Source organism: Actinophytocola sp., assembly GCF_035762905.1.
Taxonomy (GTDB): Bacteria; Actinomycetota; Actinomycetes; order Mycobacteriales; family Pseudonocardiaceae; genus DASYTH01.
This window is the reverse complement of the sequence record NZ_DASUCC010000061.1, coordinates 1-57,671: the sequence shown is the minus strand read 5'-3', so window position 1 is coordinate 57,671 and position 57,671 is coordinate 1. Positions and strand designations below refer to the sequence as shown.

General features: G+C 71.6%; 36 protein-coding genes (1 of these 36 running past the window's edge). 6 read left to right on the top strand and 30 right to left on the bottom strand.

The features are described from left to right. The 7 genes from VFV67_RS11330 to VFV67_RS11300 form a co-directional block, all read right to left on the bottom strand. Positions 1–239: the 5' portion of a hypothetical protein gene (locus VFV67_RS11330; protein WP_326469426.1), read on the bottom strand. The gene continues 64 nt to the left of window position 1, outside the view; the window shows 239 of its 303 coding nt (coding positions 1–239); the start codon lies at positions 237–239; its stop codon lies beyond the left edge, outside the window. Positions 240–277: 38 nt separating this feature from the next. Then, the gene (locus VFV67_RS11325) at positions 278–1,999 is read right to left on the bottom strand and encodes a GAF domain-containing sensor histidine kinase (protein WP_326469425.1); all 1,722 of its coding nucleotides are present in this window, start codon (positions 1,997–1,999) and stop codon (positions 278–280) included. A 64-nt stretch (positions 2,000–2,063) separates the two neighbouring features. Further along, positions 2,064–2,669 (bottom strand): CBS domain-containing protein, encoded by a 606-nt coding sequence (locus VFV67_RS11320; protein WP_326469423.1) that lies wholly within the window; start codon positions 2,667–2,669, stop codon positions 2,064–2,066. A 29-nt stretch (positions 2,670–2,698) separates the two neighbouring features. Then, a complete protein-coding gene (locus tag VFV67_RS11315; RefSeq protein WP_326469422.1) occupies positions 2,699–3,682 on the bottom strand; it encodes an Acg family FMN-binding oxidoreductase in 984 nt (327 codons plus the stop codon). A gap of 210 nt (positions 3,683–3,892) precedes the next feature. After that, positions 3,893–4,483 carry a DUF664 domain-containing protein gene (locus VFV67_RS11310; RefSeq protein ID WP_326469421.1) on the bottom strand — a complete coding sequence of 197 codons (591 nt, stop codon included), beginning with the start codon at positions 4,481–4,483 and terminating at the stop codon, positions 3,893–3,895. 15 nt (positions 4,484–4,498) lie between these two features. Further along, positions 4,499–5,512, bottom strand: coding sequence for an Acg family FMN-binding oxidoreductase (locus VFV67_RS11305; protein ID WP_326469420.1), 1,014 nt, complete (start codon positions 5,510–5,512; stop codon positions 4,499–4,501). A 174-nt stretch (positions 5,513–5,686) separates the two neighbouring features. Beyond that, positions 5,687–6,907 (bottom strand): oxygenase MpaB family protein, encoded by a 1,221-nt coding sequence (locus tag VFV67_RS11300; protein WP_326469419.1) that lies wholly within the window; start codon positions 6,905–6,907, stop codon positions 5,687–5,689. Positions 6,908–7,034: 127 nt separating this feature from the next. Between VFV67_RS11300 and VFV67_RS11295 the strand changes: the two genes are divergently transcribed. Next, the gene (locus VFV67_RS11295) at positions 7,035–7,703 is read left to right on the top strand and encodes a helix-turn-helix domain-containing protein (RefSeq protein WP_326469418.1); all 669 of its coding nucleotides are present in this window, start codon (positions 7,035–7,037) and stop codon (positions 7,701–7,703) included. A gap of 7 nt (positions 7,704–7,710) precedes the next feature. On the opposite strand, the gene VFV67_RS11290 is transcribed toward VFV67_RS11295, so the two are convergent. The 3 genes from VFV67_RS11290 to VFV67_RS11280 are packed head-to-tail and all read right to left on the bottom strand — an operon-like array spanning position 7,711 to position 11,696. Further along, a complete protein-coding gene (locus VFV67_RS11290) occupies positions 7,711–8,187 on the bottom strand; it encodes a (2Fe-2S)-binding protein (RefSeq protein WP_326469417.1) in 477 nt (158 codons plus the stop codon). A 14-nt stretch (positions 8,188–8,201) separates the two neighbouring features. Then, positions 8,202–10,475, bottom strand: a complete 2,274-nt coding sequence (locus tag VFV67_RS11285; RefSeq protein ID WP_326469415.1) for a molybdopterin cofactor-binding domain-containing protein — start codon at positions 10,473–10,475, stop codon at positions 8,202–8,204. Positions 10,476–10,484: 9 nt separating this feature from the next. Then, positions 10,485–11,696: an oxygenase MpaB family protein gene (locus VFV67_RS11280; RefSeq protein ID WP_326469414.1), complete on the bottom strand. Its 1,212-nt coding sequence runs from the start codon at positions 11,694–11,696 to the stop codon at positions 10,485–10,487. 284 nt (positions 11,697–11,980) lie between these two features. On the opposite strand from VFV67_RS11280, the gene VFV67_RS11275 reads away from it, so the two are divergent. Further along, positions 11,981–12,466 (top strand): hypothetical protein, encoded by a 486-nt coding sequence (locus tag VFV67_RS11275; RefSeq protein ID WP_326469412.1) that lies wholly within the window; start codon positions 11,981–11,983, stop codon positions 12,464–12,466. A gap of 53 nt (positions 12,467–12,519) precedes the next feature. Here the strand turns inward: VFV67_RS11275 and VFV67_RS11270 are convergent, their stop codons facing one another. From VFV67_RS11270 to VFV67_RS11255, 4 genes are read right to left on the bottom strand one after another with little or no spacing between them, the layout of a single operon-like run. Further along, positions 12,520–13,074 carry a phosphoribosyltransferase family protein gene (locus tag VFV67_RS11270; protein WP_326469410.1) on the bottom strand — a complete coding sequence of 185 codons (555 nt, stop codon included), beginning with the start codon at positions 13,072–13,074 and terminating at the stop codon, positions 12,520–12,522. Positions 13,075–13,122: 48 nt separating this feature from the next. Then, positions 13,123–13,971 (bottom strand): hypothetical protein, encoded by an 849-nt coding sequence (locus VFV67_RS11265; protein WP_326469408.1) that lies wholly within the window; start codon positions 13,969–13,971, stop codon positions 13,123–13,125. After that, positions 13,971–14,288 (bottom strand): type VII secretion target, encoded by a 318-nt coding sequence (locus VFV67_RS11260; protein WP_326469406.1) that lies wholly within the window; start codon positions 14,286–14,288, stop codon positions 13,971–13,973. Before VFV67_RS11260 ends, VFV67_RS11265 begins: the two co-directional genes overlap by 1 nt. Beyond that, positions 14,285–14,800, bottom strand: a complete 516-nt coding sequence (locus VFV67_RS11255; protein WP_326469405.1) for a YbaB/EbfC family nucleoid-associated protein — start codon at positions 14,798–14,800, stop codon at positions 14,285–14,287. The genes VFV67_RS11260 and VFV67_RS11255 overlap by 4 nt, the downstream gene beginning before the upstream one ends. Before the next feature lie 259 nt (positions 14,801–15,059). Here VFV67_RS11255 and VFV67_RS11250 point away from each other — a divergent pair, with 259 nt between their 5' ends. Beyond that, complete coding sequence (locus VFV67_RS11250; protein ID WP_326469403.1) at positions 15,060–18,206, top strand: GH92 family glycosyl hydrolase; 3,147 nt, start codon at positions 15,060–15,062, stop codon at positions 18,204–18,206. Between the two features lie 58 nt (positions 18,207–18,264). On the opposite strand, the gene VFV67_RS11245 is transcribed toward VFV67_RS11250, so the two are convergent. Together VFV67_RS11245 and VFV67_RS11240 are read right to left on the bottom strand one after the other, a co-directional pair. Then, complete coding sequence (locus VFV67_RS11245) at positions 18,265–18,525, bottom strand: amphi-Trp domain-containing protein (protein WP_326469402.1); 261 nt, start codon at positions 18,523–18,525, stop codon at positions 18,265–18,267. An 11-nt stretch (positions 18,526–18,536) separates the two neighbouring features. Further along, a complete protein-coding gene (locus tag VFV67_RS11240; RefSeq protein ID WP_326469401.1) occupies positions 18,537–19,295 on the bottom strand; it encodes an EI24 domain-containing protein in 759 nt (252 codons plus the stop codon). Positions 19,296–19,434: 139 nt separating this feature from the next. On the opposite strand from VFV67_RS11240, the gene VFV67_RS11235 reads away from it, so the two are divergent. Then, positions 19,435–19,707: a phosphopantetheine-binding protein gene (locus tag VFV67_RS11235; protein ID WP_326469400.1), complete on the top strand. Its 273-nt coding sequence runs from the start codon at positions 19,435–19,437 to the stop codon at positions 19,705–19,707. 227 nt (positions 19,708–19,934) lie between these two features. Then, positions 19,935–21,029 (top strand): phosphatidylinositol-specific phospholipase C1-like protein, encoded by a 1,095-nt coding sequence (locus VFV67_RS11230; protein ID WP_326469398.1) that lies wholly within the window; start codon positions 19,935–19,937, stop codon positions 21,027–21,029. 187 nt (positions 21,030–21,216) lie between these two features. Here the strand turns inward: VFV67_RS11230 and VFV67_RS11225 are convergent, their stop codons facing one another. The 13 genes from VFV67_RS11225 to VFV67_RS11165 form a co-directional block, all read right to left on the bottom strand. Further along, complete coding sequence (locus tag VFV67_RS11225; protein ID WP_326469396.1) at positions 21,217–21,783, bottom strand: FcoT family thioesterase; 567 nt, start codon at positions 21,781–21,783, stop codon at positions 21,217–21,219. An 84-nt stretch (positions 21,784–21,867) separates the two neighbouring features. Next, on the bottom strand, positions 21,868–32,976 hold the full coding sequence (locus VFV67_RS11220) for an SDR family NAD(P)-dependent oxidoreductase (protein ID WP_326469394.1): 11,109 nt from the start codon (positions 32,974–32,976) through the stop codon (positions 21,868–21,870). Between the two features lie 5 nt (positions 32,977–32,981). After that, the gene (locus VFV67_RS11215; protein WP_326469391.1) at positions 32,982–41,366 is read right to left on the bottom strand and encodes an SDR family NAD(P)-dependent oxidoreductase; all 8,385 of its coding nucleotides are present in this window, start codon (positions 41,364–41,366) and stop codon (positions 32,982–32,984) included. A gap of 155 nt (positions 41,367–41,521) precedes the next feature. After that, a complete protein-coding gene (locus tag VFV67_RS11210) occupies positions 41,522–42,226 on the bottom strand; it encodes an AfsR/SARP family transcriptional regulator (RefSeq protein WP_326469389.1) in 705 nt (234 codons plus the stop codon). A gap of 393 nt (positions 42,227–42,619) precedes the next feature. After that, the gene (locus tag VFV67_RS11205) at positions 42,620–43,894 is read right to left on the bottom strand and encodes a hypothetical protein (RefSeq protein WP_326469387.1); all 1,275 of its coding nucleotides are present in this window, start codon (positions 43,892–43,894) and stop codon (positions 42,620–42,622) included. After that, positions 43,887–45,239, bottom strand: a complete 1,353-nt coding sequence (locus tag VFV67_RS11200) for an MFS transporter (RefSeq protein ID WP_326469386.1) — start codon at positions 45,237–45,239, stop codon at positions 43,887–43,889. The genes VFV67_RS11205 and VFV67_RS11200 overlap by 8 nt, the downstream gene beginning before the upstream one ends. Positions 45,240–45,285: 46 nt before the next feature. Further along, positions 45,286–46,044, bottom strand: a complete 759-nt coding sequence (locus tag VFV67_RS11195; RefSeq protein WP_326469384.1) for a thioesterase II family protein — start codon at positions 46,042–46,044, stop codon at positions 45,286–45,288. Continuing rightward, entirely contained in the window at positions 46,041–46,733 is a 693-nt protein-coding gene (locus VFV67_RS11190) for a hypothetical protein (protein ID WP_326469381.1), read from the bottom strand. Before VFV67_RS11190 ends, VFV67_RS11195 begins: the two co-directional genes overlap by 4 nt. Next, positions 46,730–47,797 (bottom strand): HAD-IIIC family phosphatase, encoded by a 1,068-nt coding sequence (locus VFV67_RS11185; protein ID WP_326469380.1) that lies wholly within the window; start codon positions 47,795–47,797, stop codon positions 46,730–46,732. Before VFV67_RS11185 ends, VFV67_RS11190 begins: the two co-directional genes overlap by 4 nt. Further along, positions 47,797–48,939 carry an acyl-CoA dehydrogenase family protein gene (locus VFV67_RS11180; RefSeq protein ID WP_326469378.1) on the bottom strand — a complete coding sequence of 381 codons (1,143 nt, stop codon included), beginning with the start codon at positions 48,937–48,939 and terminating at the stop codon, positions 47,797–47,799. Before VFV67_RS11180 ends, VFV67_RS11185 begins: the two co-directional genes overlap by 1 nt. Before the next feature lie 23 nt (positions 48,940–48,962). After that, on the bottom strand, positions 48,963–49,226 hold the full coding sequence (locus tag VFV67_RS11175; RefSeq protein ID WP_326469376.1) for an acyl carrier protein: 264 nt from the start codon (positions 49,224–49,226) through the stop codon (positions 48,963–48,965). A 17-nt stretch (positions 49,227–49,243) separates the two neighbouring features. Beyond that, entirely contained in the window at positions 49,244–50,161 is a 918-nt protein-coding gene (locus VFV67_RS11170; protein WP_326469374.1) for a 3-hydroxyacyl-CoA dehydrogenase family protein, read from the bottom strand. 3 nt (positions 50,162–50,164) lie between these two features. Continuing rightward, positions 50,165–53,758: an SDR family NAD(P)-dependent oxidoreductase gene (locus VFV67_RS11165; RefSeq protein ID WP_326469372.1), complete on the bottom strand. Its 3,594-nt coding sequence runs from the start codon at positions 53,756–53,758 to the stop codon at positions 50,165–50,167. 228 nt (positions 53,759–53,986) lie between these two features. Here VFV67_RS11165 and VFV67_RS11160 point away from each other — a divergent pair, with 228 nt between their 5' ends. After that, entirely contained in the window at positions 53,987–54,508 is a 522-nt protein-coding gene (locus tag VFV67_RS11160; protein ID WP_326469371.1) for a hypothetical protein, read from the top strand. An 83-nt stretch (positions 54,509–54,591) separates the two neighbouring features. Here the strand turns inward: VFV67_RS11160 and VFV67_RS11155 are convergent, their stop codons facing one another. Further along, positions 54,592–57,465: an NACHT domain-containing protein gene (locus VFV67_RS11155; protein WP_326469367.1), complete on the bottom strand. Its 2,874-nt coding sequence runs from the start codon at positions 57,463–57,465 to the stop codon at positions 54,592–54,594. Between the last annotated feature and the right edge of the window lie 206 nt (positions 57,466–57,671).

Here is a 57,671-nt window from a genome sequence, read left to right as displayed (position 1 = left end):
ATCCTTGCCCTGCGGATAGCCGAACCAGGCCGCAACACCACACTGCCGTGCAGCACCAGGTCGTGCACCTCCGCCAGCGTTCCCGCGCCCGGGACGGTCAGCATGGGCTGGGACGGCGTCGCGCCGCGATCCAGCTCGATATGGCTGAACTTGACCCCACGCCGCGCCGCGAACGCCGCGAGCTCGGCCACCTCCCACTCGGAGCCGGTCAGATGCACCTCGAAATCACCAGACAGCATCCGCGGATCCTCGCACGCGCCGCTGCCGGCACCGGCGGTCAGCGCAGTGGTGCCCGCCAGGTCAGCCGGGTACCGGCGGCTCGGGGACCCGGGCCGATGCTCGCGGTCCCGCCGCACTCGCCGGCCCGGCGCTCGATGCCGAGCAGACCGCTGCGCGCGACCTCGGCCGGCAGCCCGACCCCGTCATCGACGACGTCCAGGATCATTCCGTCCGCGCTGACCTCGACCGTCACGATGATCTCGTGCGCCTGGGCGTGCCGGATCGCGTTGCTGACGCCCTCGCGCAGCACGGCGAGCGCGTGCTCGCCGAGCGGCGGCGGCACCAGGGTGTCCACCGCGCCGTTGATCCGGATCGTCGGGGACACCGCGGAATCGGTGGAGACCTCGTTGATGACGTCGAGCATCCGGCGGCGCAGGCTGACCCCGGAGGTGTCCGCGCCGGTGTTCAGGTCGAAGATCGAGGTGCGGATGTCGCGCATGGTGTTGTCCAGCTGCTCGATCGCCCGCACCACCCGCCGCCGGGCCTCGGCGTCGGCGATCCGCCGCACCCCGCCCTGCAGGCTCATCCCGGTGGCGAACAGCTGCTGGATGACATGGTCGTGCAGGTCTCCGGCGATCCGGTCCCGGTCGGCCAGCAGGTCGAGCTGACGCTGGGTGCGCTGCTTGTCGGCCAACTCGAGGGCCAGCGCGGTCTGGTCGGCGAACGAGGCAAGCACCGGCACCTGATCCGTGGCGAACTGGGCCGAACCCTTGTCCCGCAACGCCAGCAGCACGCCACCGACCCGGTCGGCCGCGCCGAGCGGCACCGCGAGCGCCGGGCCGAACTCGAGGTCCGCATCGCCAAGGCCGCTCGGCATGGCGTGGGCCAGATCGGCGATGAGCGCGGGAGTCCCGGCGGCCACCACCTCGGCGATGGCCGGCTCGGACACCGCGACCGTCGCGGCCAGCAGCCGGTCGGCGTGCTCCCCCGCCCCGGCACGGACCACCAGCCGGTCCGGCTGCCCGGCGTCCAGCAGCAGGATGAGCGCGCAGTCCGCACCGGACAGCGCCTGTACCCGGTCCACGATCAGCCGCAGCGCGTCCGCGCCGCTGGCCCCGCCGAGCAGGCTGGAGTTGATCTCGGCCGTGGCCTCCAGCCAGCGTTCCCGCGCCAGCACCCGTTCGAACAGCCGGGCGTTGTCCACGGCGATCCCGGCCGCGGTGGCCAGCGCCTGGAGCACCACCTCGTCGTCGGCGGTGAACCCGCCCCCACCCCGTTTCTCGGTGAGGTAGATGTTGCCGAACACCGCGTCGCGGACCATGATCGGCACCCCGAGGAAGGTGCGCATCGGCGGATGGTTGGGTGGGAAGCCCACCGAGGCCGGGTGTTGGGTCAGGTCGGGCAGCCGGATCGGCCGCGAGTGCTCGATCAGCTCACCCAGCAGGCCCTTGCCCTGCGGCAGATGCCCCATCTTCGCCCGCGTCTCGGCGTCGATGCCGGCATAGACGAACTGGCTCAGGCCGTGCTCGGCGCCGAGCACCCCCACCGCCCCGTACCGGGCGTCGACCAGCTCCACCGCGGTCTCGATGATCCGCCGCAGCGTGCCCTCCAACTCCAGACCCGAGCCCACCGCCAGCACCGAGTCCAGCAACCCCTGCATCCGGTCCCGCGTGTGCACGGCCTCGGCCAGCCGGTCCTGTACCTCACCCAGCAGTTCGTCCAACCGCAGCCCGGCCAGCGACACCCTGACCTGCGAAGGTGAGTCCTCGCCGTCCACCATGCCTTCCCGCCTTTCGCCGGGTTCACTGTGGCATGTGGCCTTACCCGGGCAAAGGATGTCCTGGTCAGTCGTCCCAGCGCAGTGCTAAGCCGGTCACCGGACGCAGCTCGACGGCGTTGACACCGGCGGCGGTGTGGGCCAGCGCGGTCACCACCGCCCGCTCGGCCCGGTCGGCGAACTCCCCGCCGATGACCACCGCGCCGCCGGTCACCTCGACCCGCCACCGCCTGCGGCTGCCGGCGTAGTCGTCGAGTAGGGCCCGCACGTCCGCGGCGACCACGTCGTCGTCGCGCAGCAGGGTGCGCAGCAGGTCCCGGCGGGCGACCACGCCGACCAGCAACCCCTCCTCCACCACCGGCAGGCAGCGCAGCCGCCCGGCCAGCATCCGCTCGGCCACCGTCACCATGTCGGTGCCCGGGCTGACCACCTCCACCGGACTGGTCATCGCGGTCGACACCGGGTCGTCGCGATGGTCGCCGCCGTCCCCGGCCCGCAGCGTGGCCCGCACGGCGTCGGACTCGCTGAAGATGCCGACCACCCGCCCACCCTCGTCGACCACCGGCAGGGCGGCGAAACCCTTGCCGGTCAGCCGGGTGACCGCCTCGCGCACGGTGTCGTCCGGACCGACGCTGATCACCGGACGGCTCATCAGATCCCGCGCCTTCGTCACGGTTCCTCCTCCGGGTCGGTGCTCCTGGGTCATCGGATCAGCTGGGAGATCGGCAGCCGGGGGCTGGGCGGCCCCGGCCGGGACGGGAAGCCGAACCGCAGCAGGGCCTGCGGGAAGCCGGGCAGCTCGAGTTGTTCGATCACGCCGGCCCGGGTCTCCGGGACCTGCAGGGGTTGGGTCAGGATCGACCCGGCAAGGCCGGCATCCGTTGCGGCCAGCCAGATCCGTTGCGCGGCCTGGCCGGCGCGCACGTGGTCGGCCGGGCCGTCGTCGGGGGTGTGCAGCAGCAGCAGGAACTCCCGGCTCAGCCGGTCGGCCAGCACGCTCGCATGGGGCACGCCAGTGCTGGAGCGCACCAGCCCGGCCCAGGGCAGCGTGTCGAAGGTCAGCCGAGGCCGGGGCAGACCGCCACCGGCCTGGTAGCCGCTGTGCACGTTCGTCCACACCAGCAGTTCCCGCTGGTAGTCCCGGTCCTGACGAAGCACCCGTCCGGCGTGCTCGAGCAGGGTGGCCAGCGCGGCGTTCTCCGCCGGCCCGTGGATCGGGTGTACCGCTACTCCGTCGGTTCCCCCTGCGGCGATCAGCTCAGGGCGCAGCCGGTCAGGGACCGGGTCCTGGAAGGGCATCCGATGGCTGCGCCGGGTCGGGATCGCCGCGTGCAGCGCACTGTCCAGATCGGACGGAGCGCGCGCCGCGGTGAGTGCCACCCGGGCCACCTCGTCCGGCCGGTCCCGGTCCGGGAACAACACGGGATGCGCGTCCCAGCCGAGCACCCGCACCGCGAGCAGCAGGTTGGTCAGCGCGGCACCACAGGAGATCAACCGGTCCCGGCCGGTCGCGTCCTGCCACGGCAGCGACAGCTCACCGCGCTCGAACAACGACACGACGCCGGCGCCGAACTCCAGCACCCACGGCTGGGTGTTGTGCACCGATGGCGCCCGTTTGACCGCGAACGCCACCGTCGCCACATCGCCGTGGGTCCACTCCCGCACGGTGCTGGGTGGTGTGGTCATCGCCGGTGCCTCCGTCCGATCAGTCCATCGGACCTGCTCGATCCCGCTGTCTTGATGGTGCCCGGACCGGGACCGGGCCGGGCAGTGTCGCAGGGCTCTCGCCGGGCGGGACCGAAGTCCCGTGCGGGCGGGCCCAAGACCGGGACCGGGCCGAAGGTCCCGGCCGGGCGGGACCTTCGGCGCTGGTGACTCGGGCCGGTCGCGGGTGCCTCACCGCACGAACAGGCGGAGCGGTTCGGACCCGCCGCGTGGTCGCCAGCCGGGCGGCGGGTCCTCGCCGGTCACCCCGTCCACCGCCTCGCGGAGCAGGTCGGCATGCCCGGTGTGCCGGCCGTACTCCTCGATCAGGTCGCAGACCAGCCGGCGCAGGCTGGCCTGCCGGCCGTCCGGCCAGGAGACCCGGGCGGGTTGGTCGAGCCCGCCGTCGGCCAGGGCCGCGGCCAGCCTGGCGCGGGAGCGTTGAACGGCGTCGTCCCACAGGTCGTACAGCTCTTCCGGGGTGTCCTGGGCCGCCGAGGTGAACGGCCAGTCCTCGTCGTCCCAGGCGGAGATGTCCCACGGCGCACCGAGCGGCTCCCCGCGCAGCTTGGTGGTGAAGATGTGGTCCTCGACAACGGCCAGATGCTTGAGCAGCCCGCCAAGCGTCAGCGACGAAGCCCCGATCCGGGTCCGCAGCCCGGCCGCGTCGAGGTCGTCGGCCTTCCAGCGCAACGTCATCCGTAGCCGCTCGAGCGCCCCGACGAGCTGCTCGACCTCGGTACCGGCCGGCGGCGGTTCCCATGGACAGTCACGATCACTCATGGGCGCCACCTTGGCTCATGCCGGTAGGTCGCCACCTGTGGGGGTTGCGCCGATCACCTCGTCGGGGTCGCGGCGCGGGCTTTCGGGGAGCGGGCCGGCCGATGCCGGCGCCCAGCCCACCCGAATCAGCAGCTGCGGCACGGCGGTCGCGTCCAGGATGTCGTCGCGGATCATGCGCCGGGTGTCGCCGACCTCAAGCGGTTGGGACAGTGGGCAGGTGGCCAACCCGAGGTCGGTGGCGGCCAGCAGCGCGGCGCTGGTGGCCTCACCGGCACGCAGCCGGCACAGCTGGCCGTCCCCCGAGGTGGCGATCACGACCAACGCGGCCTGCTCGTCGTAGCGCTTGCCCTCGGGCTCGACCAGGGTGCCGTGCCGGAACGCCCGCATCGGCGGCGCACCGGGGCCCGCCCGCCCCGAGCCGAGCGTGCTGGCGGCCAGGACACCGTCGCGGGCACTCCGGCCCCGGCCGCTCCAGATCGCCAACTCGACGGTGTAGTCGGGGTTGGCCTCCTGCACGACGGCGGCCTGGGCGATGGCACCGGAGAGCTGGAACCGGGCCACCGGGTCGCGGACCGGGACGGCGAAGGCCCCCTCGTAAGCGACGTGCACGCCGAGCACGTCGAGCAACTCGGCCGGCACCGGCCAGGAGGAGAACCGCCGTCGGTCGGTGCGGCGCCGGGCGATCGCGGCGGCCAGGGCGACGTCGCGGGCGGTCGGCTCGTGCGGGCGCGTCTCGATCGCGGCCAGGTGGGCCGGCTCGGCCGGGTTCGGAAGGCGGTGCACCTCGCTGGCCCAGCCGAGGGCGGCCAGCGCGATCCGCAGGTGGTGCAGCGCCGCCCCGCAACTGACCAGCAGATCCCGCCCGTCCGGGTCGGTGGCCGGTACCTGCCGGCCCCAGTCGGCATACAGCTGCACCGACCCCGCCCCGATCACCCACCGCCACGGTTGGGTGTTGTGCACCGAAGGAGCCCGGGTCGCCAAGGCGATCGCACCCCGCAGAGTCTGCCGATCCGGTTCCGTGCCGCGCATCCCGTCACCCCTTCCGTGCCGCCTCCCAGACTGCTCCACGTTCCGCGCGGCACCCAGGGACCAAGAGCACGGACCGCCCGGGTCACCGGTCCCTGATGTGGCGGTGTGCGGGCGGCCGGCACCGGTGACCCGCCGGCGTTTTCGCGCATCGGCGGGTCACCGGACCCGGCGCGGTCAGGACGGGCGGTTGGTGTCCGGGATCTCGATGCGGATCGGCCGGGCCTCGGACAGGAAGAGCAGGGCGGCCCTGCGCAGGAACTCGTCGAACAGCCAGTAGGCCTCCGGCGCCAGCGGGAACGGCAGCAGCCCTTCGCGCACCGCGATGAACGGGCCCCAGGCGGTCCGCAGCAGCGGGTCCCAGACCGGCTCCCGCGGGATCCGCAGCCAGCCGGCGATCTGGTCGCCGAGCATGAAGCGGGTGAACGCGCCGAGGATGGGCTTGCTGAGGATGCCGCCGTCGACCGAGCGGCCGAGGTTGAGCAGGATGTCGGCGAGGTTGATGCCCTGCGGGGTGGGCGCCAGGATCGGGGTCAGCACCTGTGCCGCCTGGGAGTTGGCCTCGGCCCACGACGCGGGGATGTACTCGTCCTGGATGCCGAGCATGTGCGCGCCGAGCTGCCACGAGTGCAGGAACGCCTGGGACTGGTCGGCGGGAATCGGCACCCGCCAGGCGACCAGCTTCTGCATGACGGTCGTGGGCAGGCTGTGCCAGGTGACCATCATGTCGGCCTGGCTGATCGGGATCTGCTCGTCGGCGGCCGCGTCCCAGTGCGGCGACTGCGGCAACAGGTGCCGCACCGCGGCGTGCACCAGCCGGGTCTTGACGCAGGTCACGATCATCTCGCCGTCGGGCGCGTAGGCGTTGCGGGTGCCGATGTCGTAGCCGAGCTTGGCGGTCTTGGAGATGCGGTCCCGCATGTCCGCGCCGCCCTGGGAGTAGTAGACCGCGCGCGCCTCCTTGGGGATGACCGTGCTCATCATCCCGCTGGCCAGCCCGTACAGCAGGCCGAGGTACAGGCCGCGCCGCTGGTTGAACTCGAACGCGGTGGCCAGCTTGCCGTGGTCGGCCCAGGCCGGCAGCTGCCGCGCATGCTCCATGAAGTCCCGCAGGTCGGCCGGCAGGTCCGCCGGCAGCGGCTGGTTGTTCCTGGTCCAGGTCCGCAGCGCCGCGTTGACCCTGGCCACCTCGCCCCGCTCGAGCACCCCGGCGACCACCGGGTCGGCCTCCGGGTCCCACACCCACCTCGGGTCGGTCTCGGTGCCCGCGCCGGCCACCGAGCCCTTGGCCGACCAGGTCCACGGCACCGCCTGCGCGGGCGTCGCGACGCTCAGCGCACCGAGCGCGCCGAGGGCCCCACCCACCTTCAACACGTTGCGCCTGCTGAGATTGTCCATGCCCTCGCTCCTCTACTCTGAGTAAAGCCAAGCGCACCTGATACAGGGAAACAGATCACGGATCTGTGTATCATCTCATCATGGGCGACGGTGGTGCGCACGGTCAAGGCGGTAACCGGAGGTGATCATGGATCCCGCGTTGTCGGCTCTCATGGCTCCCGGCGCGGAGTCGGTGCTGCAACGGGCGTACACGGACGCCATCGAAGGGGTCGACGACGCCGACGAGACCAGGGCGCGGATTCTCGACGCGGCGTACGCACAGTTCTGCCGGATGGGCATCCAGCGGTCCACTGTGGAGGATGTGGCGCGCCGGGCGGGGGTGTCCCGGATCACCGTCTACCGTCGGTTCACCAACAAGGACGTTCTCGTCGAGCACGTGGTGCGGCGCGAGTTCCGCCGGTACTTCGACCAGTTCCTGATCGACATCGAACGGGCCGAGACCGTCGCCGACCGCCTGGTGCTGGGGTTCGTCAGCTCGCTGCGCGCCATCCGGAACAACCCGCTGATCGGCGGGCTGATCGACATCGAGCCGGACCCGCTGGTGGCCGCCATGATCAGCGATGACGGGCGGACCCTGGCCACCGTGCGGCAGTTCGTCGCCGGCCAGCTCCGCCGGGAGCAGCACGCGGGCAACGTGTCCGCGGACCTCGACACCGATCTGGCGGCCGAGATGATGGTCCGGATCTCCGCCTCGTTTCTGGTGATCCCCAGCCACGTCGTGGACATCGACGATGACGAGCAACTGGCCGCCATGGCGCGGCGGTTCCTGGTGCCCATGCTGGAACCGGGTGACTGACCGCTGCTCACATGTTCCTGGCCCCCGCCCTGATGGCTTCCCGGATGCGGAAGTAGGTGCCGCACCGGCAGATGTTGCGCAGACCGTCGAGGTCGGCGTCGGTGATCTCCCGGCCTTCGGCGGCGACCCTGCGGACGAGTGCCACGGCGGCCATGATCTGGCCGGGTTGGCAGTAGCCGCACTGGGCCACGTCGTGGTCGAGCCAGGCCTGCTGCATGGGATGCAGGTTCGCACCGACCGTGGCCGGAAGTCCTTCGATGGTGGTGACCTCGTCGTCCGGCCGGAGATCGCCGACCGGGATCGCGCAGGGGCTGACCGCATCGCCGTTGAGGTGGCTGGTGCACGCCTTGCAGACGCTGATGCCACAGCCGTACTTGGGTCCGGTGATGCCGAGGATGTCGCGCAGCACCCACAGCAGCCGGACGTCGTCGGCGACGGTGACGGTGACCTGCTCACCGTTGACCCGGAAAGTGTGTTCGGGCACGGAGATCTCCTTGCTCAGTCGGCGTTGGCGCGGCCGTCGGTCGGAGACTGGGGAACGGGTGGGACGGTCGGCTTGGGTTCGAAGGACAGCGTGCCGTGGTTGATCGGGAACCTGGTGGGCATCGTCCCGGTCGCCCGGCCGTAGGCGCAGGCGACGGCGGCCATCGACGCGGCGACGCCCAGTTCCCCGGCACCGCCGGGGTTCTCGGACGTGCTGGGCATCAGGATGATCTGGAGGTCCAGCGGGATGTTCCACTGCCGGGTGTAGAAGTAGTTGTCCCAGCTGGCTTCCAGGAAGTGCCCGGCGCGCAGGTGCAGGCTGGAGGTCAGGGCCAGCGCGATGCCGTCGCAGATGCAGCCCATCAGCTGCGCCTCGAGGCCGCGCGGGTTGACGACCAGGCCGACGTCCACGCCGAAGACGACCTTGGTGACGCGGGGGCCGGTCACGCCGTCGCGGATGGGCCGGTCGACGGTCTGCGGCCGGCAGTCGATCTCGACCAGTGCGGCGCTGACCGCCTTGTACTCGGCGTGGAAGGCGATGCCCTGCGCGGTGCCGACCGGCATCGCCCGGCCCCAGCCGCCGGCCCGCGCGACCGTGTCGATGACGGCCCGGGAGCGGTCGTCGCGCAGGAAGTGGTGCCGGAACCGGTAGGGGTCGCTGCCCATCCGAACGGCTAGCTGATCGACGATCAGCTCGCGGGCACAGGTGACGTCCGGCGAGTAGACGTTGCGCATGCTGCCGGTGTTGAAACCCTTGTCGCTTTCGGCAAGCAGCCGGCTGGTGAGCCCGAAGTTGTACGACATCGTCTGGCTGAGCTGGAAGAACGTCTCGGAGAATCCGATGTCGCCCACCGGAAGCCGGGCGGCCATGGCGGTGATGACCTCGCCGAGGCCGTGGCCGAGGTCGGTGGCGACGCTGGTGTGCCGCTGGTGGTAGGACAGCACGGTGCCGCCGAGGTAGGCGGCGCGCACCCGGGAGATGGCCATCGGGTGGGTGCGGCCCTGGCGGGAGTCGTCGGCGCGGTGCCACATCAGCTTGACCGGCTTACCGACCTTTTTGGACACCTCGGCGGCTTCCAGTGCGGCGTCGAAGAACAGCTTGCGGCCGAAGGAACCACCGCCTTCGGTGACGTGCACGGTGACCCGGTCGGGCGGCAGCCCGAGCCGCGCGGCGATGGACTGTTTGGCGACGATCGGGGACTTCAGCGCCGACCAGATCTCCGCGCGGTCGGCCCGCACGTCGGCGATCGCGCAGTTGGGTTCCAGCGCGCTGTTGCCGCGGAAGTAGAAGGTGAACCTGGCTTCCACGCTCGGTGCTGGTGACGGGAGCCCGAGCGGCAGCTCCGCGCGCTCGAGCTCCCGAAGCACGGATTCGTCGGACTTGCCTTCCGCGGTGCCCGGCCGCCAGGAGACCCGCAGCGCGCGCACGCCGTCGATGCACTGGCCGAACGTCTCCGCGCGCACCGCCACCCCGGTGGAGATCACCACGACATCGGTGACGCCCGGCATGGCGCGCACCTCGGCGAGGTTGGCCACCGAGCCGACCTTGCCGTTGATGGTGGGCGGGCGGCACACCATCGTCGGTTTCGCGCCCGGGATGTCGAGGTCCATCGCGAACTTCTTGGCACCGGTGACCGCGGCCAGCGCGTCGATCCGGTTGTGCGGCCGGCCGATGACGGTGAAGTTCTCCCGGGGCGTCAGCGTCACCGGCACCCGTTCGGTGCGCGTGCTCGCCGCCTTCCCGGCGAGCGCTCCGATGTGGACACCGAGGCCGGCGCGGTCGGTGACCACGCCGGCCACGAGGGTCAGGTCGGCGACCGGCGAGCCGAGCACGGTGGCGGCGGCGTCCAGCAGCCGCCGCCGGGCGATCGCGGCGGCCACCCGGATCGGGATGTACGTCGCGATCGTCGTGTTCGACCCACCGGTGAGCTGGTTGAACAACAGCTCCGGGCGGGCGTCGGCCAGGGTGACCCGCACCCGGTCCACCGGCACGGCGAGTTCTTCGGCGATCAGCATGGCCGTCGAGGTGGTGATGCCCTGCCCCACCTCGGCCCGTGGCAACGCGAACGACACGGTGCCGTCCCGGTTGACCTCGACCGAGATCAGGCCCGAGGTCGGCAGCGCGGCCACGGTCATCAGGTCGTTGAGGTCCACGATGTCCGTGATGTCCTGCGGCTGCCGGGCGTCGGCCGCCTGCGCGAGGCCGAGCTCGGCGGCGGTCACCAGGGTCGGCGCGGCGACCACGTACCCGAGGAACCGCCGCCGCCCGATGTGTTCGGCGTCCTTCATGACAGCGGATCAGCTCGGCCGGTTGCCGGTCGGGATCACGATCTTGGTCTGCTGTCCCTTGGTGAGGTAGAAGAGGATGTACCGGCGCAGCGCCTCGTCGACGGTCCAGGCGATCTCGGGCACCAGGGGCAGGGGGATGAGCCCTTCCCGGAACCGCACCAGGATCGGCCACACGGTCCTGATCGTCCCCTCCCAGAACGGTTCGCGCCGGATCTGGTCCCAACCGGCCACCTGGTCGCCGACCAGGAACCGGGCCAGCGCGTTGCACAACGGCCGGCTGATGCTGCCCGGGCTGGTCTGTTCGGCGAGCTGGCCGAGCAGGATGTCGGTCAGCTCGACGCCTTCGCGGGTCGGGCCCATGTTCGGCGGCAGGACCTGGTCCGACTGGGCGTTGGCCGCGTCCCAGGTGGCCGGGATGTACTCGTCCCTGATGCCCAGCAGGTGCGCGGTCACCTGCCACACGTGCAGGTACGCATCGCGATCGGCGGTGGGCATCGGGACGTTCCACTCGAGCATCTTGCGCATCGCGTAGGTCGGCAGGGTGTGCCAGGTGACCAGCATGTCCTCCTGGCTGATCGGGACGTCCCCCTGCCAGTGCGGCGACCGCGGCAGCAGGTGCCGCACCGCCGCGTGCACCAGCCTGGTCTTCACGGAGTTGACCATGCAGGTGCCGTCCGGACGATAGGCGTTCAGCGCTCCGACGGCGAAACCCAGAATGCTCGTCTTCGCGACCCGGTCCTCCATGTCCGCGCCACCGGCCGAGTAGTAGACCGAGCGCGCCTCCTTCGGAATCGCGGTGCTCAGCATTCCCCCACCGACACCGTTGAGCAGGTTGAGGTACAACCCCCGGCGCATGTTGAACTCCGCCGCCCGTTCCAGCTTGGTCCGCTCGGCCCACGCCGGCAGCTGTCGGTTGCGCTCGATGAAGTCCCGCAGGTCCGCCGGCAGGCCGTCGGGCAGCGGCTGGTCGTTGCGGTTCCAGTTCCACAACAGGCGGTTGACCAGGGGCACCTCGCCGCGTTCGAACAGGGCCGCGGCGATCGGGTCGGCCTCCTCGTCCCACACCCACCGCGGGTTGGCACCCACGCCGGCCCGCGCGACGGAACCACTCGCCGGCCAGGTCCACTCCAGGGCCTGTGCCGGGGCCGCCACCCCCAGCACACCGAGCGCACCGAGGGATCCGCCGGACATCAACATCCTGCGCCTGCTCAGCTCCGCCATCGCCGACTCCTCCTCGAGCCCGTCACCTCGCTGATATTATGATACATACCACGTTACTGTGTATCATCACAAGCCGTGGCCGACGGAACACTCGGCCAACTCCGGCCTGACCAGTGGCATTGCACCGAGATCGAATGACCGAGCGCAGCGGCGGGCGGTTGGTGTTTACTCCAGCCGTACCTGGCCAGCCGGGTAGCCAACTGGGGTTCAGCTCGTCAACTCATCGCTCGTCCGCGCCGGCGGCCGGGTCGGACGATCATTCGCGGAGTGAAAGGAAATTCGTGATGCAACAGGGCAAACTGCGCCGGCTGTGGCTCGCCGCGGCCGCCGCGCTCATGCTGCCGATGATGGCCACCGTCGGCTCCGGCACCGCGCACGCGACTCCGGAACAGTGCGACCGGAAGAACGCGGTGTTCCCGGCATGGCACGAACCGGCCGGTGTCGAGGTGGAACACTGGGGTCGCAAGGCCCGGGTGATGAACGACAGCATCGGCGACGAGACCAGCCACGGCGCCTTCTTCCAGGGCCGGGAGAGCGGCGACCTGATCTGGGTCGACCGCAGCATCAACAGGATTCCCGCAAGCTATCCCAAGTACATCTCCACCGCGGACGTCCAGGCCAACGGCGGCTGGAAGCAGTGCGGGCCGTTCGGCACGTCGAGCGGCGAGACCGATCACGTGACGGCGGTCGACTACGCGATCCGGGTGTGCATCCGGCCGAGCGGCCGGGACAGCAAGTGCAGTGACTCCTGGGTGATCGACGAAAGGTAGCGGCGCCGCCGGCTGCCCGGCCCACCCGGCCGGGCAGCAAGCCCCGCGCGACCCTAGAGGTCGCGGATGTGGGTCAACGACCGCAGGTTCAGTTGCCGGCGAATGTTGTTGCTCTCCAAGGCATCCACGATGGTCGCGGTGCCCACCCAGGTCGCCCCGGTCTGCTGCACGATCTGCTGGGTCGCCAAGGCCTGGCTGCCGGTGTCGATCCAGTCGTCGACCAGGAGCACCCGGTCACCCGATTTCAACAGACTCCGCTTGATGCCCAGCCGAAGGTGGCGATCCCGATAGTCCGGGGGCGTCGTCTGGAGGATCCAGGCATCGCTTGCGGCCCCCCGTTCCGGGTTCTTGCGGACCTCGACGAACCCGACCCGCAGGTGCAGTGCGACCGCGCCGCCGACGATGAAACCGCGCGATTCCAGGCCGAGCACCACGGTCGGCGGTTCCGGGGCCAGGCCGGCGAGCAACGGGCCGATGTCCCGAAGGATCTCGGGCGACCGCCACCATCCGGTGACATCGGCATACTGCGACTTGTCGGTCTTGTCGCCGAGCCAGGCGAACGCCGACCGCAACCTGTCGACCGCCCGCCGCCTCGCCGCTCCGTCCATATCGGAAGCGTGCATGAGCCTGCCTGTCGGATCAACACGGGATCGGGTTCAGTTCTTGGGACGCTTGTTCGGATTTCCCCTTCTGCGTGCGTCGCCCTTCTCTCCGCCCTTGTCTCGCCCGGCGCGAGCCTCACCCTCTTCGTGTTTTCCTTTACTGGACTTGCCGGTGCTCTGCTTCTTTCTGCGGTGCGCACGCGTGATGACCGCGTCGGACTCGGTGAGGATCCGCAGCAGTGCGGCGAGCACCGAGCCGGCGCCGTCGAACGTTCGTTGCAATGCCTGTAACCGCTGGATGATCCGGTTGTTCGTCTCCCGGATGGCCGGCTCGGCCGCGTGCGCGGCCGCCGGACCGACCAGGCCCCGGGTGGCCACGGTCGCGATCAGCCACCGGATCAGCCGCTGGACCAGATCCACCAACAGGGCCCGAACGTGCGCCCGGACCAGGGCAACGGCTTCGGCCGCGAGCAGCACCAGGACGCCGATGCCCTTCGCGGCCAGCCCGCAGGCCCGGATGGCCGACGCCTGTTCGGTGGCGAAGGCGCGGTAGGCGTCGGCGGCCTCGCCGGTCCACGTTGTCGTGTCGGCGGCCGACGCACGAGCCCACTCGTGGCCGACGTCCTCCAACGTGGCCGACGCGTCCAGCCATGCCTCGGAACAGGCCCGGATCGCGTCCGGTTGACCGGCCAGGTGATCAAGCACGTCCTGCAGCGGGCGCAGGTGATCCACCAACCACCCGGCACCGTAGGACGCCAGGATCTCGATGACGTCGGAGTCGTCGTCCAACTCGCCGATGTCCCCGCCACCAGCCGTTTCGGGATCGACCCAGCTCCCGCTCATCGCCAGTTCCGCGACGGAGGAGGCCTCCTCCTCCAGGGTGGTCGTGGCCGACGGTGCCATCAGTCCCCGACCCCCTCGCCGCTGTCCTCGATGCCCTGCTCGTTGTCCTGGTCGGTCTCGGCGTACTCGGCCGCGGCGTCCCGGACGTCGGTCGCCGCCAACAGAAGTCCCTCCGTCGCGTTCGCGATCGACCGGCTGCCCGCGTCCTGCAGCTCGTTCAGCTTCGCTGCCAGCGGGGCACCGAGCCTGCCGTATGCGGCGTCGCCGAGTTGGGCCGCGCCGATCGCTTCGAGCGCCCCGGCCAGCTCCTCCGCCAGCGCGGCCAGGCGCTCCGCATGGCCGGTCAACTCCGCGACGTCCACCCCGAACGCGGTCATGAGTGGCCCCGCCGGTTGTCGTTGGCCGGGCGGAGAATCGGCTCATCGACCCAGACCTCGTGGTCGATCGCCCGCGGTGGACGGTGCCGGGGCGCGGGATCGGGCGCGGGCGCCACCCGCGGCGCCGGTGGCACCGCCGGGGCCGGCTGGGGCGGGGGATACGGCGCCGCGGCCGGACCACGCCGGGGTGGCTGGTCGCGCGGGGCGCGCTGCTCGGGCGGCGCTTCCCCGTACCGGGCCCGCAACTGTTGCCACACCGGGGCGGCGACCGGCGCGTCCGGACCGAGCGTGGCGTGCGCCGCCTGGCGGACCCGCTCGGCGAGCCGGCCCTGCGCGCGAGCGACAACCGCCATGATCCGTCCGCCGATCTCCTGTGGACGCAACGAACCGACCCGCCCGCCGGTGGCGATGTCCAGCACCGCCCCGGTCGCGTCCACGGTCACCCTGATCGCCCCGTCCGAGGACGACTCCACCACGCGGATGGTCGCGATCTCCGCATGTAATCGCTGCAAGCGGTCGGCACCCCGGGCCAACTGGGCCCCCCAGTCCGCAAGATCGACAGCAGCTCCGCCCGGCCCGTCCATAAGCTCCCCAATGGCCTAAGAGATCGACACCACAGCAGACGCCGGCCGGAGTCGCGCCGTTCCCCGACTTTCCAGAAAGTTTGCCCGCCCGGTGTTACTGGACAGTGGCCGACCGGTGGCCGCCGGCGTGTGAGTCTGCCGATCAGGACGGGCTCCCGGGTGGAGCCTCTGGGCGGAAGGACGAGCCATGACTTTTTCCCGGTGGCGGCGATGGCTTGCCACGATGCTGTGTGTGGGACTGGCGCTGGCCGTGGTGCCCGTGGTGCCGGTCGGCGCGCAGGAGCGGGCGACGCGGGATCAGATCGCTGCCGAGGATCTGGCGCGCTGGGTGAATCCGTATGTCGGGACCAAGAAGGGGTGTTGCACCGGTCTGACGTATCCGGGTGCGGTCGCTCCGTTCGGCATGGTGCAGTGGAGTCCGGACACGGTGCTGCCCCAGGTCGGCGGCTACAACTACAACGACAACCGGATCAAGGGCTTCAGCCTCACCCACCTGTCCGGCGCGGGCTGCACGATCTACCAGGACGTGCCGTTCATCCCGTTCGCCGGTGCCGTCACGACCTCGCCGGTCACCGACCCCAACCGGTACGTCTCGACGTTCGACCGGGCCAACGAGCAGGCCAGCGCCGGAAACTACGCCGTGCGGTTCGACTCCGGGGTGTCGGTCCGGCTCACCGCGACCCAGCGCACCGGTGCCGCCGAACTGAGCTTCCCGGCCGGGTCACCGGCCGCGCTGCTGGTGAACACCGCCGGCTCGGTCAACGGGGTCTCCGACGCGTCGGTGACCATCGGCCCCGACTCGATCAGCGGCTGGGCGGTGAGCGGCGGGTTCTGCGGCTACCCGCACAACTACCGGGTGTACTTCCATGCCACGTTCGACCGGCCGTTCGCCGCGACGGGCACCTGGCAGGGCGACACCGTCTCCGGCGGAGCGCGGACCGCCACCGGCCCCCGGTCGGGCGGCTACGTGATGTTCGAGCCGGGCCAGACCGTGACCGTCCGAGTGGGACTGTCCTATGTGTCCGTCGACGGGGCGGCCCGGAACCTGGCCGGTGAGAGCGGTGCCCGCACCTTCGCCGAGCTGTCGGCCGGTGCCCGGGCGGCGTGGAACGCCCGGCTCAACCAGGTGGCGACCCGGGGCGGCACGGACGGCGAACGCACCACCTTCTACACCGCGCTCTACCACAGCCTGTTGCACCCCAACGTGTTCTCCGACGTCGATGGCCGCTACCCCGGCTTCGACAACCAGATCCACACGACCGATCCCGGGCACACCCAGTACACCAACATCTCCGGCTGGGACGTCTACCGCTCGGAGACCGCGCTGCTCGCCCTGCTGGCCCCGGCCGAGACCTCCGACATGGTCCGGTCGATGATCTCCTCCGCCGAGCAGCTCGGCTACTGGGACCGCTGGAGCGTGGCGAACTCCTCGACGAACGTGATGGTCGGCGACCCGTACCACGCCATGGTCGGCAGCGCCGTCGCCTTCGGCGCCAAGGACTTCGACCTGAAGAAGACGTTGGCGCTGATGGTGCGCGGCGCCACCCAGCCGTCGCCGGAACGGCCCGGCCTCACCGAGTTCCAGCGCCACGGGTACGTGTCCAACGGCGCGCTGGGCGTGTGGGGCGCCGGTGCCACCACGCTCGAGTACGCCAGCGCGGACTTCGCCATCGCCGACCTGGCCAGGCGGACCGGCGACACCGCGACCTGGACGGCGTTCAGCGCCCGGTCCCAGTCCTGGCAGAACGTGTTCAACCCGGCCACCGGATATCTGCAGCCGCGCAACGCCGACGGCTCGTTCCGGGCGCCGTTCGACCCGACCAACGGCGAGGGCTGGGTCGAGGGCAACGCGACGCAGTACAGCTGGATGGTGCCGCACAACGCCCGGGCCCTGATCGACGCGATGGGCGGCAACGCGACCGTGGTGCCTCGGCTGGACGAGTTCTTCGCCAAGCTCAACGCGGGTCCGGAGGCACCGCACGCGTGGCTGGGCAACGAGCCGGTCATGCACACGCCCTGGCTGTACAACTACGCCGGCGCACCGCAGCGCACGCAGCAGACCACCAGGAAGGCCATGACCGAGCTGTTCACCCCCAACCCGGACGGCCTGGCCGGCAACGACGACCTCGGCCAGATGTCGTCCTGGTACGTGTGGGCGGCGCTGGGCATGTACCCGGTGACCCCGGGCCGCGCCGAGCTCGTCGTGAACGGCCCGCTGTTCACCGAGGCGGTGATCACCCGCCCGACCGGCGTCCAGATCACCATCAGGGCAACGGGTGCCGGCACCGGCGCGCCGTACGTGCTCGGCATGAAGCTGGGCGGGGCGGCCACCACCCGCACCTGGCTGCCGGAGTCGCTGGTGGAGCGGGGCGGCCTGGTCGAGTACCGGATGTCGAGGACGCCGGCCCCGTGGGGTCAGGGCGCGGGTGACGCGCCGCCGTCGTTCCGCACCGGAGAGGCCGCGCAGCGCGGTTTCGTGCGGCCCGGCCGCAACGTGGTGCCGGCGGGCACCGCGGCCGTCGCCGAGATCGGCGTGCGGGACCTCACCGGTCCGGGTGGCGCGGTCAACTGGACCGCGGTCGCGCCGGCCGGAGTGACGGTCGAGCCGCAGTCGGGCCGGCTGGACCCGGCCCGCGGCACGCCGACCCAGCCGGTGACGGTCCGGGTCGCGCCGGGCACCCCGGCCGGGACCTACCGCATCCCGGTGACGTTCACCGCCGCGGACGGCAAGGCGTTGCCGCCCAACGCGATTCAGGTACTCGCCGACCAGCCGGGCGGGCTGCGCGAGGCGTTGTCGAACGTGGGCGTCGGTCCCGACGACAACCAGTCGGTGGCCGGGTTCGACCCGCTGTTCAGCTACTCGGCCGACGCGCTCGCGGCGGCCGGGGTGACCCCGGGGTCGACGGTGCCGGTGGACGGGCTCGCGCACCGGTGGCCCCAGGTCAAGGTGGGCGAGCCGGACAACGTGGTGGCCAAGGGCCAGACGATCGTCCTGCCCGCGGTCCCCGGCGCGACCCGCCTGGCCCTGCTGGGCAGTGCGACCGGTGGCGCGGCGCGCGGCACGCTGCGGATCACCTACACCGACGGCACCACCCAACTCGCCGACGTCGGGCTGTCGGACTGGTCGCTGTCCGGCGGCGTGCAGTTCGGGAACACGGTCGCGGTGACCACGCCGTACCGGAACTCGCTGTACGGGGTCAGCATTCCCGCGCCGGTGCACGTGCTGGCCACGGCACCCGTCGCGCTCGCGGCCGGCAAGCAGGTCCGCAGCGTGACCCTGCCGGGTGCGGTCACGGGCGGGGCGATGCACGTGTTCGCGGTCACGACCGGATGATCGGTGGTTCGGGCGGCGCGGCCGGAACTCCGCCGCGCCGCTCCCCCACCGGATCGGGTCAGACCACCGGTTCCTCGTCCTCGCCGGAGCCGATCTGGTCGTCCAGCCGCCACTTGAGCTGGAACTCGATCTCCTCCTCGCCGTCGCCGCGCTCGTGCTCGACGGAGAACTGCGCCCGAGCCGGCACCCGGATGCGCTCACCCGCGATCTGGATCCGGAAGGCGGTCTCCGACTCAAGCGCGTCGGCAAGCCGCCGCAGCTTCGCCACCACCGCTTCCGTGGAGTAGAACCGCTCGATGTCTCGTTCTGCTTTGGACACAGGACCTCCAGTCAGTCGCGGGCGGGGCGGGTGGTGGTGCGCAGGGTTTCCTGGGCGACGAGCACGCCGCCGACGAAGGCTACGGGCATGACGATGATGGCGGCGAACGGGATGGCGCTCAGCAGGGTCGTGGGTGTGCCGAGGCCGACGGCAAGGGCACGTCGGGTGCTCAGCAGTTCCCGGCGTTGCTTGAGGTTGCGGCCCCGGCGGTAGAACGAGACCGCGACCAGTTCCAGGGCGAGGAACCACGCGGTGACCAGGACCAGCAGGACCGGTACGACGGTCTGGCCGAGCACCGGGATGAATCCGGCGAGCAGCAACGGGATGGTGAACATCAAGGACCGCAGGACCAGGAGCAGCCCGTCGCGCAGGCCCCAGCCAAGCAGCCGCCACCAGGGCAGTTGGGCCTCGCTGGGGGCGGCGCCGAGGTCGTCCTCCACCTTCTCGGCGATGTGTTCGTAGAAGGGACCGCCGATGGCCACGGTCAGCGCGGTGAAGCTGATCAAAGCGATGGCCAGCACGCCACCGAACAGGGCGACGCCGACGGCGCCGCGAACCGTTGTCCGCCAGCCCGGCGACCAGCCGTCGGCGAACGGCGTGGCCAGCGCCGCCAACTCGTCGATCCAGTACACCAGTGCGATCATCCCGCCGAGCAGCAGCAGCGCGGTCAGCAGGGCGGGTGCCACGCCGATCAGCAGCAGGCGCGGGGAGCGCACCAGCAGGCCCGCACCTCGTCCGAACAGTCGAATGCCGGTCACGAAATCACGCACGGACTACTTCTACCAGTGCGCGATGCGTCAGCCCGTCAGCCTGCGGGCGTGGCGGAATTTCGCGTGGCTAGGGCGGCGGTATAGGGACGGCCGGGAGCATCGCGGTGACGCGCATCCCGACCTACCAGAGGTGATCACCGTGGACGTGCCGGAGGACGGGGTGAGTCGGGCCGCGCTGGTGCGGGAGGTGGCCAGGATCGTCGGTGTGGAGCCGGGAGCGATCTCCGGGCGGGAGGACCTCGTGCGGCTCGGCGTCGGGTCGGTGGACCTGATGAGACTGGTCAACGCCTTGCGGATGCGGGGATTGCCGGTGACGTTCGCCGAACTGGCCGCGGAGCCGACGATCGACGGCTGGTGTGGACGGCTCCGGACGCTGGCCCGGACCCACCCCTACTGGCGCGCGGCAAGCTGACCGTCGGTCGTCGCGCACGCACCCTTGGCGAGTTGATGAAGGGTTACGGGGTAATGGTCGGCGGGGCCAAGACTGTGAGCACGTTACCGCTGGAAATGGGCGGTCCGATCTCGCGGAGGTGGTAAATGCTTGGACGTCCCGATCGGCGCGGGAAGGCGGTCGCGTCCGCACTGGTGCTCAGTCTTCTGGTGCTGATCCCAGCGGAAGCGAACGCGCGATTACCCGAAATGAGCGCCGCCAAACAGCTGAGCATGGTGCGGCTCAACCAGATTCAGGTGGTCGGCTCGCACAACAGCTTCCACCTCGAGGTGACGCCGGAGGAGAAGGTGATCCGCCAGGCGGCGTCGCCGGAGACCGAGATGGAGCTGGAGTACACCGCATCCAAGATCACCGAGCAGCTCGGGTCGCAGAAGGTGCGCCAGCTCGAGTTCGACGTGTACGCCGACCCGAACGGCGGCCTGTACGCCAACCCGCTGCTGCGCCAACTGGCCGGCCTCGGGCCGTACGAGCAGGCCATGCAGCTTCCCGGGACGAAGGTGCTGCACGCCCAGGACATCGACTACTACACCCGGTGCCTCACGCTGATCGCGTGCCTGCGCGAGGTGAAGGCCTGGTCGGACCGCAACCCGTGGCACATCACGATCGCCATCATGCTCGAGTTCTCCGACGAGCCGCTGACCCGGCCCGGCGACCCCAACCCGGTCCCGGGCACCGTCATCCCGCTGGAGTGGACCCGGAGCCGGATGCTGGCCCTTGAGCAGGAGATCCTCAGCGTGTTCCCGCGCAATCGGCTGGTGACCCCGGACAGTGTGCGCCGGCCCGGCATGACGCTCGAGAAGTCGCTGCAGACCTACGGCTGGCCGCTGGTCGACCAGACCCGCGGCAAGATCCTGCTCATGATGGACCAGGGCGGCAAGTACCGCGACGCCTACATCCAGGGAAACCCGAGCCTGGAAGGACGGCTGCTGTTCACCAACAGCTTCCCGGGTCAGCCGGACGCGGCGTTCATGAAGCGGTACACCTGGGACGCCGGTGGCGTCGCGGAGATCACCAACCTGGTCCGCAGCGGGTACATGGTGCGCACCAGGGCGGACGCGAACACCGTGCAGGCCAGGAACAACGACACCACCGACCGGGACATCGCGTTCGCGACCGGAGCACAGTGGGTGAGCACCGACTACCCGGCTCCCGGTATGGCCGCCCGATTCGGCAGTCTCTACTACGTCGCCATTCCCGGCGGAACGATCGCCCGCTGCAACCCACTCACCTCGAGGCCGGGTTGTGACAGCAGGCTACTCGAACCGATCCGGAAGACGTCGTGACAACCCGGTAGTTCTCTCCCCCACCGGCGGCGCCGGTCTCCCCACCAGGAGACCGGCGCCTTCCACGCATGTGTGTTCTTTCCGGGCAAGGGTGTTCGGAGCCATGGAGAGTTCTACTGTGGACAGACAGACGTGCACCCGGCCGCCCGTTGGCTGTGGGCAGCCGGGTGCGCGCCTGGTCGAGAACTCAGGCGGCCGCCCGCGCGGACCGGGGGTCGGGCGGGTCGAGCAGGGCCAGCAGCACCTCGCCGTCGGCCCGACCGCTTTCCCCGTCCCAGAATCGGCACGTGGTGTCGATGAGCAGGATCGGCCGGCGCACCGTGCTCTCGGTGAACGAGGCGAGGGCGACCTCACCGAAGAACGCCGACGAGTCGACCGGCGACCGGAACGCGCTGTTCAGCCGCACCACGTGCAGGTCCGGCACCTGGCCGGCCCAGTAGTCACCGGTGGCCCAGCCTTCGAGCTCGGGTACCGACCGCTCCTTGATGGAACTGGCGATCAGGAAGCGAACGAGCTGCTCGTAGCAGATGCCGAACTCCGCCCCACCGAGCATTCCGGTGTCCACAGTAGACCTCTCCTGGATCCGGAACTCGCCCCGCCCGACCGCCATCCCGTTGCGCGTGGTCACCGTGGCCCAGGTCAGGTAGTGGTACGGATCCCGGTACGGGCGCAGGACTTTGGCCAGCAGTTGCCGATCGTCGTCGACTTGCGACCGCGCCGCGGTGTCGGTCAGCCGCAGGATGGATCCGGTCATTTCCCCAGCCTCTCTGGAGCATGTCGCTGGATTGCCCGTCATCGTCCCCTCGAGAATATTGCTCCGCCCGCCATCCCCTGGTAACTAACGGGAATCCGTGGTCCGGGCCAGCCGCAGCAGCTCGTCGAGCAGGCCGGCCGCCTTGAGCCGGCGCAACGGCACGGAGGCCAGCGCCCGGCGGATCTCCTCCGCGCGACCGTCCAGATCGTCGTCAGTGACCGCGTCCGGGCCCAGGCAGGTCAACAGATGCGCCGCCAGCGCACCCGGGGTCGGATAGTCGAACACCAGCGTGGCCGGCAGCCGCAGCCCGGTGGTCGCGTCGAGCCGGTTCCGCAGCTCCACGCCGGCCAGCGAGTCGAAGCCGAGCTCGGTGAAGTCGTCGTCGGGCCCGACCGTCTCCGGCGTGATGTGGCCAAGCACCGCGCCGACGTGCAGGCGGACCAGTTCCAGCAGCCGGCGGCGCTGCTCGGCTTCGGGCAGACCGGCGAGTCGTCTGGCCCACGGCAGGGTGGCGGCCGCCGGTTCCGGACGGGCCGGGCTGCGCACCAGACCACGGAAGATCGACGGGACCATGCCCGATGCGGCCAGCACCCGCAGCGCGGCGGTGTCCAACCGGCCCGGTGCCACGAACGACATGTTCGCCTTCACCGCGGCGTCGAACAGGGCGAAGCCACGCTCGGCGGAGATGGCACCGATCCCGCTCTGGTTCGCCCTGGCCGAATCGAGCTCACCGGGCCGGCCGGACACCGCGCGGGCGTCCCGCCACCGGCCGAAGGTGAGGGACGTCGCCGGCAGGCCGCGGGCGCGCCGGTAGGCGACCAGAGCGGGCAGGAACGCGTTGGCCGCGGCGAAGTTGCCCTGTCCGGCCGTGCCGAGCGCCCCGGCGGCCGAGGAGTACAGCAGGAACATGGACAGCTCGAGCCCGCTGGTGAGCTCGTGCAGGTGCCACGCCGCGTCCACCTTGGGCCGCAGCACGGTGTCCAGCCGCAGCGGGGTGAGGGATTCGATGATTCCGTCGTCGAGCACACCGGCGGCGTGCACCACCCCGGTCAGCGGGTGCGCCGCGGGAATCGAGGCGAGCAGCCGCAGCACGGCGTCCCGGTCGGCGACGTCACAGGCGGCGAACCGGACCCGGGCGCCGCGCGCGGTCAGGTCCGCGGCCAGTTCCTGCGCACCCTCGGCGTGCGCCCCGCGCCGGCTGACCAGCAGCAGGTGCCGGGCGCCGTACCGGGTGACCAGATGCCGGCTGAGCAGCCGGCCGAGCGCGCCGGTGGCTCCGGTGACCAGCACCGTGCCGTCCGGGCGCAGCAGGTCGGCAGCGGTTCCGTCGTCGGTCCCGGGAATCTCGGTGCGCACCAGCCTCGGCGTCTTGAGCCGGCCTTCGCGCACCGCGAGCTGCGGCTCACCGCTGGCCACGGCCGCCGGGACGGCCCGCCGGGACACGTCCCAGCCGTCCAGGTCGATGAGCACGAACCGGTCCGGGTTCTCCGACTGGGCCGAGCGAAGCAGGCCCCACACCGGAACCTGGGTCAGGTCGAGCTGGTCGTCCTCGTCCGCGACCACCGCGCCGGTGGTCACCACGACCAGCCGCGCCGAGGCGAGCCGAGCGTCGGCGACGAACGCCTGCACCTCGGCCAGCACCCGGGCCAGGGTCTCCCGGGTACCGGCCACCACCTCCCCGCGACCCGGCGGGCAGGCCAGCAGCACGACCTGGGGCACCGCGTTGCTCCAGGTGATCGCATCGGACAGCGCGCGCAGATCCGGGTAGCTGTCCACCCGGACGCCCTTGACGGTCAGGGTTTCCCGCGTGACGGCGGCCGATCCCACCACGGCCCACCGGTCCGGCGTCGCGGCTCGAACGGTGCCGGCCGGGACGTCCACCCAGTTCAAGCCGAACAGCGACTCGTCGTGCGTGGCCCGGGCGTCGGCAAGCTGTTCGGTGGAGATCGGCCGCAACGTGACGGACTCGACCGTGGCGACGGGGAAACCACCCGGGTCGGTGATGGCCACCCGCACCGCGTGCGGGCCGATCCGGGCCAGGTGCACCCGCAGTTCGGACCCGCCGCAGGCGTGCAGTCGCATTCCCTTCCAGGAGAAGGGAAGACGCAGCCGGCCGGTGTACTTGTCGTCGTCGAGCACGCGCAGCAGCTCGGGGTGCAACGCGGCGTCCAGCACGGCCGGATGCAGGCCGAACCCGGCGGTGTCGGCATCGGGCGGCTGCGCCACCTCGGCGTAGACGTCCTCGCCGAACCGCCAGGCCTGGCGCAGGCCCTGGAAGACCGGCCCGTAGCCGTACCCCTGCTCGGACAGCCGCGGGTAGGCGTCGGCCAGGTCGATGGCGCTCGCTCCGGCCGGTGGCCAGGTCCCGAGCCCGGCGGGTGCCCCGGCCGGCTCCGGCTCCGGCGCCACCACCCCGGTGGCGTGCAGGGTCCACGGCGGGTCGCCGGCCACCCCGGCGGCGTTGTCCGGTCGCGAGTGGATGGTGACCGGGCGCCGGGCGGACTCGGCCGGCGCACCGATGATCAACTGCAGCTGGACGGCGGTGTGCTCGGGCACGGCCAGCGGCGCCTCCATGGTGAGCTCGGCGAGGTACCCGCAGCCGAGCCGGGCGCCGGCGTGCACGGCCAGCTCGGCGTAGGCGGCCCCGGCAAGCAGCACGGTGTCGTTGATCAGGTGGTCGGCCAGCCAGGGATGGGTACGCAGCGCCAACCGGCTGGTGAACACGATGTCGCCGTCGGCCGACTCCGCCGGACCGAGCAGCGGGTGGTCCGCGGCCGGATCGATGGCTGCCGGCGGTGCCGGCTCGGTCTCGACGACCGGGGCGCCGGCCGCGGCGGTCCCGCCGGCCAGCGCGATCAGCTCGGCCAGCAGGTGGTCGGCCAGCGCACCGGGTGACGGATGGTCGAACGCCACGGTGGCCGGCAGGCGCAGGCCGGTGGCCCCGTTCAACCGGTTGCGCAGCTCGACCCCGGTCAGCGAGTCCAGACCCAGCGCGGTGAACGCCCGGTCGGCGTCGATGGTCGCCGGGGTGCCGTGGCCGAGCACGGTGGCCACGGCGGTGTGCACCAACTCCCGCACGGCGCGGTCGCGCTCGTCCGGCGGCAGGTTCGCCGTGCGCACCGCCCAGGCCGGCGCGGACGCCGCGGCACCCGCCGCCACGGTGCGCCGGCTGGACACCTTGACCAGACCGCGGAAGATCGCCGGCAGCAGCCCGGAGGCGGCCTGGGTGCGCAGCGCGGCGAGGTCGAGGCGGGCCGGCACGACCACCGGCTGGTCGACGGTCAACGCGGTGTCGAACAGGGCAAGGCCCTGATCCTGGCGCAGCCGGGCCAGGCCGCTGCGGTTCCAGCGCGCCAGGTTCGCCTCGTCCAGGCCGCCGGCCATGCCGCCGGACTGGGCCCACAGGCTCCACGCGAGGGAGGTTGCCGGCAGGGCCAGGGCGCGCCGGTGGTGGGCGAGGGCGTCCAGGAACGCGTTGCCCGCGGCGTAGTTCGCCTGGCCCGCCATGCCGGCGGTGCCGACGATCGAGGAGAACAGCACGAACGCCGACAGCGGCAGATCCCTGGTGAGCTCGTGCAGGTTCCACGCGCCGTCCACCTTGGGCCGCAACACCGTGTCGAGCTGTTGCGGGGTCAGCGATTCGATGGTCGCGTCGTCGAGCACGCCCGCGGTGTGCACCACCGCGGTGAGCGGATGGTCGGCCGGCACGGTGTCGAGCAGGCCGGCGAGCGCGGCCCGGTCGGCCACGTCGCAGGCGGCCACGCGCACCCGCGCCCCGAGGCCGGTCAGCTCGGCGACCAGCTCGCCGGCGCCGGTGGCGGCCATGCCCTGCCGGCTGGTCAGCATCAGGTGGCGCACGCCGTGCTCGGTGACCAGATGGCGGGCGAGCAGCGCGCCGAGCGCGCCGGTCGCACCGGTGACCAGCACCGTGCCCGCCGGATCGAACGGGCCGCCGGACGCACCGGTGGCCACGGACATCCGGCGCAGCCGCGGCGCGTGCGCGGTTCCGCCGCGCAGCGCGAGCTGCGGCTCGCCGGTGGCCACGGCGGCCGGCAGGGCGGCGAGCGAGGACGCCCGCGGGTCGACGTCGATCAGCGTCAACCGGTCGGGATGCTCCGACTGGGCGGTGCGCACCAGGCCCCACAGCGATCCGCCCGCGACGTCCGGCACGCTCTCCTGGGCGCTGCGCACCAATCCCCAGATCGAGTCGGCCGCGAGGTCGGGCACGTCCTGCTCGTCGGTGTGCGCCGCGACCGCGCCGCTGGTCAGCACCACCAGGCGGGCGGCGGCGAACCGGTCGTCGGCGAGCCAGCGCTGAACCAGGTCGAGCACCCGGTGCGCCAGCGCATGCGTCGCCGCGGGGACATCCACGGAGCCACCGGCGAGCTGTGCCGGACCCGAGACCGGCGCGATGACCACGTCCGGCACCTGCCCGGTGGTCTCGACCGCCGCGCCGAGCGCGGCCAGGTCGGCGTACCGGTCGAGATCCAGTGCCGCCGCGACAGCGTGGACATCCGCGCCGACGCAGGCCAGCCGGCCGGCTGCCGCGGCGGTCTGCACCGGCACCCAGTCCACCCGGTACAACGAGTCGTCCGGCCGCGCGGCCGCGGCAAGCTGGTCGGGGCCGATCGACCGCAGCGCCAACGAGTCGATCGACGCGACCGGACGGCCGGTGCCGTCGGCGACGGTCATGGCCACCCCGGTGTGCCCGGCCGGCGACCAGCGCACCCGCAGCTCGGTGGCACCCGTGGCGTACAACGAGATCCCGGTCCAGGCGAACGGCAGCGCGATACCGCCGTCGACGTCCCCGCCGAGGCCGGCGTCGAGCAGCAGCGGGTGCTGCGCCGCGTCCAGCAACGCCGGATGGATGCCGAACCGGCTCACCTCGGCGCCGTCCGGATCGCCGGGCAGCGTGACCTCCGCGTAGATGTCCGCGCCGCGCCGCCAGGCCGCCCGCAGCCCGCGGAACCCCGGCCCGTAGTCGTAGCCGAGGCCGGCCAGCCGCTCATAGCCGCCGTCGAGGTCGATCGGCGACGCGCCGGGCGGCGGCCATTCCCGAAGCTCCGCCCCGGTTCCCGGCTCGCTCTCGGTGAGCAGCCCGGTGGCGTTCCTGGTCCAGCCCTGCGCGGCCTCGTCGTCATCGGGTCGCGAGTAGACGGACAGGACGCGGTCGCCCGCCGCGTCCGGCCCAGCCACGACCAGCTGCACCTGCACCGCGCCGTGCTCGGGCAGGATCACCGGCGCTTCCAGGGTCAGCTCGGCCACCCGGTCCAGACCGACCTGGTCGCCGGCCAGGACGGCCATGTCGACCAGTGCGGTGCCGGGCAGCAGGACGGTGCCGGCGATCGCGTGGTCGGCGAGCCACGGATACGCGTGCCGGGACAGCAGGCCGGTGAACAACATCCCGTCGTCACCGGCGAGGCTGACCGCGGCGCCGAGCAGCGGGTGGTTGGCGCTGCCCAGGCCGAGACCGGACGCGTCCCCGCCGGCCGCCGTGCCGTCCAGCCAGAAGCGGCGGCGCTGGAACGCATAGGTGGGCAGCTCGACCCGGACGGCACCGGGGAAGTACTCGGTCCACTGTGGATCGAAGCCGCGGGTGAAGGCGTGGGCCAGGGCGGTGGCCACCGAGTGGGCGTCCGAGCGGTCGCCGCGCAGCAGGGGGACCAGCACCTGATCGGTCCCGGCCAGGCAGTCCTGGGCCATGGCGGTGAGCACACCGTCCGGGCCGAGTTCGAGGAAGGTGCGCACCCCGTGCTCCGCGAGGAGGCGGACCCCGTCGAGGAACCGGACCGGCCGGCGGATGTGCTGGGCCAGGTAGTCCGGCGAGATCGGCTCCGCACCGGTGATCAGGTCGCCGGTGAGGTTGGACACGATCGGGATGCGCGGCGGATGGTAGGTCACCCCGGCGGCCACCGCGTGGAACTGCTCCGCGGCCCGGTCCATGTGCGGGGAGTGGAAAGCGTGGCTGACCCGCAGCCGCTTGGTCTTGCGCCCCCGCTCCCGCCAGGCGCAGGCGATCCGCTCGGCGTCCGCCGCGTCACCGGAGATGACCGTCGCCCGCGGACCGTTGAGCGCGGCGATGGCGACCCGGCCCTCCGCACCGCGCAACGACTCCAGCACCTCGTCCTCGCCGGCCTGGATGGCGATCATGGCGCCGCCCTCCGGCGCCGCCTGCATCACCCGGCCACGGGCGACGACCAGCGCGCAGGCGTCCTCGAGGGACAGCACGCCGGCGACCTGAGCCGCGGCCAACTCGCCGACGGAGTGGCCGAGCAGGAGGTCCGGCCGCACGCCGTGGTGCTCGAGCAGCCGGAACAGCGCCACCTCGACGGCGAACAACGCCACCTGGGCGAACTCCGTCCGGTCGAGCAGGTCGGCGAGCCGGGAGTCCGCAGGCGCGAACAGGACGTCCGACAGCGGCCAGTCCAGCTGATCGTCCACATGGGACATCACGGCGTCCAGCGCCGCGGCGTACACCGGGTCCGCCTTGTACAGTTCGGCGCTCATGCCGAGCCGCTGGCTGCCCTGCCCGGTGAACAGGAACGCGACGCGACCGGAGCCGCCCGCGCTGCCGCGGACCACGCCGGGCGCGTCCGGGTCGCCGCAGGCGAGCGCGGCGAGTCCCCGGATCAGGTCGGTCCGGTCCTCGCCGAGGATGACCGCGCGCTCGGCCAGCGCGGACCGGCAGGTGGCCAGCGAGTACCCGACGTCGGCCGGATCCGGCTCGCCCTGCCCGGTGGTCAGGTGCTCGTGCAGCCGGTGCGCCTGGGCGCGCAGGGCATCGGCGGTCGCGGCCGAGAGCACCCAGGGCAGCACGCCCGCACTGCCGTGCGTGGAGATGGTGTCGTCCTCCGGAACGGCGTCCGGCTCGGCCAGAATGACGTGCGCGTTCGTGCCGCTGATGCCGAACGAGGACACCCCCGCCCGGCGCGGCCGGCCGTCGGTGCGCCGCCAGTCGACCGGCTCGGTCAGCAGCGCCACGTTGCCCCGCGACCAGTCCACGTGCTCGGTCGGCCGGTCCACGTGCAGGGTGCGCGGCAGCAGGCCGTTGCGCATGGCGGTGACCATCTTGATGACGCCGCCGATCCCGGCCGCGGCCTGGCTGTGGCCGATGTTCGACTTCAGCGATCCGAGCCACAGTGGCCGGTCGGCGGGCCGGTCCTGCCCATAGCTGGCCAGGATCGCCTCAGCCTCGATCGGATCGCCGAGCGCGGTGCCGGTGCCGTGCGCCTCGACGGCGTCGACGTCCGCCGCGGACAGCCCGGCACTGTGCAGCGCCGCCCGGATGACCCGCTCCTGCGAGCGGCCGTTCGGTGCGGTGAGCCCGTTGCTCGCACCGTCGGAGTTGACCGCGGAACCGCACACGACCGCGAGCACCGGGTGGCCGCCCGCCACCGCGTCGGACAGCCGTTCCAGCAGCACCAGGCCAGCGCCCTCGGCCCAGGCCGTGCCGTTGGCCGCGTCGGCGAACGCCTTGCACCGGCCGTCCGGCGACAGCCCGCGCTGCCTGCTGAACTCCAGGAACATGCCGGGCGTGGACATCACCGTCACCCCGCCGGCAAGGGCCAGCGTGCACTCGCCGTTCCGCAACGCCTGCGCCGCGAGGTGCAGCGCCACCAGCGACGACGAGCAGGCCGTGTCCACGGTGACGGCCGGCCCCTCCAGCCCGAAGGCATACGCGATTCGGCCGGACATCACGCTCGGCGTGGTGCCGGTCAGCAGGTGCCCGTCGAGTCCCTCGGCCGGCTGGTGCAGCCGCGGCCCGTAGTCCAGCGCGGTGGCACCGACGAACACCCCGCCCCGCTGGCCACGCACCGAACCGGGGGCGATGCCGGCCCGTTCGAACGCCTCCCACGCCACCTCGAGCAGCAGCCGCTGCTGCGGGTCCATGGCGGCGGCCTCGCGCGGGCTGATGCCGAAGAACTCCGGGTCGAACTCGTCGGCCTGGTAAAGGAAACCTCCGGTCCGCACGTAGGACTTGCCGGGCTGGGCCGGATCCGGGTCGTAGAGCCCCTCGACGTCCCAACCCCGGTTGGTCGGCAGCCCGCCGATCGCGTCGGAGCCGGACGACACCAGGCGCCACAGGTCCTCCGGTGACGCCACCCCGCCCGGATAGCGGCAGGCCATGCCGACGATCGCGATCGGCTCGTCGTGGGAACGGTTCGACTCCCGCACGGTCACCGTTGCCGGCGCCGGCTCGCCGGCCAACCCGGTCAGATGGTCGGCAAGGGCGGCCGGGGTCGGATGGCTGTAGAGCGCGGCCGAGGGCAGCGGCAGGCCGGTCGCCTCGGTGAGCCGGTCGCGCAACTCGACCAGGGTCAGCGAGTCGAATCCCAGGTCCTTGAACGTCTTGCCGGCGTCCACGGTCGCCGAGGTGGCATGGCCGAGCACGGTGGCGACGCTGATCCTGGTCAGCTCCAGCATCGAGGCGGGGGTCGGACGCTCGGTCGGGGCCTCGGCCACCGCCCTGACCACCGCACTGTCCACAGTGGCCGGCGCGGTCGCGGGTCGCCCGGCATCCGGCCAGTACCGTGTGCGCTGGAACGGGTAGGTCGGCAGGGTCACGCGCCGCCCGCCGTGCTCACCGATGACCCGCGCCCAGTCCACGGCGGCACCGTCGCAGTGTGCCCGGGCCAGCGCCGCGATCAGCGTGCGGACCTCCGGACGGTCCTTGCGCAGCACCGAGGCGTGCACGGTCACACCCGGGTCGTCGAGGCATTCCCGGGCCATGGCGGTGAGCACCCCGTCCGGGCCGAGCTCGACGAACCGGGTGACGCCGAGCTCACGCAGGCGGCGGATGCCGTCGTGGAACCGCACGGTGGCGCGAATGTGCCGGGCCCAGTAGTCGGGCGAGGCCAACTGCGCGGCGTGGGCCGGCTCGCCGGTGACGTTGGAGATCACCGGGAGGTCCGGGGCGTGGAAGGTGAGCGTGCCGGCCACGGCCCGGAAGTCGGCCAGCACGTCGTCCATGTGCGGCGAGTGGAACGCGTGGCTGACCCGCAGCCGCTTGGTCCGGTGCCCGAGCGCCTGCCAGTGCGCGGCGACCGCAAGCACGGCGTCCTCGTCGCCGGAGACCACGGTGGACGCCGGCCCGTTGACCGCCGCGATCGCGACCCGGTCGGCGTGGCCGGCCAGCGACTTGTGCACCTCGACCTCGCCGGCCCCGATGGCGACCATCGCACCGCCGGACCGCGCGGCCTGCATCAACCGGCCGCGCGCGGCCACCAGGGCACCCGCGTCCGGCAGCGACAGCACCCCGGCGGCGTGCGCCGCGGCCAGTTCGCCGATGGAGTGGCCGATCAGGTAGTCCGGTGCGAGGCCGAGCCCGCGCACGAACCGGTACAGCGCGACCTCGACGGCGAACAGGGCAACCTGGGTGTACGCGGTCTGATCCAGAATGCCGGCACCGTCATCGGCGAACATCACCTCGCGCACCGGATGCTCCAGGTGCGGGTCGAGGTGGGCGCACACCTCGTCCAGCGCCGCCGCGAACGCCCCGAATGCCTGGTAAAGCTCGCGGCCCATGCCGATCCGTTGGCTGCCCTGGCCGCTGAACAGCAGCGCGAGCTTGCCGTCCCGGACCGTGCCGAGGACGGGGCCGGGACCGGCCGCACCGTCGGCGAGCGCACCGAGCCCGGCCAGCAACTCCGCCCGGTCCGCGGCCGGCAGCACCGCGCGGTGCTCGAACACGCTGCGGGTGGTCGCCAGCGAGGTCGCCACGTCCGCGATCGCCAGGTCCGGATCGGCCACCAGGTGGTCGCGCAGCCGCGCGGCCTGGGCGCGCACGGCGACGGCGGTCCGGCCGGACAGGACGAACGGCATCGGCACGGTGCTGCCGATCTGTCCACTGTGGACGATACTGTCGGCACGCGGGCCCTCGGCGAGGACGATGTGGCAGTTGGTCCCGCCCATCCCGAACGAGCTGACCCCGGCCAGCAGCGGCTCCCGGTCGCGCGGCCATGGCCCGAGCCGGTCCTGCACCCGCAGTCCCAGTTCGTCGAGCGGAATCTCCGGGTTGGGTGTCTGGAAGTTCAGGCTCGGCGGGATGGTGCGGTGGCGGATGCACAGCGCCGCCTTGATCAGGCCGGCGATGCCGGCGGCACCCTCGAGGTGGCCGACATTGGTCTTGGCCGAACCGACCAGCAGGGGCGAGTCCGGTGCGCGGCCGGCGCCGAGTTCGCCGCCGAGCGCGCTCGCCTCGATCGGGTCGCCCACACTGGTTCCGGATCCGTGCAGCTCCACGTACTGCACGTCGGCGGTCCGCACCCCGGCCCGGTGATAGGCCAGCCGGAGCACCTCTCGTTGCGCCGCCGCGCTCGGCACGGTCAGACCCTCGGTCGCGCCGTCGTTGTTCACCGCGCTGCCCCGGATCACGCAGTAGATCGGATCGCCGTCCGCGACGGCCGCGGCCAGCGGCTTGAGCAGCACCACTCCCCCGCCCTCGCCGCGCACGTAGCCGTTGGCCCGGGCGTCGAACGTGTAGCAGCGGCCGTCCGGGGACAACCCACCGAACGCGGCGGCCTTCACGGCGCTCTCCGGCACCAGGTTGAGGTTCACGGCGCCGGCGATGGCGAGACCGGCCTCGCCGCGCCGCAGGCACTCGGCCGCGGCGTGCACCGCGACCAGAGCCGACGACTGTCCGGAGTCGACCGCCGCGCTGGGACCGTGCAGGCTCAGCGTGTAGGAGACCCGGTTGGCGATCAGGCTGCGATGCAGCCCGGTCAGCGTGTGTGCCGAGATGGCCCCGGCGCCTTGCCGGTGCCACAGCGCCGCGTAGTCGTCGGCGATCGCGCCGACGAACACGGCGGTCCGGCTGCCGGCCAGCTCGGCCGGCACGATTCCGGCGTCCTCCAAGGCTTCCCAGGACAGCTCGAGCATCAACCGCTGCTGTGGATCCATGGCCAGCGCCTCGCGCGGCGAGATCCCGAAGAAGCCGGGGTCGAACCGGTCGACCCCGTCCAGGAACGCGCCGTACCGGATCTTCGCGAGGTCCGCCGGTGCGATGTCCGCGCCGCGCAGTGCCTCGACGTCCCAGCGGTCCGCGGGAACCTCGGTGACGGCGCAGGTTCCGGTGGTGAGCAACCGCCAGTACGCCGCGGGACCGTCCGCCATGGGCAGCCGGCAGGCCAACCCGATGATCGCGACGGCGCCCTCGTCCGGCCGGTCGTGTCGGCGTCGGGAACTGTCCGTCATGATGGTCACCGCCTCACTCGGCTACTCAGCGCTCGCCGCACCAGACCGTCCGCGTCCAGCACGTCGATCTGGTCGGTGTCGTCGGGGGTGGTTTCGGCCTGCGCCACCGGATCGCGGGAACCCGCCAGCCGCAGCAGCGTGTCCAGGACGCCGGCCGCCCGCAGCCGGGCGATCGGCACCGTGGCGAGTGCCCGCCGGATCTCCCGGTCACCCGCGGCCGCGGGCGGGTCCGGCCGGTTCCCCGGCACCAGGCCGGTACGCAGGTACCGGACCAGCGCATCGGGCGTGGGGTAGTCGAAGACGAGGGTGGCCGGCAGGCGCAGCCCGGTCGCGGCGCCGAGGCGGTTGCGCAGCTCGACCCCGGTCAACGAGTCGAAGCCGACGTCGGCGAAGGCCCGGTCCGCGGCGATCGCCCGGCTGCCGCCGCGCCCGAGGACGGCGGCGGCGAGCGTACCGACCAGGTCGAGCAGCAGCAGGTCCTGATCGGAAGCGGACAGCGCGGCGAGCCGGTCGCGCAGCGCGGCGGACGCCCCGGCGCCTGCGGATCCGGCCGTACGGCGGACCCGGACCAGTTCGCGCAGCATCGGCGGCACGGGTGTGCCGCGAGCCTGCAGTCCGGCGACGTCCAGCCGCATCGGCACCAGCAGCGCCAGGTCCAGTCCGACAGTGGCGTCGAACAGCGCCATTCCGTCCGGTGTGGACAGTGGGCGCACGCCGGCCCGGCTCATCCGGGCCAGGTCGGTGGCATCCAGGTGGCCGGTCATCCCGCTGGCCTGTGCCCACAGCCCCCAGGCCAGTGCGGTGGCCGGCAGCCCGTGAGCCCGGCGGTGCTGGGCCAGGGCGTCCAGCGCGGCGTTGGCCGCGGCGTAGTTGGCCTGCCCGGCCGTGCCGAGGATGCCGGCGGCGGAGGAGAACAGCGCGAACATCCGCAGTTCCAGGTGCCGGGTCAGCTCGTGCAGGTTGATCGCCGCGTCCACCTTGGGTCGCAGCACGGTGTGCACCTGTTCGGGCGTCAGCGACTCGACCGTGGCGTCGTCGAGCACACCGGCGGCGTGCACCACCCCGGTCAGCGGCACCGGCAGCCCGTCAAGCAACTGCGCAAGGGCCGTCCGGTCGGCGGCGTCGCATGCGGCGATCGTGACGTGGGCGCCGAGGGCGGTCAACTCGTCGCGCAACTGCTCGGCGCCCTCGGCGGCCAGGCCCCGGCGACTGGTCAGCACCAGGTGCCGGATCCCGTGGCCGGTCACCAGATGCCGGGCCAGCACGGCACCGAGCACCCCGGTACCACCGGTCAGCAGCACGGTTCCCTCTTTATCCACAGTGGACAGTTGGGTGCTCGGCGGGATGGCGGTGCGGGTGAGCCGGGGGACGTGCAGTTGTCCGGAGTGCAGGGCGAGCTGTGGTTCGGTCGCGCGCAGGGCGGTGCCGACGGCGGCCAGGGTCGTGGGGTGCGTGTCGAGGTCGAGCAGGGTGAACCGGTGTGGGTGTTCGGTTTGGGCGGTGCGGAGGAGGCCCCAGACGGCGGCGTGGGCCAGGTTGGTGTCGTGGTCGGGCCCGGTCGCCACACCGTGTCGGGTGACCAGCAACAGCCGGGCGGTGCCGAGTTGTTCGGTGGCCAGCCAGGTCTGCACCAGGTCCAGCGTGCGGGTGGTCAGGTCGTGCACCGCCGGTGCCGTGCTCGGGACGGCGGGCAGGGGGTGCACGACCAGGTCCGGGCGCACCCCGGAGTCGATCAGGGCGGTCAGGTCCGGATAGGACTCGGCGGCCAGGCCGAGGGTGTCCGCGCCGAGCACCACGAACGGGCCGGGGTCGGCCGCTTCGTCGGCGGTGGCCGGGATCCAGTGCACGGTGAACAGCGACTGGGCGGCCGTGTTGCGGGCCGGGTTCAGCGTGTTCGGGTTCAGTGGCCGGGTGTTCAGTGCGGTGATGGTGGCCACCGGGGCGCCGATGGGGTCGGTCAGGTGCACCGACACCGCGTCCCCGCCGGTCGGCGCCAGCCGCACCCGCACCGACGTGGCGCCGGTGGCGTGCACCGAGACTCCGGTCCAGCTGAACGGCAGCCGCACCCGCAGGTCGGTGCGGTCGGCGGCGAGCAGGGCGTGCAGTGCCGTGTCGAGCAGCGCCGGGTGCAGTGCGTAGCGTGCGGCGTCGCCGGCGACCGAGTCGGGCAGGGTGGCCTCGGCGAGGATCTCGGTGCCGTGCCGCCAGACTCGGCGCAGTCCTTGGAAGGCGGGGCCGTAGCCGTATCCGGCGGCCGCCAGTTCTTCGTAGAGGTCGTCGAGGGGGACCGGCTCGGCATCGGCCGGCGGCCAGGCGAGCATCGCTTCGGGGATCGCGGGTTGTTCGGCGGGGGCGAGGGTTCCGGTGGCGTGCCGGGTCCAGGCGGTCTCGGCCGGGGCGATCTGGTCGCGGCTGTAGACGCCGACCGGCCGGCGCCCGTCGTCTCCCGCGCCGCCGATGACCACCTGCAGGTCCAGGCCGCCGGCCGGGGGCAGCAGCATCGGCGCGGACAGGGTCAGCTCTTCCAGCAGGTCGCAGCCGATCCACTCGGCGGCATGGATGGCCAGTTCCACCAGTGCCGTGCCGGGAACCAGGATCGTGTCCTCGACGGCGTGATCGGCCAGCCAGGACTGGGTACCGAGGGACAGGCGGCCGGTCAGCACCACGCCCCCGGTGTCCGGCAGGTCCACCACCGCGGCCAGCAGAGGATGCCGGACCGCGGTTTGGCCGAGCCCGGCGGCGTCGACCGCGACACCGCCGGTCAGCCAGAAGGGCTCGTGCTGGAAGGCGTAGGTGGGCAGTTGCACGGGCTGGGCGCCGGTGTCGGTGAACATCCCGGACCAGTCCACGGCCACGCCGTGGCACCAGGCCTGGCCCACCGAGGCGATCATCCGGTCCAGCCCGCCGTCGTTCCGGCGCAGCGTGCCGACCACCGAGGCGTCCGCCCCGGCCTGCTCGATGCTGTCCTGGATGCTGGTGGCCAGCACCGGATGCGGGCCCACCTCGATGAAATGCTGGAATCCCTCCTCCAGCATGGTCCGCACCGTGTCGGCGAATCGCACCGTCGACCGCAGGTTGCGATACCAGTACCCGGCATCCAGCTCGCCGGTGTCCTGCACCGCGTTGGTCACCGTGGAATAGAACGGGATCTGGCTCCGAACCGGCTCGATCCCGGTCAACCCGGCCAGAATCTCCGCCCGGATCCGCTCCACCTGCTCCGAGTGCGAGGCATAGTCCACGTCGATCCGCTTGGCCCGAATCCCCCGCCGGGCACATTCTTCGAGCAGCCGGTCCAACTCCGGCCCACCACCGGAAACCACCACGGTCGACGGGCCGTTGACCGCCGCCACACCCAACCCGGCACCGAGCAACTCCTCGACCTGCCCGACCGGCGCCGCCACCGACACCATTCCGCCCAGGCCCGAAAGGTTCGTGATCGCCTTGCTGCGCAACGCCACCACCCGCGCACCGTCGGCGATGCTCAACCCACCCGCCACACACGCCGCGGCGATCTCCCCCTGCGAATGACCCACCACCCCCGCCGGAACCACCCCATACGAACGCCACACCTCAGCCAGCGACACCAGCACCGCCCACAACACCGGCTGCACCACATCCACCCGCTCCACCAACGGGCCATCCACCTCACCACGCAACACCGGCCACACCGGCCAATCCACCCACCGCTGCAACTCCCCCACACACTCGGCGAGCCGCTCCACGAACACCGGCGACGACTCCAACAACCCCGCCGCCATCCCCAACCACTGACCACCCTGACCCGGGAACACCAGCACCACGCGGTCCCCGTCGCCACCGGTGGTGACGCCGAGTTCCAGTCCTGGCACCGACTCACCCACGGCGAGCGCCTTCACACCCCGCACCAGGCCCTCACGGTCCGCCGCGGTGATCACGGCCCGGTGTTCCCACTGCGCCCGGGTCGACGCCAGCGAGTACCCGACGTCGGCAATGGCGACCTCCGGGTTGGCGTCGACGAACTCCTGGAGCCGGTGCGCCTGGGCGCGCAGGGCCGGCTCGGAGCGGGCGGACACCACCCAGGGCAGGACCGGGAGCTCGACGGATTCGGTTTCGGGGTCGACGATGCCGGCCGCGGCGCGGGGTGGTTCTTCCAGGATCAGGTGGGCGTTGGTTCCGCTGACGCCGAACGAGGACACGCCCGCCCGGCGCGGCCGGTCCGACTCCGGCCAGTCCCTGGCCTGGGTCAGCAACTCCACCGCGCCGGCCGACCAGTCCACCTTCGGGGTCGGGGCGTCCACGTTCCGGGTTGCCGGCAGCATGCGGTGCCGCATGGCCTGCACCATCTTGATCACACTGGCCACCCCGGCCGCCGCCTGCGTGTGACCGATGTTGGACTTGATCGAACCCAGCCACAGCGGCCGGTCGGCCGGCCGGTCCTGCCCGTAGGTGGCCAGGATGGCCTGCGCCTCGATCGGATCCCCCAACGTCGTCCCGGTGCCGTGCGCCTCCACCACGTCGACATCGGCGGCGGACAACCCGGCGTCGGCAAGCGCCGCCCGGATCACCCGCTGCTGCGACGGACCGTTCGGCGCGGTCAACCCGTTGGACGCACCATCCTGGTTCACCGCCGAACCCCGCACCACGGCCAACACCCGATGCCCCAACCGCCGCGCATCGGACAACCGCTCGAGCACCAACACCCCGACGCCCTCGGCCCAACCCGTGCCGTCGGCCGCGGCCGCGAACGGCTTGCACCGGCCGTCCGGCGACAACCCCCGCTGCCGGGAGAACTCCACGAACACGTCCGGCGTCGCCATCACCGTCACCCCACCGGCCAACGCCAGCGAGCACTCCCCCCTGCGCACCGCCTGCACCGCCAGATGCAGCGCTACCAACGACGCCGAGCAGGCCGTGTCGACCGACAGCGCCGGACCCTCCAACCCCAGCACATAGGCCACCCGGCCGGAGGCGACACTGCACAGGTTCCCGATCAGCTTGTGCCCCTCGACGCCCGCCGATCCCAGGTCCGCCCGCTCGCCGTACTGCTGAGCGACGAGACCGGTGAACACGCCGGTCCGGCTGCCGCGCAACGACCTCGGGTCGATCCCGGCATGCTCCAACGCCTCCCAGGACACCTCCAACAACAACCGCTGCTGGGGATCCATCGCCAACGCCTCACGCGGCGAGATCCCGAAGAACTCCGCGTCGAAACCACCGGCGTCGGCAAGGAACCCGCCATGCCGGGCATACGACTTGCCCACCCGATCGGGATCCGGATCGAAGATCCCGTCGACATCCCAACCCCGGTCACCAGGGAAGTCGCGAATCGCGTCCACCTCGCCGTCCACCAGGCGCCACAGGTCCTCCGGCGACCCCACCCCGCCCGGCAACCGGCAGCCCATCCCCACGATGGCGATCGGGTCGGCATCCGGCGCGCCGGCCGGCGCGGGCGGGATGACCGGGCCGGTGGTCTCCGGCTCCTGGGCCGGCGGCCCGATCAGCTCCGACCGCAGGTACCGGGCCAGCGATCGCGGTGTCGGGTAGTCGAACACCACCGTCGCCGGCAGGCGTAACCCGGTGACCAGGTTCAACCGGTTGCGCAGTTCCACCGCGGTCAGCGAGGTGAAGCCCGCGTCCCGGAAGGCGCGCTCGGCGCCGAACCCGCCGGGTGCTCCGGCTTCCAACACCTCCGCCACCGCGGAGCGCACCAGGTCGAGCAGCACGGCCTCGCGCTCGGCGTCGGGCACGTCGACCAGCAGCCGGTGCATCGCATCGAGCGCCGCGGCCTCCTGCTCGGTCCGGTTGGCGGATGCGCCGAGAAGCTGTTGCAGCAGAACGGGAGCCAGCGCCGAGCCGGTGGCTGCCGGCGCCGCTGCGGACGGCCGCAGGATGACGCACCCGGGTTGGCCGGTCGCCATGGCGGCATCGAACATTGCCATCGCCTCGCGGGCGGACGGCGCGGCCACGCCGGGCAGGTCCGGGCCGGCCCACGCGACCGATACCGCCGGCAGCCCGCGCGCGACGCGGTCCCGGGCCAACGCCTCCAGGGCCGCGGCGGTCGCACCGTGCGCACCGCGGCCGGCGGCGCCGAGCGCGTCGGCCGCCGTCGAGGCGACCACGAACGCCACCACGTCGTGGTCCGCGGTGAGCGCGTGCAGGTTGCGCATTCCGTCCACAATGGATGGTTCGGCCGATCCGTGCGCCAGGTACACCACCGCCGTGATCCGGTGGCCGGCGAGCACGGCCGCCAGCGCGGCCCGATCGGCCGCATCGCAGCCGGCGACCGAGATGTCGGCGCCGAGGCCGGCCAGCCGGGCGCGCAGCGCGGCCGGCTCCCCGGCGCATCCGGCCGGGCGGATCAGCAGCAGGCGCCGGGCCTGGTGCGCGGTCACCAGGTGCTCGACCAGAACCCCGTCGTCGTGGTGGCCGCCGGCGTCGGCGACCACCACGGTCCCGCCCGGGTCGAACCGCGGAACCGGACGCCCGGCCGCCGGAACCCGGACCAGCCGGGGCCGCAGCACCACGCCGGAGCGCACCGCGAGTTGCGGTTCGCCGGACGCGATCGCGAACGGCAGCGCGCCGGCCGAGGAGGGCTCGTGGTCCAGATCCACCAGGGTCAGCCGCTCAGGATGCTCGGCCTGCGCCGACCGCACCAGCCCGGACACCGCCGCGTGGACCGGATCCGGTGCGCCGTCGTCCGGTCCGGTGGCCACGCCGCGCCTGGTCAGCACCACCAGCCGGGACGACGCCGACCGGTGTTCGTCGAGCCACGACCGCAGCCGCTCGCCCGCCTCCCGAAGCACGTCCGCGGTCGCGGCGACGTCCAGCACCGTCACCTCGGGCGGCGGGCCGTCGCCCTGGTCGTCGCCGACGGCTTCCCAGTCGAGCCGGAACAGCGACTCGTACCGGTCCGGCACGGCGAGCAGCCGGGCCGGCAGGTCGAGCAGCCCGCGGCGGCGCAGCCTGCCCCACCCGTCCCGCGGCAACCCGTCGACCTGATAGATCTCTTGGGGCAGCTGGGAATCCCGCAACCGCTGCCGGCACACCGCGATCAGCCGGTCCGGCGCGGGCCCGACCGCGTCCGGCACCACGAACGCCACCGGCACCTGGCCCAGCCGGTCCGGCGCCCCGCCGACCACCGCCGCGTCCAGCACACCGGGAATGTCCCGCAGCACGTCCTCGATCTGCCGCGGGTGCGTGCTGTCCCCGTCGCGAACGATCAGGTCCTGGATTCGGCCGGTGACGGTGAGGTATCCGGACTCGTCGCGGCGGGCCAGATCGCCGGTCCGGTACCAGCCGTCGCGCAGCACGGACGCCGTCGCCGCGGCCAGGTTGTGGTAGCCGCCGGCCATCACGTTCGGCCCGCTCACCCACACCTCGCCGGCACGACCGGAGCCGACGTCGATCCCGGTTTCCGGATCCACAAGACGAACGCTCAACCCGGGCACCGGCAGGCCGCCGGGCGCACCGGTCGGCCAGCTCATCGTGACCGGACCGCAGGTCTCCGCCGAACCGTAGCTGTCGAGCAGCGGCGCGCCGAAGGTGTCCACAAAGGATCGTCGCAGCTCGTCGGTGCCGGCCTCGCCGACGACCAGACCCAGCCGCGGCCGGTGCGGCTCGCGTCCCGGCGCCGCGGATACCAGCTCCGCAAAGGTCACCGGCGCCCCGACCAGGACCGTGCACCGGTCGGCGGCCAGCACGGCCAGCAGGTCCTCCGGCAAGCGAGCCTCGGTGATCCGCGCGGTGGCACCGACCGCGAGCACGCCGAGCACGCCGAGGCCGTATCCGATGTGGTCGGACAACGGCAGCGGGCACAGGATTCGGTCGTCGGCGGACAGCCCGAGCACGGGGGCGTAGCAGGCCGCGACCGTCCACAGCGCGTTGCGCTGGGTGGACAGCACGCCCTTCGGCAGGCCGGTGGTACCCGGTGTGTAGGTGAGGAAGGCAAGGTCGTCGAGCTGGAGGTCGTCCTGCGCCGGGTTGGCCGGGTCGGTCCCCGCCAAGGCTTCCACGGACTCGACGCGCAGGTGTGGCCGATCCGCCAGCAGGCCGCCGATCCGGTCGAGGTGCGCCGGGTCCGTGATCACGATCTCGGCGCCGCTGTCGTCGAGCACGTGCGCCAGCTCGCCGGCGGTCCATTCGGGATTGATCGGCACCCCGATCCCGCCGGCCCGCAGGATCGCCAGGCTGCTCTCCACCGACTCGACGCGGTTGCCGAGGCAGATCGCCACCCGGTCGCCGGGGAACAGGCCGAGGTCGGCAAGGTGTCCGGCGATTCGCCAGGTGCGACGTTGCAGCTCGGCGTAGCTCACCGCGCGCCGGTCATCGGCGAACGCGATCTTGTCCCCCAGGTGCGCGGCGTGTGCCAACAGCAGTTCGGGCAGTGGCCGGATCAATTCGGTACGCAACATTGTCAGACACTGCCCATCCACTATTGCATCTGAAATGCACTCGACTGGACGATTCCAGTATGCCCAGTGGAGGACTGGAGAGCACGTCTGACCGTTCTACGGACAACCCATCGTGAAGTAATCGGGCGCCCATCAAAAGGGGCGGCGCCGACGATTCACGCCACCAGCATCGGCGCCTGAATGGACATGTCATGTTCGAGAATCATGTGCTGTAGCCGCTGAAGCTCCCGGCCCGGCTCGATACCGAGGTCGTCGACGAGCGCCGCCCGGGTACGCCGGTACACGGTGAGCGCGTCGGCCTGCCGGCCGGACCGGTACAACGCGAGCATGAACTGCATGCACAGCCGCTCCCGGAGCGGTTCGGACTCGGTCAGCACCTCGAGTTCCGGGGTGATCTCGCGGTGCCGGCCGCATTCGAGCTCGGCGTCGAAGCAGTCCTCGAGCGCGAGCAGCCGCTCGTTCTCCATGGCCACCAGCTCGGACCACGAGGTGCCGCGCTCAACCAGATCGGCAAGCGCCCGCCCGTGCCACAACGCCAGCGCCTCCCGGAGCAAGCTGGTCCCGCGCCCGAGCGAACCGGCGGCCAGCGCGGTGCGGCCCTGGTCGACCAGCCGCCGGAAGTGGTGGATGTCAACGGCATCGGGGTCGACCTGTAACCGGTACCCCGGCGGGTGGGTGAGCAGCATCGCCGAGCTGTCGCTGCCGGCGGCCAGCATCCGCCGGATCGCGGAGACCGCATTCTGCACCATCTTCCGGGCCGTGAGGGGCGGCTGCCCGTCCCACAGGGCGCGCAGTATCCGGCTGGTCGGCACCACCTGGTTGGCGTGCAACAGCAGGTATCCGAGAACCGCCCGTTGCACCGCTCCACCCAAATCCAGCTGATTGTCACCATCAATGACTTCTAATGAGCCAAGTAAGCGAAACCGCATCGATCTTCACCCCTAGATACCGTTCTGGTCGATCGCATCTAGCGCTGATTCATCCTCACACGTCCGGCCACTCGGACGAAACCCCGCACCCATCGGCCCCACCGGCCGGTCGCACCGCACATCGGCGGCCAAAGTACCTGGTCAGTGGCCGGCATGTGAAGAAAACACGGATGGCGGATGAGCCCGTCAGGTGACTGTCTGGACGGCCTACCGAACAACCGTGAATGTCTTCGACGTTTCCGGCAACCGGGCGATGACGCGGAATAGCGCCCCGGCCACGATTGGTGACTCGTGGCGCAGGGGCGCGATTCGACTACGGAGATGTCAGTCCGGGATGGACCGTTGTGCGGTGCCGTTCCCGAGCCGCTGCCAGGCGTCCGGGCTGAGGACCATGCCGGACGGTGTCGTGCCGGCGATCCGCAGCCACAACCGCGGGTTGATCAGCAACAGGACGGCGACGACGAACGTCGGGAGCGCGGCCGGCGGATCCCACCGTGCGGGCAGCAGTTCCTCGGTGCTGCCGGCGTAGCGCCCGCGTCCGGTGAGGATGTTCCACAGTTCGGCGACGACGTCGCGGCGGCGGTGGCCGAGCTCGCCATGGCGAAGCAGGGCCATCAGGGCCATGTGGGTCCGCACGCCGGCCCGCCCGGCGGCCGGCGGCACCGCCGGTTCACCGCGGGACACCGCAACCAGCCGGCCGACCAGGCCGGCCCCGGCGAGCTCGGCGTTGACCGGTTCCACCAGCCGGGGATTGATGTCGATCACCCGGGCGACGCCCTGCCGGTCGACGATCGCGTCCACGGACAGCGCACCGTGCCAGCGAAGCTCGGCCCCGAGCGTGGCGAGCTGGTCCCGCAGCCGCGGCAGGTCGACGGATTCCTTGGCGGCGGCACTGCCCTGCACGCCCTCGTGCACGCGAAGCACGGCGTGCGCGGCGACCAGCTCACCCCGGTCGAAGACCGTCTGCATCAGCACGAACGAGCCGGCCACCGGCCGCTGCACCAGAACCGGCCAGCCCCGGCCGAAGGTGTCGAGCACCTCGGCGCGCCCGGCGAGCCGGTGCAGTGCCTCCGGCCCGTCGACCAGCCACACCCCCCGGCTGCCCGTCGCGACCGGAAGCTTGACATAGCAAGGAAACTCGCCGGTGGCGCGCAGCTCGTCGGCCGAGCTCACCAGGTCGGTTTCCGGCTGCGGCACGCCAAGACGGGTGAGCAGGCGCACCGCCTCCGCCTTGTGCTGCACCCTGGCAAGGGATTCGAAGGGTGGCACGGCGACCCCGACGCCGAGGCCGGCCAACTCCCCCGGATACCGGGACAGCACCGCCACCTGCTCGTGCGTGGGAAGCACCAGGTCGTAGCGTTGGTGGCGCAGCACGTCCAGCAACGCCATGAGGTAGCCGACCGGATCGGACCCGAAGGCCGGGACCTGGTGCCGCCACCGGACCCGGCGGGTGATCGACAGCAGCCCATCCCGCTTCGGTTCCAGCACGCCGACCGAGTGGCCGTGCCGGGTCAGCACGGTGACCATCTCCCGCGCCGACGCGCTGACCGACTCGGTCAGCAGTACCCGAAGCGGTGCAACGGCTACCCGATCACTCATCTCGACCACCTTCGAGCGCAACGGATCCCACGCCGGCACGCCGCACGACCGCCACGATCAGCAGGACCGCACCGCCGAGGAACAGCACCGACATCGTGCCGATGGCCAGCCGGTAGCTCCCGGTGACCTGAACCACCGTCCCGAACACGATCACCCCGAGGGCACCGAGACTGCGGTTGACGATCTCGAACAGACTGAAGTACTCGGCGCTGCGGTCGGCCGGGGTCAGGTTGGCGAACACCGCGCGGGACAACGCGTAGCTCGTGCCGTTCACCAGGCCGACCAGGATGCCGATCACGACCAGGACGGCCATCGCACCGGGCCGCACGGTCACCTGGAGTCCGATCACCACCAACCACACGGCAAGGCTCGCCAGCAGGATGACCGGTGCGCCGAACCGGCTGGCCAGCCGCCCGGCGAGCACGGTGCCCAGCACCGCGCACACGCTCACCATGAGCACCCCGACCACCAGCAGGTCCTGGCCGACGTCCAGTTCCTCGGTGACGAAGGTGGTGCCCTGACTGCTGATCACCAGGATCGCGCTGTTGTAGAGCAGGAACGCCGCCAGGAACACGGCCGCCCGGCGCCGGCCGCGGAACAGCTCGGTCAGCATCCGGCGAAACTCCCCGCTGCCAGCCCGCGCGGAGCGGACCGTCGTACCGGGCAGCACCCGCACCGGAAGCACGGTGAATCCGATCCACCACAGCCCGGCGAGCAGCAGGCAGACCGACGCCGCGGCCGCCTCGGACAGGCCGAGGGCGTCCCGGGCCAGCACCACCGAGATGCTGATCACCAGCAGCACCACGGTGCCGAGGTAGCCGGCCGCGGAACCCCTTGCGGACACCATGGCCCGGTCCCGCGGTGGGGCGATCTCCGGCAGGTAGGTGTCGTACACGACGACCGAGGCGCCCAGCGCCAGCGTGGCCGCCACGAACAGCAGGCCGCCGGCCAGGTAGCTCACCCGGGTCACCAGCGCCAACCCGACCGTGGCCAGCCCGCCGAACACGGCAAGCAGCCCGAGCAACCGGTTCCTCGGCACCCGGTGCGCCATGGCCGCGGCCGCCGGCAGCGCGAACACCTGCAGGATCAGCGATGCCGCGACCAGGAACGGGTAGAAGGACTCGGCGCGAACCGTGAGCCCGAGCGGGTGGACGAAGCCGGCCGGGTCGGCGGCGTCCCTGGTGATGTCGGTCAGGTAGGGACCGAAGAACATCGACGTGACCACGGTGGTGAACACCGAGTTCGCCCAGTCGTAGGCGTACCAGGCGAACCGGACCCTGGATCCGGGTGGCGGCGGCACGGTGGGCTCGGCCGGGTGGACCTCGGCCTGCTGCAGGGTGGTCACCGAATCTCCCCCAACTTCCGATTCGAACTCCGACGGATCCGGTGCCTCACGGCATAGGCTGAGCACAGAGCAGTTCTGATCGCATGATGCCGATCACGTCGGCGGCGTGCTGGTCGGTGTAGAAGTGCCCGCCGGGGAACATGCGGCACTGGAACCGCGCGCTGGTCTGCGTTGCCCACTCGCGAATCTCCCACTCCTCGGCCCGCGGATCGTGGTGTCCGCCGAACGCGGTCAACGGGATGGCGAGGGCCGCCTGCGGCCGGTAGCGGTAGGTCTCGTTGACCGAGAAGTCGGCCCGCAGCAACGGAAGGAACGCCTCGAGCAGCTCCCGGTCGCGCAGCAGCATGTCGGGGGTGCCGCCCATCCGACGCAGTTCGTGGATCAGCCGGTCCACCGGCAGGTCCCGCAGTGGCGTGCGGGTCTCGGCCAGGTGGGGGGCGGTCCGACCCGACACGAACAGGTGAACCGGCGCCGGTGCGCCGATCGCCCGTAGCCGGCGGGTCAGCTCGAACGCCACGAGCGCGCCCATGCTGTGGCCGAACAGCGCGTAGTGCCCGGTGAACTGGTGGCCGAGCTGGGATATGAGGTCATCGACGAAGACGGCGACGTCCCGGTAGGCCGGCTCGCGATATCGCTCGGCACGTCCGGGCGGTTGGACCGGGCACACCGCGATCCGCTCGCCGGCCAGCGCTTGCCAACCGCCGAAGGCCGCCGCGCTGGCGCCCGCGTGTGGGAAGCAGAACAGTCGCGGTTGGGCCGGCGCCGGCTCACCGAGCGGCAGCCACCGGATTCCTGTTGTCGTCATATCCTCACCTCTCCGTGCACCGGGGCAGAATCCGTCCCGATCGGACGCAGGCGCCGGATGTTCAACCGGATCGCCAGGCCGACGACCAGGATGTCGCCGAGCACCTCGCCGACGATGATCGCCGCGATAAACCAGCCGGGCGGCAGCCAGACGAACGCGGCCAGCCGCAACAGTGAACGCACCAGGAAATAGCAGCCCGCAAGGACGGTCGCGTCCCGTGCGGTCCGCAGATAGACCGGGGTCTGCTTCACCTGCGCTGGCACCGAAAGGAAGTCGGGGGTGGCCGAGGTGAACAGCGGGCGTCCGATGAGGACCGTCACCAGCGTGTAGCTGCCCATCAACAGGTCCACCCCGGCCACCGGCAGGAAGAACAGCGGCAGGCTGCGGGAGACCACCGCGACCGCGGCGGACAGGAAGACGAACACCATCACCAGCAAGGCGATGAAGCCGGCGCGTCCGGCCCGCCGGTCGATGACGAACAGCGATGCGGCCGCGAGACAGGCGAGCACCGCACCGAGCTCGACCCCGACCACGGCCGCACCGGCCAGGAACGTCAGACCGGGCAGCATTGTGTTGCGCAGCATCCGGGGCAGGGCGATGACAAGGGCCTGCAGGGTCGCCCGGTTCGTGTCGGGATGCAGCTCGCCCAGCCCCGGCGGCGGCCGTCCCAACCAGCTCACCATTCTCATCCCAGGTTCACCGTCAGATAGTCCGGCCAGCCCTGGATGCGTTCCAGGTCGGATTCCAGCACCAGCTGTGCGCCGTCCCGCTCGACCTCGGTGAAACCGGCGAACGCGAAGGTCACGTACATCACCCGGTTGCGCCCGGTCTCGACGAAGTCCGCGCGGAACACCGCGCCGTCCTGCTTGGCGAGCGACATGAGGTGGTTGAGCAGCACGGTCCCGACACCGCGGGCCATCACCCGGCAGGACATCAGCAGCATGCGCAGGTGCCAGGCGGGCCGGCCGCGCTCGGCCAGCGCCAGGCCGATCGTGCCGTAGCTGCCGTACCGGTCGGTGAGCGAGGCGACCAGCAGCAGGTGATCCGGCGACTGCCGCAGCTCGTCCAACTCGTCGTAGGAGTAGGTCCGGCCGGTGGAGTTGAGCTGGTTGGTGCGCACGGTCAACTCCTCCGCACGCCGCAGGTCCTCCCGTTGCGCCGGCCTGATGGTGAACCGCATGTCCAGGGTGGCCAGGAACTCCTCGCTGGTGCCCTGGTAGTCCTGCTCCTGCCGGTTGCGTTCGACGTCGCTGCGGTACATCAGCCGACGCAGCTTGGACTCGTCGGTGACGAACCGCGGCTCGAACGCCGGGTTCTTCAGCACCGTGTCCACCTCGAGCGCGTCCACGGTGATCACCGCGGGGTGCGCGTGCTCCACCTCGGCCCGCTCGAACGGCTGGTCGTCGACGAACGCGATCGCGTCGATCCCGATGTTGATCGACTTCGCGATCTGCTCGATCGCGGACGACTTCGGGTTCCAGCTGATCTGCGGGTAGAGGAAGTACTCGTCGAGCCCCTCCGCCCGCAGCCGGTCCATCGCCGCGTCGTAGTCGTTCTTGCTGGCGATCGAGTGCAGGATGCCGATGTCGTCCAGCCGGCGGATCTCCGCGACCACCTCCGGCCGCACGGTGACTTCACCTTCCAGCAGGGTGCCGTCCCACAGCGTGTTGTCCAGATCCCACACCACGCACTTGATCCGGCCGCGCTTGGCCAGGGCCCGCGCCCGCGCGTCGGTGGTCGGCTCGACCGTCATCACGCCACCTCCCGGTAGGCTTCTTCGGCAATGGTGGTCTGCTGAAGCTCGGTGCTGCCCTCGATGATTTCCATGATCTTGGCGTCCCGGTAGAGCCGGGCCACCGGATAGTCGGCGCTGCATCCGTTGGCGCCGTGGATCTGCACGGCGTCGCTGGCCGCCGCCGTGGCCGCGGTCGACGCGTGGTACTTCGCCACCCAGGTGGCCATGATGGTGGCCGGATCCCCGGCGTCCTTGAGCCGTCCGGCATGCTCGCACAGCAGCCGGGCCGCCCGGGCGCTGGTGACCATGTCGCTGACCTTGCGGCGGATCAGCTGAAGATCCCGCAACCGTCCATCATGGACAGTGCGCCGCGTGGTGTAGGCGACGCAGGCGTCGAGACAGGCCTGGATGATGCCCACCGAGCCACAGGCCACGCTGTAGCGGCCAAGGTCGAGCGCTCCGGTCATCACCGTGCCCGCGGCCCAACCGGGCGGGCCGAGCCGAGCCTCGGCGCCGACCCGGACATCCCGCAGCACGATCTCGGCGATCATGCTCGACCGGGTGCCGAGCATGTTGGGAATGGGGGTGATCTCGACCCCGTCCGCCGTCCTGGGCACCAGGAAGGCGCTCATCCCCGGACCGGTGCGGGCGAACACCAGCAGCACGTCGGCCACCTGCCCGCCGGTGATCCACTTCTTGTGTCCGTTGATGACCCAGTCGGACCCGTCGGCCACCGCGAGGGTGCCGGCCGCCGACGCGTCGCTGCCACTGTCCGGTTCGGACAGACAGAACACGCCGAACGTGCCGCCGCTGATCAGTTCCGGCAGCCACCGGTCCCGCTGCTCGTCGCTGCCCCAGCGGCCGACCGCCCACGACACCATGCCGTGCACGGTCAACATGCTGCGCAGCCCCGAACAGCCGCGGCCGACCTCCTCGTGGATCCGGCCGAGGGTGACCATGTCGAGTCCGGCACCGCCCTGCTCGACGGGGAGGAACGGGGCCCACAGCCCCAGCTCGCCGACCCGGTCCAGCAGGGTCCGCGGCAGTCGCTCGGACTGGTCGAAGTCGCCGGCGTTCGGTGCGACCTCGGTGTCGACGAACGCCCGCACCTCGGCGAGGATGGCCTCCCGGTCGTGATCGAGGCCCGTGACGGTGCTCATTTCGGTGTCTCCGTCTCGGTCGGTCAGGCGCCGGAGGCCTGGCTCGTCGGCGCGGACAACCGGTGCACGAGCTCCACCATCGCGTTCACCGAACGGAAATGGTCCAGCCTGAGTTCGTCGTTGGGAATCCGGGTGTCGAAGGTCTTCTCGACGAACATCACCAGCTCCATCGCGAACAACGAGTTCACGAAGCCGAGGGCGAAGATGTCCTGGTCGTCGGTGAGCTCGATGGTCGGGTACTTCGCCGTGATGAACCGCCGAAGCTCCACACGCGCTGCGTCGGACATGGTTCCTGCTACCTCCTTCAGATGTCGGAACCGGAACGGACCGCGGTGAGGTGGCCGTTCCGGCCGGCCCGGTCGGCCGATCCTGGTGCGTCGGGGCCGTACCGGTAGAAGCCCTGGCCCGACTTGCGCCCGAGCAATCCGGCGTCGGCCATCTGCTTCAGCAGCGGGCACGGGCGGTACTTGCTGTCCGCGAAGTGTTCGTAGAGCACCTCGATGCTCTGCAGCACGGTGTCCACCCCGATCAGGTCGAGTGTCTGAAGTGGACCCATGGGATGACCGAAGCAGCTTCGGAACACCTCGTCGACGGCCTCGGCCGTGGCGACGCCCTCGTAGACCAGATACGCCGCCTCGTTCATGAACACGTGCGAGATCCGGTTGGAGATGAACCCGCAGGCGTCGTTGACGTCGATCGCCTTCTTGTCCATCGACGCGAGCAGTTCGCGTACCGTGTGCTCCGCCTCGGGTGAGGTGTGGTGGCCGGGGATGAACTCGACGGCCGGCTTCATCGGCACCGGGTTCATGAAGTGCACGCCGGCCACCTGCGCCGGACGCTTCGTCCACGACCCGATCCTGGTGATCGGGATGGCCGAGGTGTTCGCCACGAACACGCAGCCGGGCTGGCAGACCTCGTCGAGCCTGCGGTATAGGTCGCGCTTGAGATCCTCGTCCTCGGGAATGTTCTCGATCACGACCTCGGCGTCGGCCAGCAGCCCCAGGTCGGTGCTCACGGTGATCCCGGCGAGCACCTCGGCCGCGTCGACCGCCGGCCCGCCGAGCATCCGGCTCATCCGGCAGTTCAGCTCGATGCGGTCGAGCGCGGCGCGCAGCGCCTCGTCGCTGATGTCCACCAGCCGTACCGAATGCCCGTACTGCGCCAGGTTCTGTGCGACACCGGCACCCATGATGCCGGCGCCTACCACTCCTACCACGGTCATCGCTCACTCCTTGTCGATCGCGTTCGCGCCGGCCACGACCTTGCTGAGTTCCCGCACCGTCGGATGCTCGATCACGGCGGAGATCGGGACTCCGCCGTAGCTCACCCGGATCCGGCCCATCAGCCGGACCGCGGTCAGCGAATGGCCACCCAGCTCGAAGAAGTCGTCGTTCGCACCGATGTCGTCGATGCCGAGCACGTCGCTCCAGATCTCGGCGATGGCGGCCTCGTGGCCGGGCGCCGGGGGCTCGTACGGGGTGGACAGCGGCGGCCGCGGGTGCCGCTGCTGGACCGCGTCGCCCGCCCGGGCCTCGGCCACGCCGGTCCACTGGGCCAGCCGGGGCAGCAGCGGACCGCTGGAGATCACCAGCTGGCTCACCCGCCCGGCCACCCCGAGCGAACGCTCGAAGATCTCGACGCCCTCGTCCGGGCGCATCCAGTACTCCTTGATGGTGGTGGCCGGCATCGGGTGGTCTTCCTCGTCCCGCAGCCCCCAGCCCTCCCAGTTGATGCTCAGCCACCGGCCGCCCGCGGTCCGCGCGTAGGCGTCCATGCCGGAGTTCGCGGCCGAGTAGGCGGCGAACCCCAGTCCACCGAGGATGGAGGACAGCGAGGACACGGTCATCCGCACCGGGGCGTCGGTGTCGCCGAGCACCTCGTCGAGCACCCGCAAGCCGTCGATCTTGGCCGCGAAGTGGGCCTGGCACTGCGCCTCGGTCATCTCCGCGGCCAGCCCGAAGTACCGCGCGTCGGAGACACCGGCGCCGTGGATCACCGCGTCGATCCGCCCGAACCGTTGCCGGGCCTGGGAAACCACCTCGGCCATCTGGGCCGGGTCGCTGACGTCGGCGGCCACGGCCAGCACCGGCACGCCGAGCTCGCGCAGCCGTTGCACGGTGCGGATGTGCCGGCCGGCCCGATCGCCGTGCGGGTGCCCGGCCAGCACGGCCGGCCAGTCCTGCTCCGGCGGCAGCGGCGTCCGAACGGTGAGCACCAGCCGGCAACCCCTCGTCCTGGCAAGGTGTTCGGCGAGCAGGATGCCGACGTCGCCGAGCCCGCCGGTGATCAGCACGGTGGCACCGTCGGCGAGCGGCCGCTGTTGAGCCACCCCGTCCAGCCGGATCCGCTCGAAGGTCTGCACCCAGCGGTCCGTCCGGCGCAGCGCCACCTGGTCCCGGACGCCGGTGCACGCCTCGGCCACCACCTCCGCCGCGAGCGCGGCCAGCCCGCCGTGCGCGGCCACGCAGCCGGGGACGTCGATGTCGACCAGCCGGCAGTTGATGTTGGGCACCTCCTGCCCGATCACCGGGCCGAGTCCGGCCATCGTGCCCTGCTCGGGATGGCGCAGGTCGCCACCGGTCGCCTCGACGGTCCCCGGCGTGATGAGCACGAGCTCGACCGCTCCGGCCTGCTCCGCCATCGAAAGCGCGCCGGCAAGGGCCCGCGCCGCGTGGAAACCGTGCGCCTGCGCGGTTTCGAACGACTCCGGTGCCGGGCCGAGGGTCCAGGCGTGCAACACGGTGCCCGGCCGGCCGTACTCGGTGATGACGCTGGTGTAGTCGTGCCGTGCGTGGGGTTGAACCGTGACGGTGCGCACGCCCGCGGTGTCCAGGTGCTGGAATCCGGCGCCGGGTCGCAGCACGACCGGATCCGCGCCGAGTTCGGCGAGCCGCTCGGCGACCGCGTCGCCGAGTTCGTCGTCGGCCAGCACCCACCACGGTCCGCGCCCGGCGAGCAGCCCGGCGACGTCGTTGTGCGGCAACGGAACGGTGCGCCATGCCGGGTGGTAGAACCAGTCGCCGAGGTCGCGGTCGGGCGCGGCGCCGAACTGCTGCGGCTCGGGAGCGGCCGGCGCCGCCCGGGCGGCCGGCGGGTCGATCCAGTACCGCTGCCGCTGGAACGGGTAGGTGGGCAACGGAACGCGGCGCCGGTGCCCGTCGTGCAGCGCGGCCCAGTCGATCTCGGTGCCGGCCAGCCACTGCCGGGTCGCGGACTCCAGGTCCCTCGGGACGACCGGCGCACTCGCCGTCGCGTCCGGCGCGGAACGGCGCTGCCGGGCCGGATCGGCCAGGGCGCGGACCGCGTCGTCGAGGTCGGTACAGATCACCGCAAGGCGATGGGTGAAGCCGGCCCGGCTGGCCTGCAGGGTGAACGCCACGTCGGCCAGGTCCAGGTCCGGAGCGCCGGCGAGATGGCGCCGGAGCGCGTCGACGGCGGCGTCAAGGGCCGGCTCGGTGCGGGCGGACAGCACCAGGGCCTGCGGTCCCGCCTCGCTCGGCCGGTCCGGTGCCGGTCCGATCTCCTCGAGCACGATGTGGGCGTTGGTACCGCCGAGTCCGAACGAGCTCACCCCCGCCCGCCGCGGCCACTCCCCCGCCGGCCACGGCCGGTTCTCCGGCAGCACAACGAACTGCGCGGCACCGGTGGCCATCGCCGGGTTGGGCGTGCGGAAGTTGCGGGTGCCGGGCAGCTCGGCGCGGTCCACCGCCATCGCCGCCCTGATCAGTCCGGCCACTCCGGACGCCCGGTCGAGGTGGCCGAGGTCGGGTTTGAGCGAGGCCAGCACGCACGGCGTGGTCGCGTTCGCGCCGCGGAACACCCGGTCCATCGCGGCCAGCTCGACCGAGTCGCCGAGCATGGTGCCGGTCGCGTGGCACTCGACGTAACCGATCGTCTCCGCCGGCACCCCGGCTACCGACTGGGCGTAGCCGATCACCTCGGCCTGGCCGTCGGCGCCGGGCGCGGTGAAGCCGACCTTCGCCCGGCCGTCGTTGTTCGACGCCGAACCGAGCACAACGGCGTAGACGTGATCGCCGTCCCGGCGCGCGTCGGCAAGGCGCTTGAGCGCGACGACCCCCACCCCGTTGCCGATCACGCTGCCGGCGGCGTCGGCGTCGAAGCTGCGCACCAGTCCGTCGGCGGAGAGGATGCCGCCCTCCTCGAACAGGTAGCCGGTGGTCATCGGGACCTCGAGCGAGGCGCCGCCGGCCAGCGCCACGTCGGCGTCGAACGTGAGCAGGCTCTGGATGGCCAGGTGCACCGCGACCAGGGAGGTGGAGCAGAAGGTCTGCACGGCCACCGCCGGCCCGGTCAGCCCGAGCTTGTAGGAGACCGTGTTGCTCAGCGAGTCGCTGTTGTTGCCGACCGCCCACTGCACCGCGGTCGTGCTGGCCATCACGTCCGGGCGGTTGAGCACGTTGACGAACCCGTACTGGCTCACGCCGCAGCCGGCGAAAACGCCGACCCGGCCGGGCATCCGGTTGGGCTGGTAGCCGGCGCTCTCCAGGGCCTCCCAGCAGCACTCGAGGAACAACCGGTGCTGCGGGTCGGTCACCTCGGCCTCGCGCGGGCTGAACCCGAAGAACGCCGCGTCGAAGTGCTCGATGTCGCGCAGCGGCGCCGCCCGGCGCACGTACCGCGGGTCGGCGAGCAACGCCGGTTCCACGCCGGCCGCCAGCAGTTCGTCCTCGGTGAGATCGCGGATCGCGCCGACCCCGGCGGCGAGGTTGTCCCACAGCCCCTTCACATCGTCGGCGCCGGGAAACCGCCCGGACATGCCGACGATCGCAACGACCGAGTCCTCGTCGCGTTCGACCATCGATCACTCACCGCCGCACGTTCTGGTCAACGGAGTTGAATATTTGCCCATGGGTTCACTTCCGCAGCCAACGTTATGGGAGCGGCATCCACGCGGCGTCCACGTTTGAGTAACTCCGCGCGCCGGTCCTCAATTACCGCACAATGGCGTCCGGAGTGGGCGCCCGATGGCACCTGTCCAACTACATTTGAGTCCGCTTATACGCGTTGACCCAATGTGGAGGTATGAATGAGGATTAACCGCTTTTGGCGCCAGGGACTGGCCCGGACGGCGTTCACCCTGTTCGCGGCTCTCGCCGTGCTCCCGGTGAGCGCGGCGACCGGATCCGCGGCGTCCGCGGCGGCGGCCGACTTCGTCGAATGCAGTCAGGGCAGTCTCAGCGTCCGGGTCGACACGGCGACCCGAGCGGTCACCGGCACCGGCAGCGTGAGCCGGTGCGTGGCGCAGGTCAACTTCCAGCTGACGTCCGCGACGATCACCGTCAGCGGCACCGCGACCCAGCTCGCCGGCCTCCTCGTGTCGACGGTCACCACCGAAACGATCAGGTGGAACACCGGGGAAACCACCACCCTGACCGTGCAGCGCTCATATTTCGGCGCCAGCGGCGTCAGCGCGGTAGGTGTCGGAAAGGCCACCGGCGGCGTGCTGTATCCCGCCGACGAGTTCGACAACGGCAACGGCACCCGGAGGAACAACGTCGGATCGGTCTCCCTCACCAACGCGGTCCAACTGATCATGGCGGCGGCATAGTCGTTCAGCGAATTCGCACAATGGCGTGCGCCGCCGGGCCGGCCTTCTGCCGGCCCGGCGGGCCGACGCTGAACGGGGGCGGATCACGCCGTGGCGAGAACGATCGTCTCCGTCACCGGGATCTGCCCGTTGCCGCGCAGCTCGTACAGGGTGACGCAGGCGGCGATCGTGCGGAACAGGTCCGCGAGGTCCCCGTCCCGCAGGCTCACCGCGTCGGCAAGGCAGAGAGCACCCAACCGGATCGCGGTCGCGTTGCCGGGGGCGGGCCGGTCCTGTCCGGGTGGGATCGCCGCGACGAGCGTGAGCCGGTCGGGCAGCTCGCGGGACCATCGCTGATATTCCGCGTCGCTCGGTAGCTGGAGGCTGCCGAATCGTTCCCCCGCGGCGCGGACCAGCTCGGGGAGACTTCCTGGTGCGACGTGACATTCGGCGAGCCGGCTCCTGGCCGAGCCGACGAAGGCCGCCGCGACGACTCCCAGCCAGTCCGCCGGTGCCGGTGCCGGCTTCGGTTCGAGGGCGCGCCGCATGGCATCGGTCAACGCGTGCGCCCAAGCCCAGGCGTCGTCGTTGTCCAGAGCCAGAATCCGGTCGAGTGGGCGACTGTGCGCGTGGGCGCGATCCAGCCTTTCCATGCGTTGGAGCGTGGCATGGAGATCACTTGCCGACCGGCGGGCGAGTGAATGATCCCGGCCGATGTTGTGGACGAGATCGCGGGCAAGTGCCTCTGCGGCTGGGAAGTCCTGGCTCAGGTGTGGCCCGGCCAGATGATGTGCGACACCGAGTTCGTAGGCGATCGCCCTGGCCTGGCCGTGGTCGTGGTCGGGGTCGAGTTTGACGCTCAACGAGGTGCCGATCGATCTGAGCAGCAGTAACCGGGCCATGGTCAGGGCGGCCCGCTGGAAGTCCTTGAGCAGGTGTTCGGCGACCGCATTCGGGGTGATCAGGTGTGGGTGCGGCTGGCCGGGTGGAACCCACAGGCTCGGCCGGCCCGTCTCGCCGTCCGACTGCAGCCACACGCTGTGGGTCGAGGTGCCGAGTGCGCGCTGGACCCCGGAATCGGTGACCTCCGCACGGGTCGGCAACCGGTAGCCCGCCTGACCGATGGTGGAGTTCACCCAGCGAATGAAGTCCTCGGCGTCGGCCGCGCTTGCCCCGGCGACCGGATCGTCCGGGCGGGTGCGGTTCGCGACCGTCGGTGCCGGTGCCGCGTCGACGTCCTGCCGGTACAGCCGGTAGAGGTGGGAGGTGACCGGGTTGACACAGACCCGGGTGTTCCGGCCGGTGCGGACGACCGGGGCCAGATGCCGGGTGAGCGTGACCCCGACCATGAGCCGGCGGCGGGCGGCGCTGGCATCCGACGCCAGCCCGGCCGTCAGCAACCTCTCGAGCTGCGTACGCAACTCCGGGGCGAGCTCGCGACACTGCGCGGCGCAGTCGAAAGCCAGCGACAGTGCGGTCACGGTGTCGGATTTCAGGCAGGCGCGAACGATCGCGTCGGCATCCGACCGCGCGACGTAGAGCAGCGTGGTCTCGCGCCACCAGATGTCGTCGACCCACTTGCAGAGCTCGGGCTCAAGCTCACGGCGTCGGTCCCGGATGTGCTCGGCGGCCAGGTACTCCTGGAACGTCTGGTGGGCGAAGGAGTACACGCCGCTCTCGCGCTCGACGAACAGCCCGTCCCGGCTTTCCTCGGCCAGGACGTCCGCGCCGTTCACCCCATGGGCCATGCGGGACAGCATCGGCCGGATCTGCTCGAGCACGTCATCCACCGGCAGGTCTCGAACGCGCCGTTCCATCATCGCGAACGCGACCCCGCGGAGCAGCGTCTCCCGCTGGTCGCCGCTGAGCGAGCTCGGCAGGTTCCGGACCACCCGGTGCCGCCAGAGCACGACCTCGCAGATGTCGCGGTACAGGTCGACCCGGCTGCCCGGCAACGCACCCCGGTCGCGGTGCACGATGGCGATCATGGTGAGCAGCAACGGGTTGACCGTCAGGTCGTAGAGCGCGGGAGCGCCGTTGAGCCGGTCGAGCAGGTCGGCGGCGGCGGACTCGGCCTGCCGCCTGATGTCCTCGTCCTCCCTGGTGGCGGGGCTGGTGTTGCGCTCGACCGCGAGGTACCAGCTTCGGACGAAGCGGGTGACCTGCTCGTCGCTGAAACCCCGCACCTGCAACACGAGCGCGCCGCCGATTCGGGTGTCCCGGTATCCGTGCCGCCGCGTGGTGATCACGTAGTCGTTGTCGGGATACTGCTTGGTCTGGAGGTCCACCCAGTCGGCGACCATTCTCCGGTCGTCCTGCTGGCCGACCTCGTCCAAGCCGTCGAGCTGGACCACGCAGTCACCGTCGCGCAACCGCTGCTCGAACCAGCCGGGCGGCTCCTTGTCGGCAAGGCTCCCGATCGTGCGCCGGACCAGCGCCGGCAGCGTGATGTCCGGCGCCGCGACGATCGCCGGCGCATGCTCGCGAAGCTGCAACAGGATCGCGATGCTGCGTTTGCGGTCGCGCCGGGATCGGCAGGCCACCCCGGTGACATTGCGCAGCAGCGTGGACTTCCCGCTGCCCGGCACCCCCATCACGACCAGGACGACGGGTTTCGGCCTGCCGAGCAGGTCGAGCAGCATCAGCCGGTCGCCGACGCCCGGCAGCGGGTACCCCAAAATGTCCTGCGGCACATGGTGCGGGGAGCGGTAGGTCAAACTCACGTCGACGAAGACATCGTCCAGCTCAGGGGTGTAGAACCCCACGGTGGCCAGGCTCTTGAGGTCGACAAACCGCATATGCTGGACCATGAACTGCCGGTACCGCTTGTCGAACAACGAAAGCCCACGCACCAGCCCCTCGTCGAGCCGATCCACGGTCCGATCGCTCCACCGTCGCCAGAGCTGCTTGGGAATGATCAACAATCCCGTGCCCGCCACGACCGCAGCGCCCAGGAGCCAGCTCAGCACACTCGCCATCGACCGATCCCTCATCCGCGACGACCTCACCCTACGCAACAACGCGACCACGCGGGTCATTTGCAGGCTGCATGTTGCCGCACGGACATCCCTGTGCCAGGCCGTGTTCCCAAGCCACTGCCCGTCGCTCAGTCCGCCCGCCCACCCACCCGCCCCGGCACAGCTACCAGCGAAACCGGCCGGAGGCCGGCGCCTGCGGCGCCGGC

What these genes read in the sequence shown, in the direction of transcription:
- VFV67_RS11325 (WP_326469425.1), bottom strand. Translation starts at nt 1,999, where the DNA reads ATGGTGGACGGCGAGGACTCACCTTCGCAGGTCAGGGTGTCGCTGGCC.
- VFV67_RS11315 (WP_326469422.1), bottom strand. Translation starts at nt 3,682, where the DNA reads ATGACCACACCACCCAGCACCGTGCGGGAGTGGACCCACGGCGATGTG.
- VFV67_RS11310 (WP_326469421.1), bottom strand. Translation starts at nt 4,483, where the DNA reads ATGAGTGATCGTGACTGTCCATGGGAACCGCCGCCGGCCGGTACCGAG.
- VFV67_RS11305 (WP_326469420.1), bottom strand. Translation starts at nt 5,512, where the DNA reads ATGCGCGGCACGGAACCGGATCGGCAGACTCTGCGGGGTGCGATCGCC.
- VFV67_RS11300 (WP_326469419.1), bottom strand. Translation starts at nt 6,907, where the DNA reads ATGGACAATCTCAGCAGGCGCAACGTGTTGAAGGTGGGTGGGGCCCTC.
- VFV67_RS11295 (WP_326469418.1), top strand. Translation starts at nt 7,035, where the DNA reads ATGGATCCCGCGTTGTCGGCTCTCATGGCTCCCGGCGCGGAGTCGGTG.
- VFV67_RS11285 (WP_326469415.1), bottom strand. Translation starts at nt 10,475, where the DNA reads ATGAAGGACGCCGAACACATCGGGCGGCGGCGGTTCCTCGGGTACGTG.
- VFV67_RS11280 (WP_326469414.1), bottom strand. Translation starts at nt 11,696, where the DNA reads ATGGCGGAGCTGAGCAGGCGCAGGATGTTGATGTCCGGCGGATCCCTC.
- VFV67_RS11275 (WP_326469412.1), top strand. Translation starts at nt 11,981, where the DNA reads ATGCAACAGGGCAAACTGCGCCGGCTGTGGCTCGCCGCGGCCGCCGCG.
- VFV67_RS11270 (WP_326469410.1), bottom strand. Translation starts at nt 13,074, where the DNA reads ATGGACGGAGCGGCGAGGCGGCGGGCGGTCGACAGGTTGCGGTCGGCG.
- VFV67_RS11265 (WP_326469408.1), bottom strand. Translation starts at nt 13,971, where the DNA reads ATGGCACCGTCGGCCACGACCACCCTGGAGGAGGAGGCCTCCTCCGTC.
- VFV67_RS11260 (WP_326469406.1), bottom strand. Translation starts at nt 14,288, where the DNA reads ATGACCGCGTTCGGGGTGGACGTCGCGGAGTTGACCGGCCATGCGGAG.
- VFV67_RS11250 (WP_326469403.1), top strand. Translation starts at nt 15,060, where the DNA reads ATGACTTTTTCCCGGTGGCGGCGATGGCTTGCCACGATGCTGTGTGTG.
- VFV67_RS11230 (WP_326469398.1), top strand. Translation starts at nt 19,935, where the DNA reads ATGAGCGCCGCCAAACAGCTGAGCATGGTGCGGCTCAACCAGATTCAG.
- VFV67_RS11225 (WP_326469396.1), bottom strand. Translation starts at nt 21,783, where the DNA reads ATGACCGGATCCATCCTGCGGCTGACCGACACCGCGGCGCGGTCGCAA.
- VFV67_RS11220 (WP_326469394.1), bottom strand. Translation starts at nt 32,976, where the DNA reads ATGACGGACAGTTCCCGACGCCGACACGACCGGCCGGACGAGGGCGCC.
- VFV67_RS11215 (WP_326469391.1), bottom strand. Translation starts at nt 41,366, where the DNA reads ATGTTGCGTACCGAATTGATCCGGCCACTGCCCGAACTGCTGTTGGCA.
- VFV67_RS11205 (WP_326469387.1), bottom strand. Translation starts at nt 43,894, where the DNA reads ATGAGTGATCGGGTAGCCGTTGCACCGCTTCGGGTACTGCTGACCGAG.
- VFV67_RS11195 (WP_326469384.1), bottom strand. Translation starts at nt 46,044, where the DNA reads ATGACGACAACAGGAATCCGGTGGCTGCCGCTCGGTGAGCCGGCGCCG.
- VFV67_RS11190 (WP_326469381.1), bottom strand. Translation starts at nt 46,733, where the DNA reads ATGAGAATGGTGAGCTGGTTGGGACGGCCGCCGCCGGGGCTGGGCGAG.
- VFV67_RS11185 (WP_326469380.1), bottom strand. Translation starts at nt 47,797, where the DNA reads ATGACGGTCGAGCCGACCACCGACGCGCGGGCGCGGGCCCTGGCCAAG.
- VFV67_RS11180 (WP_326469378.1), bottom strand. Translation starts at nt 48,939, where the DNA reads ATGAGCACCGTCACGGGCCTCGATCACGACCGGGAGGCCATCCTCGCC.
- VFV67_RS11175 (WP_326469376.1), bottom strand. Translation starts at nt 49,226, where the DNA reads ATGTCCGACGCAGCGCGTGTGGAGCTTCGGCGGTTCATCACGGCGAAG.
- VFV67_RS11170 (WP_326469374.1), bottom strand. Translation starts at nt 50,161, where the DNA reads ATGACCGTGGTAGGAGTGGTAGGCGCCGGCATCATGGGTGCCGGTGTC.
- VFV67_RS11165 (WP_326469372.1), bottom strand. Translation starts at nt 53,758, where the DNA reads ATGGTCGAACGCGACGAGGACTCGGTCGTTGCGATCGTCGGCATGTCC.
- VFV67_RS11160 (WP_326469371.1), top strand. Translation starts at nt 53,987, where the DNA reads ATGAGGATTAACCGCTTTTGGCGCCAGGGACTGGCCCGGACGGCGTTC.
- VFV67_RS11155 (WP_326469367.1), bottom strand. Translation starts at nt 57,465, where the DNA reads ATGGCGAGTGTGCTGAGCTGGCTCCTGGGCGCTGCGGTCGTGGCGGGC.